The organism is Methylobacterium sp. J-001 (assembly GCF_022829565.1).
GTDB lineage: Bacteria > Pseudomonadota > Alphaproteobacteria > Rhizobiales > Beijerinckiaceae > Methylobacterium.
On the sequence record NZ_JAKSYN010000022.1, the window covers coordinates 1 to 52,991 of the forward strand.

General features: G+C 63.8%; 68 protein-coding genes (1 of these 68 running past the window's edge). 38 read left to right on the plus strand and 30 right to left on the minus strand.

The window, feature by feature from the left end; all coding sequences use genetic code 11:
• Nucleotides 1-644: 644 nt before the first annotated feature.
• Both MKK65_RS00650 and MKK65_RS00655 read left to right on the plus strand, forming a co-directional pair.
• Entirely contained in the window at nt 645-1,847 is a 1,203-nt protein-coding gene (locus tag MKK65_RS00650; RefSeq protein WP_243954416.1) for a flagellin, read from the plus strand.
• Nucleotides 1,848-2,072: 225 nt separating this feature from the next.
• A complete protein-coding gene (locus MKK65_RS00655) occupies nt 2,073-3,011 on the plus strand; it encodes a glutathione S-transferase family protein (RefSeq protein WP_243954418.1) in 939 nt (312 codons plus the stop codon).
• 97 nt (nt 3,012-3,108) lie between these two features.
• On the opposite strand, the gene MKK65_RS00660 is transcribed toward MKK65_RS00655, so the two are convergent.
• On the minus strand, nt 3,109-3,354 hold the full coding sequence (locus MKK65_RS00660; RefSeq protein WP_243954420.1) for a hypothetical protein: 246 nt from the start codon (nt 3,352-3,354) through the stop codon (nt 3,109-3,111).
• Between the two features lie 14 nt (nt 3,355-3,368).
• Entirely contained in the window at nt 3,369-3,626 is a 258-nt protein-coding gene (locus tag MKK65_RS00665; RefSeq protein ID WP_243954422.1) for a hypothetical protein, read from the minus strand.
• A 270-nt stretch (nt 3,627-3,896) separates the two neighbouring features.
• Here MKK65_RS00665 and MKK65_RS00670 point away from each other — a divergent pair, with 270 nt between their 5' ends.
• A complete protein-coding gene (locus MKK65_RS00670; protein WP_160329321.1) occupies nt 3,897-4,049 on the plus strand; it encodes a hypothetical protein in 153 nt (50 codons plus the stop codon).
• Nucleotides 4,050-4,111: 62 nt separating this feature from the next.
• A complete protein-coding gene (locus MKK65_RS00675) occupies nt 4,112-4,369 on the plus strand; it encodes a hypothetical protein (protein WP_058191732.1) in 258 nt (85 codons plus the stop codon).
• Nucleotides 4,370-4,438: 69 nt separating this feature from the next.
• Here MKK65_RS00675 and MKK65_RS00680 read toward each other — a convergent pair whose 3' ends face one another.
• From MKK65_RS00680 to MKK65_RS00695, 4 genes are all read right to left on the minus strand, one after another.
• Nucleotides 4,439-4,750, minus strand: coding sequence for a hypothetical protein (locus MKK65_RS00680; RefSeq protein WP_058191731.1), 312 nt, complete (start codon nt 4,748-4,750; stop codon nt 4,439-4,441).
• Nucleotides 4,751-4,781: 31 nt separating this feature from the next.
• Nucleotides 4,782-4,976, minus strand: coding sequence for a hypothetical protein (locus tag MKK65_RS00685; RefSeq protein WP_243954424.1), 195 nt, complete (start codon nt 4,974-4,976; stop codon nt 4,782-4,784).
• Between the two features lie 91 nt (nt 4,977-5,067).
• Nucleotides 5,068-5,415 (minus strand): hypothetical protein, encoded by a 348-nt coding sequence (locus MKK65_RS00690; protein WP_058191730.1) that lies wholly within the window; start codon nt 5,413-5,415, stop codon nt 5,068-5,070.
• Nucleotides 5,416-5,857: 442 nt separating this feature from the next.
• On the minus strand, nt 5,858-6,190 hold the full coding sequence (locus MKK65_RS00695) for a hypothetical protein (RefSeq protein WP_243954426.1): 333 nt from the start codon (nt 6,188-6,190) through the stop codon (nt 5,858-5,860).
• 257 nt (nt 6,191-6,447) lie between these two features.
• Here MKK65_RS00695 and MKK65_RS00700 point away from each other — a divergent pair, with 257 nt between their 5' ends.
• Nucleotides 6,448-6,741 (plus strand): hypothetical protein, encoded by a 294-nt coding sequence (locus tag MKK65_RS00700; RefSeq protein ID WP_243954427.1) that lies wholly within the window; start codon nt 6,448-6,450, stop codon nt 6,739-6,741.
• Between the two features lie 46 nt (nt 6,742-6,787).
• Here the strand turns inward: MKK65_RS00700 and MKK65_RS00705 are convergent, their stop codons facing one another.
• Both MKK65_RS00705 and MKK65_RS00710 read right to left on the minus strand, forming a co-directional pair.
• A complete protein-coding gene (locus MKK65_RS00705; protein ID WP_243954429.1) occupies nt 6,788-7,171 on the minus strand; it encodes a VOC family protein in 384 nt (127 codons plus the stop codon).
• A gap of 48 nt (nt 7,172-7,219) precedes the next feature.
• Complete coding sequence (locus tag MKK65_RS00710; RefSeq protein WP_243954432.1) at nt 7,220-7,459, minus strand: 3',5'-cyclic-nucleotide phosphodiesterase; 240 nt, start codon at nt 7,457-7,459, stop codon at nt 7,220-7,222.
• An 80-nt stretch (nt 7,460-7,539) separates the two neighbouring features.
• Here MKK65_RS00710 and MKK65_RS00715 point away from each other — a divergent pair, with 80 nt between their 5' ends.
• Nucleotides 7,540-7,785: a hypothetical protein gene (locus MKK65_RS00715; RefSeq protein ID WP_243954434.1), complete on the plus strand. Its 246-nt coding sequence runs from the start codon at nt 7,540-7,542 to the stop codon at nt 7,783-7,785.
• 71 nt (nt 7,786-7,856) lie between these two features.
• Here the strand turns inward: MKK65_RS00715 and MKK65_RS00720 are convergent, their stop codons facing one another.
• The gene (locus MKK65_RS00720) at nt 7,857-8,354 is read right to left on the minus strand and encodes a DUF892 family protein (RefSeq protein WP_243954436.1); all 498 of its coding nucleotides are present in this window, start codon (nt 8,352-8,354) and stop codon (nt 7,857-7,859) included.
• A 44-nt stretch (nt 8,355-8,398) separates the two neighbouring features.
• Complete coding sequence (locus MKK65_RS00725) at nt 8,399-8,788, minus strand: hypothetical protein (RefSeq protein WP_243954438.1); 390 nt, start codon at nt 8,786-8,788, stop codon at nt 8,399-8,401.
• Between the two features lie 127 nt (nt 8,789-8,915).
• Between MKK65_RS00725 and MKK65_RS00730 the strand changes: the two genes are divergently transcribed.
• Nucleotides 8,916-10,412 carry a hypothetical protein gene (locus tag MKK65_RS00730; RefSeq protein ID WP_243954440.1) on the plus strand — a complete coding sequence of 499 codons (1,497 nt, stop codon included), beginning with the start codon at nt 8,916-8,918 and terminating at the stop codon, nt 10,410-10,412.
• Between the two features lie 87 nt (nt 10,413-10,499).
• Here the strand turns inward: MKK65_RS00730 and MKK65_RS00735 are convergent, their stop codons facing one another.
• A complete protein-coding gene (locus MKK65_RS00735; protein ID WP_243954442.1) occupies nt 10,500-11,843 on the minus strand; it encodes a tyrosine-type recombinase/integrase in 1,344 nt (447 codons plus the stop codon).
• 102 nt (nt 11,844-11,945) lie between these two features.
• Between MKK65_RS00735 and MKK65_RS00740 the strand changes: the two genes are divergently transcribed.
• From MKK65_RS00740 to MKK65_RS00750, 3 genes are all read left to right on the plus strand, one after another.
• Nucleotides 11,946-12,590 carry a hypothetical protein gene (locus MKK65_RS00740; protein ID WP_243954444.1) on the plus strand — a complete coding sequence of 215 codons (645 nt, stop codon included), beginning with the start codon at nt 11,946-11,948 and terminating at the stop codon, nt 12,588-12,590.
• Nucleotides 12,591-12,611: 21 nt separating this feature from the next.
• Nucleotides 12,612-12,848: a DNA-binding protein gene (locus tag MKK65_RS00745; protein WP_243954446.1), complete on the plus strand. Its 237-nt coding sequence runs from the start codon at nt 12,612-12,614 to the stop codon at nt 12,846-12,848.
• Nucleotides 12,849-13,032: 184 nt separating this feature from the next.
• Nucleotides 13,033-13,284, plus strand: a complete 252-nt coding sequence (locus MKK65_RS00750; RefSeq protein WP_243954448.1) for a DUF6074 family protein — start codon at nt 13,033-13,035, stop codon at nt 13,282-13,284.
• A 994-nt stretch (nt 13,285-14,278) separates the two neighbouring features.
• Here the strand turns inward: MKK65_RS00750 and MKK65_RS00755 are convergent.
• Nucleotides 14,279-14,743, minus strand: coding sequence for a hypothetical protein (locus MKK65_RS00755; RefSeq protein WP_243954450.1), 465 nt, complete (start codon nt 14,741-14,743; stop codon nt 14,279-14,281).
• Between the two features lie 99 nt (nt 14,744-14,842).
• On the opposite strand from MKK65_RS00755, the gene MKK65_RS00760 reads away from it, so the two are divergent.
• The 4 genes from MKK65_RS00760 to MKK65_RS00775 all read left to right on the plus strand — a co-directional run bounded on the left by MKK65_RS00760 (nt 14,843) and on the right by MKK65_RS00775 (nt 17,917).
• Entirely contained in the window at nt 14,843-15,145 is a 303-nt protein-coding gene (locus tag MKK65_RS00760; protein WP_243954452.1) for a hypothetical protein, read from the plus strand.
• A gap of 25 nt (nt 15,146-15,170) precedes the next feature.
• Nucleotides 15,171-16,238 carry a phosphoesterase gene (locus MKK65_RS00765; protein ID WP_243954454.1) on the plus strand — a complete coding sequence of 356 codons (1,068 nt, stop codon included), beginning with the start codon at nt 15,171-15,173 and terminating at the stop codon, nt 16,236-16,238.
• Complete coding sequence (locus tag MKK65_RS00770; RefSeq protein ID WP_243954456.1) at nt 16,235-16,924, plus strand: SDR family NAD(P)-dependent oxidoreductase; 690 nt, start codon at nt 16,235-16,237, stop codon at nt 16,922-16,924. Before MKK65_RS00765 ends, MKK65_RS00770 begins: the two co-directional genes overlap by 4 nt.
• A 246-nt stretch (nt 16,925-17,170) precedes the next feature.
• Nucleotides 17,171-17,917, plus strand: coding sequence for a hypothetical protein (locus MKK65_RS00775; protein ID WP_243954458.1), 747 nt, complete (start codon nt 17,171-17,173; stop codon nt 17,915-17,917).
• A gap of 503 nt (nt 17,918-18,420) precedes the next feature.
• Here MKK65_RS00775 and MKK65_RS00780 read toward each other — a convergent pair.
• Entirely contained in the window at nt 18,421-19,992 is a 1,572-nt protein-coding gene (locus tag MKK65_RS00780) for an ABC transporter substrate-binding protein (protein ID WP_243954461.1), read from the minus strand.
• 789 nt (nt 19,993-20,781) lie between these two features.
• Here MKK65_RS00780 and MKK65_RS00785 point away from each other — a divergent pair.
• The 10 genes from MKK65_RS00785 (at nt 20,782) to MKK65_RS00830 (ending at nt 30,253) form a co-directional block, all read left to right on the plus strand.
• Nucleotides 20,782-21,054: a hypothetical protein gene (locus MKK65_RS00785; RefSeq protein ID WP_243954463.1), complete on the plus strand. Its 273-nt coding sequence runs from the start codon at nt 20,782-20,784 to the stop codon at nt 21,052-21,054.
• Between the two features lie 17 nt (nt 21,055-21,071).
• Entirely contained in the window at nt 21,072-21,296 is a 225-nt protein-coding gene (locus MKK65_RS00790) for a hypothetical protein (protein ID WP_243954464.1), read from the plus strand.
• 1,504 nt (nt 21,297-22,800) lie between these two features.
• The gene (locus MKK65_RS00795) at nt 22,801-23,337 is read left to right on the plus strand and encodes a hypothetical protein (RefSeq protein ID WP_243954466.1); all 537 of its coding nucleotides are present in this window, start codon (nt 22,801-22,803) and stop codon (nt 23,335-23,337) included.
• Nucleotides 23,338-23,850: 513 nt separating this feature from the next.
• On the plus strand, nt 23,851-24,216 hold the full coding sequence (locus MKK65_RS00800; RefSeq protein WP_243954468.1) for a helix-turn-helix domain-containing protein: 366 nt from the start codon (nt 23,851-23,853) through the stop codon (nt 24,214-24,216).
• Nucleotides 24,206-24,400 (plus strand): hypothetical protein, encoded by a 195-nt coding sequence (locus tag MKK65_RS00805; protein WP_243954469.1) that lies wholly within the window; start codon nt 24,206-24,208, stop codon nt 24,398-24,400. The genes MKK65_RS00800 and MKK65_RS00805 overlap by 11 nt, the downstream gene beginning before the upstream one ends.
• 187 nt (nt 24,401-24,587) lie before the next feature.
• Nucleotides 24,588-26,936, plus strand: a complete 2,349-nt coding sequence (locus MKK65_RS00810) for a hypothetical protein (protein ID WP_243954471.1) — start codon at nt 24,588-24,590, stop codon at nt 26,934-26,936.
• Complete coding sequence (locus MKK65_RS00815) at nt 26,902-27,819, plus strand: hypothetical protein (RefSeq protein WP_243954473.1); 918 nt, start codon at nt 26,902-26,904, stop codon at nt 27,817-27,819. The genes MKK65_RS00810 and MKK65_RS00815 overlap by 35 nt, the downstream gene beginning before the upstream one ends.
• Nucleotides 27,809-28,429 (plus strand): hypothetical protein, encoded by a 621-nt coding sequence (locus MKK65_RS00820; protein ID WP_243954475.1) that lies wholly within the window; start codon nt 27,809-27,811, stop codon nt 28,427-28,429. The genes MKK65_RS00815 and MKK65_RS00820 overlap by 11 nt, the downstream gene beginning before the upstream one ends.
• 82 nt (nt 28,430-28,511) lie before the next feature.
• Nucleotides 28,512-28,769 carry a hypothetical protein gene (locus MKK65_RS00825; RefSeq protein ID WP_243954476.1) on the plus strand — a complete coding sequence of 86 codons (258 nt, stop codon included), beginning with the start codon at nt 28,512-28,514 and terminating at the stop codon, nt 28,767-28,769.
• Between the two features lie 173 nt (nt 28,770-28,942).
• Entirely contained in the window at nt 28,943-30,253 is a 1,311-nt protein-coding gene (locus MKK65_RS00830; RefSeq protein ID WP_243954478.1) for an SMP-30/gluconolactonase/LRE family protein, read from the plus strand.
• A gap of 785 nt (nt 30,254-31,038) precedes the next feature.
• Here the strand turns inward: MKK65_RS00830 and MKK65_RS00835 are convergent.
• On the minus strand, nt 31,039-31,593 hold the full coding sequence (locus MKK65_RS00835; protein WP_243954480.1) for a MucR family transcriptional regulator: 555 nt from the start codon (nt 31,591-31,593) through the stop codon (nt 31,039-31,041).
• A gap of 400 nt (nt 31,594-31,993) precedes the next feature.
• On the opposite strand from MKK65_RS00835, the gene MKK65_RS00840 reads away from it, so the two are divergent.
• Nucleotides 31,994-32,437 (plus strand): hypothetical protein, encoded by a 444-nt coding sequence (locus tag MKK65_RS00840; protein ID WP_243954482.1) that lies wholly within the window; start codon nt 31,994-31,996, stop codon nt 32,435-32,437.
• 18 nt (nt 32,438-32,455) lie between these two features.
• Here the strand turns inward: MKK65_RS00840 and MKK65_RS00845 are convergent, their stop codons facing one another.
• Together MKK65_RS00845 and MKK65_RS00850 are read right to left on the minus strand one after the other, a co-directional pair.
• Nucleotides 32,456-33,154, minus strand: coding sequence for a thermonuclease family protein (locus MKK65_RS00845; protein ID WP_243954484.1), 699 nt, complete (start codon nt 33,152-33,154; stop codon nt 32,456-32,458).
• Nucleotides 33,155-33,656: 502 nt separating this feature from the next.
• Nucleotides 33,657-35,255, minus strand: coding sequence for an ABC transporter substrate-binding protein (locus tag MKK65_RS00850; protein ID WP_243954486.1), 1,599 nt, complete (start codon nt 35,253-35,255; stop codon nt 33,657-33,659).
• A 128-nt stretch (nt 35,256-35,383) separates the two neighbouring features.
• On the opposite strand from MKK65_RS00850, the gene MKK65_RS00855 reads away from it, so the two are divergent.
• From MKK65_RS00855 to MKK65_RS00885, 7 genes are all read left to right on the plus strand, one after another.
• On the plus strand, nt 35,384-36,514 hold the full coding sequence (locus MKK65_RS00855; protein ID WP_243954488.1) for a serine hydrolase domain-containing protein: 1,131 nt from the start codon (nt 35,384-35,386) through the stop codon (nt 36,512-36,514).
• Between the two features lie 638 nt (nt 36,515-37,152).
• Entirely contained in the window at nt 37,153-37,347 is a 195-nt protein-coding gene (locus tag MKK65_RS00860) for a hypothetical protein (RefSeq protein ID WP_279596430.1), read from the plus strand.
• Nucleotides 37,348-37,410: 63 nt separating this feature from the next.
• Nucleotides 37,411-37,605: a hypothetical protein gene (locus MKK65_RS00865; protein WP_243954491.1), complete on the plus strand. Its 195-nt coding sequence runs from the start codon at nt 37,411-37,413 to the stop codon at nt 37,603-37,605.
• Between the two features lie 695 nt (nt 37,606-38,300).
• On the plus strand, nt 38,301-38,675 hold the full coding sequence (locus MKK65_RS00870; protein ID WP_243954493.1) for a DUF4440 domain-containing protein: 375 nt from the start codon (nt 38,301-38,303) through the stop codon (nt 38,673-38,675).
• Nucleotides 38,676-38,784: 109 nt separating this feature from the next.
• On the plus strand, nt 38,785-38,973 hold the full coding sequence (locus MKK65_RS00875; RefSeq protein WP_243954495.1) for a hypothetical protein: 189 nt from the start codon (nt 38,785-38,787) through the stop codon (nt 38,971-38,973).
• 96 nt (nt 38,974-39,069) lie between these two features.
• The gene (locus tag MKK65_RS00880) at nt 39,070-39,294 is read left to right on the plus strand and encodes a hypothetical protein (protein WP_243954497.1); all 225 of its coding nucleotides are present in this window, start codon (nt 39,070-39,072) and stop codon (nt 39,292-39,294) included.
• Between the two features lie 147 nt (nt 39,295-39,441).
• Nucleotides 39,442-39,750, plus strand: a complete 309-nt coding sequence (locus MKK65_RS00885) for a hypothetical protein (RefSeq protein WP_243954499.1) — start codon at nt 39,442-39,444, stop codon at nt 39,748-39,750.
• A gap of 155 nt (nt 39,751-39,905) precedes the next feature.
• On the opposite strand, the gene MKK65_RS00890 is transcribed toward MKK65_RS00885, so the two are convergent.
• The 4 genes from MKK65_RS00890 to MKK65_RS00905 all read right to left on the minus strand — a co-directional run bounded on the left by MKK65_RS00890 (nt 39,906) and on the right by MKK65_RS00905 (nt 42,406).
• Nucleotides 39,906-40,394 (minus strand): hypothetical protein, encoded by a 489-nt coding sequence (locus MKK65_RS00890; RefSeq protein ID WP_243954501.1) that lies wholly within the window; start codon nt 40,392-40,394, stop codon nt 39,906-39,908.
• A gap of 136 nt (nt 40,395-40,530) precedes the next feature.
• A complete protein-coding gene (locus MKK65_RS00895; protein ID WP_243954503.1) occupies nt 40,531-40,899 on the minus strand; it encodes a hypothetical protein in 369 nt (122 codons plus the stop codon).
• Nucleotides 40,900-41,231: 332 nt separating this feature from the next.
• Nucleotides 41,232-42,026: a DUF3800 domain-containing protein gene (locus tag MKK65_RS00900; RefSeq protein ID WP_243954505.1), complete on the minus strand. Its 795-nt coding sequence runs from the start codon at nt 42,024-42,026 to the stop codon at nt 41,232-41,234.
• Nucleotides 42,027-42,040: 14 nt separating this feature from the next.
• Nucleotides 42,041-42,406 (minus strand): hypothetical protein, encoded by a 366-nt coding sequence (locus MKK65_RS00905; protein ID WP_243954507.1) that lies wholly within the window; start codon nt 42,404-42,406, stop codon nt 42,041-42,043.
• A gap of 309 nt (nt 42,407-42,715) precedes the next feature.
• On the opposite strand from MKK65_RS00905, the gene MKK65_RS00910 reads away from it, so the two are divergent.
• On the plus strand, nt 42,716-43,477 hold the full coding sequence (locus MKK65_RS00910) for a hypothetical protein (protein ID WP_243954508.1): 762 nt from the start codon (nt 42,716-42,718) through the stop codon (nt 43,475-43,477).
• 145 nt (nt 43,478-43,622) lie between these two features.
• Here MKK65_RS00910 and MKK65_RS00915 read toward each other — a convergent pair whose 3' ends face one another.
• From MKK65_RS00915 to MKK65_RS00925, 3 genes are all read right to left on the minus strand, one after another.
• A complete protein-coding gene (locus MKK65_RS00915) occupies nt 43,623-43,811 on the minus strand; it encodes a hypothetical protein (RefSeq protein WP_243954510.1) in 189 nt (62 codons plus the stop codon).
• A 389-nt stretch (nt 43,812-44,200) separates the two neighbouring features.
• Entirely contained in the window at nt 44,201-44,704 is a 504-nt protein-coding gene (locus tag MKK65_RS00920) for a protein-tyrosine-phosphatase (RefSeq protein ID WP_313902009.1), read from the minus strand.
• A 227-nt stretch (nt 44,705-44,931) separates the two neighbouring features.
• Nucleotides 44,932-45,381, minus strand: coding sequence for a Rap1a/Tai family immunity protein (locus tag MKK65_RS00925; RefSeq protein ID WP_243954514.1), 450 nt, complete (start codon nt 45,379-45,381; stop codon nt 44,932-44,934).
• Here MKK65_RS00925 and MKK65_RS00930 point away from each other — a divergent pair.
• Nucleotides 45,380-45,859, plus strand: coding sequence for a hypothetical protein (locus MKK65_RS00930; protein WP_243954516.1), 480 nt, complete (start codon nt 45,380-45,382; stop codon nt 45,857-45,859). The two genes, MKK65_RS00925 and MKK65_RS00930, sit on opposite strands and share 2 nt — an antisense overlap.
• Before the next feature lie 11 nt (nt 45,860-45,870).
• On the opposite strand, the gene MKK65_RS00935 is transcribed toward MKK65_RS00930, so the two are convergent.
• From MKK65_RS00935 to MKK65_RS00945, 3 genes are all read right to left on the minus strand, one after another.
• On the minus strand, nt 45,871-46,143 hold the full coding sequence (locus MKK65_RS00935; protein WP_313902010.1) for a DUF3761 domain-containing protein: 273 nt from the start codon (nt 46,141-46,143) through the stop codon (nt 45,871-45,873).
• 21 nt (nt 46,144-46,164) lie between these two features.
• Nucleotides 46,165-46,689 carry a hypothetical protein gene (locus tag MKK65_RS00940; protein WP_243954557.1) on the minus strand — a complete coding sequence of 175 codons (525 nt, stop codon included), beginning with the start codon at nt 46,687-46,689 and terminating at the stop codon, nt 46,165-46,167.
• A gap of 142 nt (nt 46,690-46,831) precedes the next feature.
• Nucleotides 46,832-47,164 carry a hypothetical protein gene (locus MKK65_RS00945; RefSeq protein ID WP_243954520.1) on the minus strand — a complete coding sequence of 111 codons (333 nt, stop codon included), beginning with the start codon at nt 47,162-47,164 and terminating at the stop codon, nt 46,832-46,834.
• Nucleotides 47,165-47,629: 465 nt separating this feature from the next.
• On the opposite strand from MKK65_RS00945, the gene MKK65_RS00950 reads away from it, so the two are divergent.
• From MKK65_RS00950 to MKK65_RS00965, 4 genes are all read left to right on the plus strand, one after another.
• The gene (locus MKK65_RS00950; RefSeq protein WP_243954522.1) at nt 47,630-47,791 is read left to right on the plus strand and encodes a hypothetical protein; all 162 of its coding nucleotides are present in this window, start codon (nt 47,630-47,632) and stop codon (nt 47,789-47,791) included.
• 149 nt (nt 47,792-47,940) lie between these two features.
• Complete coding sequence (locus MKK65_RS00955) at nt 47,941-48,306, plus strand: hypothetical protein (protein ID WP_243954524.1); 366 nt, start codon at nt 47,941-47,943, stop codon at nt 48,304-48,306.
• A gap of 2 nt (nt 48,307-48,308) precedes the next feature.
• Nucleotides 48,309-48,542 (plus strand): hypothetical protein, encoded by a 234-nt coding sequence (locus MKK65_RS00960; RefSeq protein ID WP_243954526.1) that lies wholly within the window; start codon nt 48,309-48,311, stop codon nt 48,540-48,542.
• 88 nt (nt 48,543-48,630) lie between these two features.
• Nucleotides 48,631-48,906, plus strand: a complete 276-nt coding sequence (locus MKK65_RS00965) for a GNAT family N-acetyltransferase (protein WP_243954528.1) — start codon at nt 48,631-48,633, stop codon at nt 48,904-48,906.
• 106 nt (nt 48,907-49,012) lie between these two features.
• Here MKK65_RS00965 and atzF read toward each other — a convergent pair whose 3' ends face one another.
• The 4 genes in view from atzF to MKK65_RS00985 are tightly spaced (at most 49 nt apart) and all read right to left on the minus strand, a layout consistent with a single transcriptional unit that may run on beyond the window.
• Complete coding sequence (gene atzF, locus MKK65_RS00970) at nt 49,013-50,803, minus strand: allophanate hydrolase (protein ID WP_243954558.1); 1,791 nt, start codon at nt 50,801-50,803, stop codon at nt 49,013-49,015.
• A 49-nt stretch (nt 50,804-50,852) separates the two neighbouring features.
• Nucleotides 50,853-51,767: a polysaccharide deacetylase family protein gene (locus MKK65_RS00975; protein ID WP_243954530.1), complete on the minus strand. Its 915-nt coding sequence runs from the start codon at nt 51,765-51,767 to the stop codon at nt 50,853-50,855.
• The gene (locus MKK65_RS00980) at nt 51,767-52,549 is read right to left on the minus strand and encodes an ABC transporter ATP-binding protein (RefSeq protein ID WP_243954532.1); all 783 of its coding nucleotides are present in this window, start codon (nt 52,547-52,549) and stop codon (nt 51,767-51,769) included. Before MKK65_RS00980 ends, MKK65_RS00975 begins: the two co-directional genes overlap by 1 nt.
• Nucleotides 52,542-52,991, minus strand: partial view of an ABC transporter permease gene (locus MKK65_RS00985; protein ID WP_409565344.1) — the 3' portion only. It continues 414 nt past the right edge of the window; the window shows 450 of its 864 coding nt (coding positions 415-864); its start codon lies beyond the right edge, outside the window — the gene reads right to left on this strand; the stop codon is at nt 52,542-52,544. Before MKK65_RS00985 ends, MKK65_RS00980 begins: the two co-directional genes overlap by 8 nt.

A 52,991-nucleotide genomic window follows, 5' to 3' on the forward strand; every position in this document is an offset into this window, starting at 1 on the left:
CAATCGCCGCGATCACGCGTTCTCGCAGATCCATCGATAGCGCTGACGGCATCCCGACCTCCTCGGAAAGCCCATCATCGAATCAGATCCGCAGACTGCCCGCTACCCCCAACGATTCAACCCAGCCGGACACGGCTCTAAGCGTCAGGCGCATCGAAGTCGGAACGGCCGGGGCCACGCCCCGGCCGTTTCCGTTTGCGCCGTCTTCATTCGGATCCCTCGGGTCCGGTATGATCTCCGGGCGATCGACCTGGAGCCGGTCCATCCCGTCCGCTTATTTCGCGCGGATGAGGAGTCGATCCCGTCCGCGGCGTTCGACCGGGCCCGCATGGGCGTCCCGGACCCCGATTTATTCAGGCCGGAAACAAGATGACCGGGCGTGGGACAACGTGCCGATACGTTTTTATGAAACAATAGATCAGATCATTGAAGACTTGATATCAGACGATTGGTTTGAATAATAATGTTGTCTGGCATCCGATACGTCAGATGGAAAATCGTTTTTAAAATCGTCACCTATCGTCCATTAACGATTTTTGCGAAATATGTCTGGGCGGAAATAAAATTAATATCTCCGCAGGTTGCCGGACGATACGGGAATGAGCCGCCAATAAGACGGCCCATCGATCAAAAGGATCGACCTCATGTCTTCCAGCGTTACTCTCACCGCCGCCACCCGCCAGAACCTGCTCTCCCTGCAGGATACGGCCTCGCTGACCGCGACCACCCAGAACCGGCTCTCCACCGGCCTGAAGGTCTCCTCGGCCCTTGACAACCCGGTGAGCTTCTTCACCTCCCAATCGCTGAGCCAGCGCTCGGGCGATCTCGGCAACCTGCTCGACGGCATCTCGAACGGCATCCAGTCGATCCAGGCCGCCAACCAGGGCATCACCTCGATCCAGAAGCTGGTCGATCAGGCCAAGTCGGTCGCCAACCAGGCGCTGTCCACCCAGATCACCACCACCGGCACCGCCTCGACCGCCTATTCGGCCCCGGCCGCCAACACGACGCTCAACCTCTACGTCAACGGCTCGGCCACCACCGTGTCGCTGGCCACCGGCGACACCCTGGACCAGGCCCTGACCAAGCTCAACGCCGCAATCGGCGCCGGCAGCTTCACCAGGAGCACCGACGGCACCAAGGTCGTGATGAACGCGTCCTCGGACTTGGAATTCAAGGACACGGCCAGCCAGACGGCGCTCGGTTTTGCAGCCGGCACGGCGAATTCCGGGCCCAGCTACGGGACGAGCACGCTGACCACCATGGCCAGCCAGAGCTCGGACCTGAGCGTGTCGGGCGTCTCGGCCCGGACCTCGCTCGCCACGCAATACAACAGCCTGCTGACCCAGATCGATCAGCTCGCCGGCGATTCGAGCTTCAACGGCACGAACCTGATCAACGGCAAGAGCGACAACAACAACCTGACGATCAACTTCAACCCGAAGGGCAACTCGAACCTCACGGTCACCGCGACCGACGAGACCTCGAGCGGTCTCGGCCTGAAGGCGATCACCAGCACCTCGACCAAGACCTCGACGATCGGGCAAGGCAACTTCCTGCTCAACACCGACATCAACACGACCCTGAACAACCTGACGACGGCGTCCAACCAGCTGCGCACCGATGCGTCGACCTTCGGCTCGAATCTGTCGGTGGTGCAGAACCGCCAGGACTTCAGCAAGAACCTGATCAACGTGCTCGACACCGGCTCGTCGAACCTGACGGCGGCCGATCTGAACCAGGAGGCTGCGAACTCGCAGGCCCTGTCGACCCGCCAGTCGCTAGGCATCTCGGCCCTGTCGCTGGCCAACACCGCCCAGCAGGGCATCCTGCAGCTGCTGCGCTAAGCATCGGCGATGTGACGTTGGAATGGCCGGGCCGCGTCCCGGCCGTTTCCGTTTGCGCTTTGGCCGCCCGGAATGCGACCGCGGGAATACCGTACCGCGTCCGGGTCAGCTGCGCCTGAACGGGGGCGCCCTGCGACGACGCGCGCCCCCGCCGGCTCCGCCCTCGGGAGATCCGGGCTGGTTCGGACGCCGGCCCGCACCAGTTTGTGGGGCCCGGAGTATCCCATGCCCCAACCCGCACTCGTCCTGCATCACTACGGTTCCTCTCCGTATTCGGAGAAGATCCGTCTGGCCTTCGGCATCAAGGGCCTCCATTGGGCTTCGGTCGAGATCGCGGCACTCCCGCCACGCCCCCTTCTCGATCCGCTGACGGGCGGATATCGGCGCGTGCCCGTGCTGCAGGTCGGGGCCGACATCTACTGCGACACGAACGTGATCCTTCCGGCCCTCGACCGCCTCGCGTCCGGCCCGAGCCTCTATGCCGGCCTCCCGGCCGGGTTGTCCAAGGCGGCGACCTTCGGCTTCGAGCGCGACGTATGGCTTGCGGCGATCGGCGTTCGCGTTCACTTCACGGGGGATGGGCCGGCCGATTTCCTGCGCGATCGCAAGGAGGATTATCTCTACATCGACATGAGCCATGCGGCGATGGAGCCCGATTATCTGCGCCATCGGCAGCGGGTGGCCGCGCATGTCGCATGGCTCGCCGACGCCCTGTCCGATCCCGGGCGGCCGTTCCTGGGCGGCAACCAGCCGGGGGCTCTGGATCTCGGGTATTTCCACGTCCTGTGGCTCATGCGGAACGGGCCGCACGCCGAGGCGGTGGATCACGCGCTCGGCCTGGAGCCGATCCTGCCCTGGTACGCCCGCGTCACGGCCCTCGGCCACGGTCGGCCGACGGCGCTCTCGCCCGAGGCGGCGCTGACCCTGGCGCGGGACGCCGAACCAGCCCCGATCGAGATGCGCGTCGCAGGGATGGAGGCTCCCGGCCTGGCTGTCGGTCGTGCGGTGACGGTCACGCCGGACGATTTCGCGCGCATCCCGGTTCGCGGAAGCCTCCTCGCGCTGGACGCCGAGCGCATCGTCATCCGGCGTGAGGATGAGAAGGTCGGAACGATCCACCTTCATTTCCCCCGAGCCGGCTTCGAGGTCGCCGCAATCGCGTAACCGGGATCGATGCAGCCCACCCTTGCGGCCCGCGCGGCGGTGGCGGCCGACCAACGCAGTATCGGCGGCCGGCAGCGCACCCAGGACACAGTATCGTCTACTCGGACGTCGCCTCTTCGCCATCCTCGATCCCGAGCGCCGCCTTCTCCGCCAGCAACGTCGCCAGCGCCGCGCGGATTTGCTCGCCCTGCTCGCGATAGGGCTGGTCAGAGGCGGCGATCATCGCGCGGCGATAGCGGTCTTGGATTGCAGCCAGCTGCGTGGCCATGCCGACCTTGGCCGGCGCCTTCTCGGCCGGCTTCGGCTTGGCGGGCGCCTTCCGGGGTGGCTTTTTCTCAGGCATGGCGTTGCGTGACCTCAGGTGTCCGCGGCGTCGCTCTCAACCGGCTTGGTTGCCTCGTCGGAACCAGTCTTGTTGGCCGCGTGGTCCTGGTACTGTTCCGTCTGAACCGTCTTGCTGTCGAGACCGCGCTCGTCGTCGTGCTGGGCCTTGTCGCGGTTGCTCAGCACCGCGTTCTCTTCCAGGACGCCCTCCGGCAGATCGGTCATGGCTCCCGAGCCCGATCCCTTGCCCTGAAGGCCGGGGTGCATGCCGTGCTTGCCTGCATTCGCCATCGTCGTTCTCCCATGCCGAGGGCAGACAGGCGCCCCCGTTGATCGAGCGGGGCCAACCGGTCGGCATGGCGCCCGTTCCCGCGTCACGCCAACGCGGCACCGATGGCCGACCGGCATGCCCGGGCGATCGACCGCGCACCGGCGCTTCGTATCCCGTCAGCGGATCGGGCCCGGAACGAGCGGGCCATGCGTGAGGATCGATCGCGACAGCACCGGATGGGAACGCCCAGGCTCGCGGCGCGTAGCGCTGATGGAACGGAGGCGCACATCATGAGTCACGCAGACACCCCGATGCCGGGCGAGGATCCGGGCGCCCTGATCGAAGATCCGTCACGCCTTGATGAGATCGAACCGCCGCCCAAGCCCACCGTGCCGACAGAGGACGATCCCGAGGTCGAGGACACCGAGGTGCAGCCGACCTGAGCCAAGCCTGAGCCAAGCCTCCCACCTGCTGCCCGAAGGCCCTCACGAAGAGCGTCCCGCCCATGATCGAGCCGAAGCGTCCCGAGACCGATCCCGCCGAGACCCCGCCGGGGGAACGCGCCTATGCGGACCTGCCGGTCCGCGGGACCTCACAGGGTCCGCGCTCGCTCGGCGCCTCCGAGCCTGGGGACATGGGTGCACCACGAAACGATGAAGTGAAGCGGGCGAGCGAGCACGGCGGCACAGACGCGCCCGCTGAGCGGGCTGCCGACGATGAGGCGTTCGACGAAGCCCGCGCGGCAACACGGTTGCGGACGTGACCGCCCGTGAGGCGCCGCGACCGATCGGTCGATCGCGGTCCTCTGCCACCGCGACAGACGATCGGGACGTCAGTACCGGACGTTGGAATAGCCGTTCCCGCCCCGGCCCATGACGCCCTGGATGACCGCCTTGGTCGAGGGGCTGATCCCGCCATCGCTGCGTAGCCGCCGCCCATCCGCGCGTTCGACGCGATCGAATTCCGGGCCACACCGTTCCAGGGCGGATCGGACTTTGGAGGCCGGCGTCGCCCCGCGTTGCGGGCCGGCGCCGTTCATCTCGAACCGCAAGCAGGAGGCCAGATACCCTTTCACGTCGTCGAAGGCCGCGGCGTGAGCCGGCGCCGAGAAGAGGACGAGAAGCAGTACGGATCGGATAAGCATCGGACGCTCCGGTCGAGGCTGGACGATGCCTTCAACGCACGAGCTGAGCATTGGTCGCCGACGCCTTGAGGGGGTTACCACGGATTGCCACCAGCCTGCCCCCCAGCTTGGTTTGCCGGCGCGGCCTGTTCAGGCGCAGGCGCGCGATGCAGCGGGCCGGCAGCCCTTCGGTTTCAGCCATCCTCACGGACGTCGTCTCGCGGTGGAGGCGCAGCGGATCGATCACCGGGTTCTCGGAACCCGATCGCCCGGTTACGAGCCGGCCGGGAGCGTTCCCGGACGCCACCCGTCGCCCCCCCCGCGCCGTGAGCCGTTGATCAGCAGCTCAAACGACGGCCTTCGGCCATCCCGACCTTCCGATAGTGATACAGGCCGGATTTGACCTGACCGCTGATGACAGCCCGGCGCACGTCCGGATTGCAGCGCAGATATTCCATCTCGTCGAATGCGTAGTCCCCGCGCCCGCCTCTCTGGCCGCGGTCATAGTCCCGTCCGTAGTCGCGGCGATCGCGGTCATCGTAATCTCGGCCGCGGGGACCGTAGTCGCGACGGTCGGAGTCACCGCGGTCGTAGCCGTAATCGCGCCCGCCATAGGGCTGTGCCAGGGCCGGAGCCAATCCGCCCAATAGCGCCAGACCCAGAACGGTCGCCGAGATCACCTTCATGGGGCACTCCTCATCGTTGAGAGCCGAGAACGCTTTCGGTGAGCGGTGGTTCACGGCGTTGGCGGAGCTGCTGGCCGACGGGATCCAGTATGCCGCTCAAATCGCGCCGCCAGCCCATACGGGTCGCTGGAGCAGCCCGATCGTAGCCCTTCTTTTGCGCGCGTCTCCCAGCGACCGCCTCCGCGCCCGCGCGCGGAACCACGGGTGGCATGCGCTATACCGAAGCGTGTGATCGTCTGGGATCGCCGGCAGACCGTACCTGCCGGCTCTGGTCGCAGCGCACCGGCGCACGGCCCAAGCGCGGAGCGATACCGCAGGCTGGTGCCCTGCCCCTCCTCAAGCGCTGCAAAAACCTCGTCCGCCAGGGCGCGTCGTCGGCGGCTGCGCCGACCGTACCCCGCGCCGTTTTCCGTCATGAAGACGCCGCCGGAGGCTTCCACGCTCAGTCGCCAGCGCCCTCACGTCGCTTAACCGCACCGAGGAATTGCGTCAGGTGGACGACCGCATCGTCACCCTCGGACGCGGCCGGAGCAACGTCAGAGACCGCCTCGACCTGTTCGATGCGCCGCGCCACTTCCATCAGCACATGCTCGACGGCGGGCGGCCAGGCGACGCCGTTGTCCAGAAGCATCCGGGCGGCCCTGACGAGCATCGTGAACTGCTCCGGCGGAATCGTCGTACCTGCTGCATTCTGGGCAAGGATGCGGTCGGCGATCGCTGTCGCCAGCCGAGCGACCTCGGCCACCTTGTCGGGCTCAGCGTGGGAGCCAATCACGTCCGGTAGCCCTCCGTCTTCAGGCGCTGGATTGGAAGCTTCAGGAAGCGCGTCCAGTCATATCACGGTTTGAAATTCTGTTGACCTGCGCTTGCTGTGCCCACGATGGCCCTCCGAATCAACGCGGAGAGCGTTCGGGAGGTGCGCAAGGCCGGGATGTCGCCCGCTGGTTGGACCCAGCCGTTCGCGTCACGGTACCGGCAGGCTCATTCCGGGCATGGCGAGGAAGACCCGGCCTTTGGCTCAACGGCGACTGCGTGCAGGATGATGCGGCACTGGACATCGTCTTCAGCCATTCGCAGGTGGCTGATAAGCTGACACCAGTGCGCCGCATCGAACGGCAATCGCGTGCGGCCAACCGGCGCTGGCGGACGCGCAGGACGACGAAAGATCAGCCTGACGCGGGTCCGGCGTGTCCGATCGATATTGCTGGTGACCGCGCGGCGCGATCGCTTGACCGTTCGCGGGGCCGGTGGCTCACCGCCGACGATCGGCCGCGGCCTGACACGCTGGAACGGCCGCAGGCCGAGCCGACCATCCCACCCCATTGATCATAGGCTGGCGAGGGCGGCCAGCGCCGAGCCACATGCGTGGATATCAGCCCGTGATCCGGTGAACAGCGCAGAGCTTGTTGCCGTCCGGGTCTCGAAGGTAGGCGAGGTAAATAGGACCGGAGGCGCCGCTGCGCTCACCCGGCGGGTCCTCGAGGGTGGTCCCACCGTTGGCGACGCCGGCATCGTGCCAAGCCTTGGCGTCCTCCGGGCTTTCCATGGTGAACCCGATGGTGCCGCCATTCGCCCCGGTCGCGGACTTGCCATCGATCGGCTTGCCGATGAGGAAGCGCCCGCCCCGGTGCGCGTAGATCACTCGACCTTTCGCATCCGCGACGCCCGGCTCTCCGCCCATTGCCGTGAACAGCGCGTCATAGAAGAGTTTCGATCGGGCTATGTCGTTACTGCCGACCATCACATGGCTGAACACGCAGGCTCTCCCTGGCCTCGAGGCGTCTCGATTGCGGCGAGGGCGATTCTACTTTCCGCCACCGCTCTTGTAGGCATCGATGGCACGACGGCAATTCGGCGACATCTGGCTCATGTTCTTCTTGAAGCAGGCGTCCATCTGCGGGCTATTTGGGTCAATGCCGGCGCAGAACGTGATGGCGTCGCCCGCACAATAGGTCTGCAAGTCCTCATTGCCGCGTTTGGGCGTCTGAGCCGAAGCGGGAGCGACGATCGCGAAGAGGCTGAGGGCGAGGATAAAGCTGCGCATGCACGCTATATAGGCGCCCTCGGATCGCTGACGAGGCCCAATCGGCGCATCGGCCTTGGTCGCCGCTCCAGAGGATGACCATGGGCCCGTCCGAACCCAAGCGTCTGATCTACGCCAGTCCGAACGGCGACCGTTGGCACCTGCTACGCGCCCCCGCGACGGGGCTCAGTTTCGTGCGACACACCGGCAATATGGCGTCGGGCAGCCACGTGACGGATTTCAGCCTCGCCACCTTTCTCGCCTCCGGTCGCAACGGCCCGGAGCATCAGGCGCTCCGGCGACTGATCGGCCCCCTTGTTGGTGCCGCCGGCCCGCGGCACCCCTGATCGCCATCGCATCGTCAGGACGATGCCGCCGCCCGGGGTGATCACGGGCGGACGGGGATGTGCAGCGTGCGCTACGCGGACTTGCGCTCGAGATAGGCATGAACGAGGTTCGGCAGGTTGCTGCCCAGCCAATCGCCCATCTCCTGCTCTTCCTTCATCGACTGCTCGAGCGTCGACGTGTCGTCGCCGGCGCCGGCCGCATCGGCGAGCGCAATCAACACCTTGTAGGAGCTGATCTCGTAGGCCTTGTAGCCGATCGCCGCGAGGACGTTCTTCAGGACCTCGTCATCCGCACCGACATGGATGAAGCCCGCGACCGTGGCGACGGCGCCGGTCACAGCCTGCTTGATCACAGACTTGCTCGACCCGTGCTTGGCGAGGAGATCGTCGAGCCTGGCAGCCTGCGTCACCGACCGCTCGTGGTCGGCCTTCATCTTGGCGTACAGATCCGGATAAGGCTCCATCCGGGGCATCTCATTCTGGATGGTCCCGACGGCCTGCATCTCGACGGCGTGCTGATTGCGCAGCCCTTCGAGATAGAGATCCATTGCCTGCTTCACGTTGCTCATGGCTTGATCCTTCGCGGGATGATCCGACGCGTCAGTGCGCAGGTTCAGCAGTTGTCGGCGCCGGGCTTTACAGGCTGACCCTCGGGCGCCTTCTTCGAGCCATCATTCTTCATGCTGGCGGCACCGACGTTGTTCAGCGCGCCAACCGTGCCCGGGGATTCACTCTTCGCGCCGGGGCTCACCTTGGCGGTCGTGCCGCCATCGACATTCGAGCTGGTATCCTTGGATGCGCCGGCCATGTTCGTCGTCGTGCCGACGTTGCACGGCGCAGCAAATACACCCGTCGCAGATAGAGTGACTGCCGCGATGACGACGCCAATATTTATAATTTTGGACACGGGCCCTCCAAGATATTTGGTCCGTGGGAAGAGATCCTGGAGGCCGATGTTCCTGCCGAGCCGGTGTGACAACTGCTCGCGTACAGGGGCATCCACCCTCTCCCGCCTCCGAATCCCGCCCCGCCATCCGTCCCGCGAAGGCAGATGTGCTCGCAGAGCCGGCGCACCCGAGACGCCGATGCCCCCTGCGGCCCGGCCTGTTCGCGGGCGTCTGCGAGCCATTATGTCGCGATCGACCGGCGGGCACCCCGCCATCTATCCAGGTTGCGAGCCGAACCGCGGCGAAGGAACGATCGTGACATCGAAGCTGCTCGCTCTGACGCTCAGTGGCGCCGCAATCGCCATGGTGGTCCTGTTGCCGCCAGCGCAGGGCGGCTGGAAAGGGCCGGAGGCCCAAGCCCTCTTCGTCAACGAAGCGAACCCGAAGGGCTACAACTACGCCCCGAGCGTCATCACCGAGAACGGGCAGACCGATTTCTGGTGGTGCGGACAAGGCAAGACCGACGTCATCTTCCACCGCTCATACAATCCGGAGACGGGGTTCTCACCGGCCCGGATCGTCTTTCAACCCACGCCGGGATCCTGGAACCGCCACTACGTCTGCGATCCCAGCGTGATCAAAGGCCGCTTCCTCAACCCGGCGGATGGCCATCGATACAGCTACGCCATGTACTATTCGGGAGCAGACAATCAGCCCGGCAACAACAATCAGACAGGCTTGGCTTTCTCGAACGACAAAATCAGCTGGGTCGATTACCCGACGCCCGTCATCGCACCACTCAACCCGGCTGTCGCGCAAGGAAACTACGGCACGGGGCAACCGGCGACCGTCAACGTCGATGGTCGTTCCAGCCTGTACGTCTTCACCACGGATCTGACCGGGCCGCAGGGCATCAGCGGCTTTGGCGATCTCTACGTCCGCCATACGGCCGATGGCGTGCATTTTGAGCCGCCGGTGCGGATACCGAACGTGGCCACGGACGGTACGACCATCAACCCGAACTCGGATTTCGGCTACGACCCGTCCACGGGCAACGTCTACGTGATCACCGGCCTGCCGGGGCGCAATTGTCAGCAGGTGGCCTGCAAGGACTCAACCCGCAACCCAGACCGCGAGACCTACCAGATGGGTCTCTTCACGATGCCGATGAAGGCCCTCCTGAGCGGAAGCCCGGCCCGGTGGTCCCCCCTCGGCTATCTGAACTCCGACGTCACGGGCTTCTACCTGAACCACAGCCCCGGCTTCCAGCGCGACCCCTCCGGCACCATCACGCCCTTCCTGCCGAACGTCACCGTCTTCTTCTCGGGCGGTGACCCATACCCCGGCACGTGGCGGATCACTTCGGCGACGCAGACAAGCACCTCTGACCGCGCCCCTCTGAAACGGTCCCGTGGCCCCGGCGGGCACTGGGTGACGACGGGTTACGTCGCACCCGGCTACACCTTCGAGGCCCATGTCGGCTCATTGTTCCTGCTACCGAAGCCCGGCACCTCCAAGCTCATGAGCTGTGTGGCCGGGGCGGATCATTTCCTCAGCCGCGATGCGACCTGCGAGGGCCAGACCCCCTTGGGACAGACCGGCTATCTCTACGATACCCACCAGCCGGGAAGCCACGCCATCTTCCGGTGTAATGCCGGCGGTCACGATCATTTCGTATCAGCCGATGCGGGATGTGAGGGGCAATCGACCGAAGGTGTTCTCGGCTACGCACTCGACTGAAACGATCGGGCGCACCAGAAATGCTTGGCGACCCCGGTTGGGCTCGAACCAACGACCTGCCCCTTAGAAGGCGGCTGTTGTGGTCATCTAAGCCGTTGCCGGCGTGTTCTTTTTTATCGCGTTGTCGTTACCGTGTTGCGTCGGTGTTGCTGGCTCGATCGCACCGAGCACAGAAAGCTCGCCCGCAGTGACTGCCCGGCGGTCCGTTCGCCCAGCCCTGAACAAGTGCCCATAGACGCGCTGGGTGAACTCGGGAGACTCGTGCCCAGCCCATTCCGACACCTGCCCGATCTTCGCACCTTCATCGATCCACAGGGACACGGCAAAGTGGCGGAAGCTGTGCGCCGTCCATCGTGGAGACCCATCGGCCGCCACGATGCCGAGGACGACCTGTAGGGGCCCGAGCTGCCGATTGACGATGTTCGGGTAGCCGATTGGTGTCCCGGTCTCCGAGGGGAACACGAGACCACCCTCCCCTGCCGTCCTTGCCCGCCAGTTTCCTAGGATCGTCGCGAGTTGGGGGCCGATTGGCACGCCGCGCAGCGCAGCCGACGTCTTCACTGTGTCCCGAACGTTGTAGCGGTCGACTCCCTCGCGGATCTGCAGGTGTTCTGGCTCAACGCTCGTCCAGGATAACCCGCGTGCCTCACCAATGCGCAGACCAGCGAGGGCCATTGTGGCAAGAAGCGGCCGCAGCCATGGCGTGGGGCGGAAAGTCTGGACCACCACCTCCGGGTGCCGCACGCGGAAGGCACGCGCCTCCCTTATCGGATGCTCAGCACAGACGCGCTGAACCTCGACGATACGAGCTCCCTCCCCTTGTCGTTCGCGAGCGATTAGGAACAGCGCTTCGGTGTCCGCGGCCGCGGCAAGCATTGCCCTGACGACCTCACGCTCTGGGATTCGGATCGTCTCCTCGACCTCACGGATCTCCGCGCGCCGGGTCTTTCGTCGGCTGCGAAGCGATCGAACGGGATTGGTGTGGGCGAGACGCCGGCGGATCGCCTCATCGAAGACAGCACCCAGCACGATCCTGGCACGCCGGCACGTGTCGTCGGTCCGCCCCTCGCCTTTAAGCCGCTCAAGCCAGTCGCCGATGTCTGCCGGGTGTAGCTTCGGCAGCAGCCGCGAGCCCAGGTACGGCTTCACGTGGCCACCGTAATAGACGCGGTAATTGTGCAGCGTAGCACCTGCAGCCTTATCCGCCTCCAACGCCGAAATGAGCAGCGCATAGGCGTCATTCACCGTGCTTGCTTGGCGATCCGGAACGTGGGTGCCAGCGGCAACCTCAGCCTTCGCACGGGTGAGGAAGGCGTCCGCATCGCGTTTGCGTTCGAATTGCTTGAAGCGGCGCTTACCACCGCTGTCAATGTATGCAGCCAGCCAGACGGTTTTCCCTGACGGCAGCGTTCGTTTCCTGATGGTCGCCATTCCAAGCCTCCTGGCTCGATGCCATACCGGCAGGAGGGAGCGTATCACGCTTCTTTCAGAATTTTCCAGATAGCGCTTGACGCTCTATCGGAATTATCCTTATTGTCGGTTCTTGCGATGGCGCTCTTTCGAGACCTTATCAGTTCCGTCGCGCAGGCTGAAGGCCTGAGCGAGATGACTGTAACTGGTATAGGCCAGTATCTTCGTGATGCAGGCTATATTTCAAAACATGGTCGCGGAAAAGCAGCTGCTCAAATGACATCAGCTGATGCAGCAAACTTGTTAATAGGCGTAAACGCGAGCGATCTAGCGAAAAATGCTGTCGAAGCTGTTAAGTCTTACAGCGAATTGAGGATCGTCCGAGAAGGAAAGAACGGTTTCAGCGATAAGACCATAGGAGCGGCGTTCTCAAGATCTACGACACTGGCAAATGCAATTCGAATTGTGATTGAATCTTTCATTCCTTCGTCTGATGGCCGCACGCCATTTGACACAGAAATCGGAGCCTCAAAACACAAGGTAGAAATTGGTTTTGGACGACCCGTCGCGTCGGCGTTCATCAGTGTCTCGGAGGTTATACCTCCGTCTCCGGTAAATCCATTTCTGTGGCTGGAGCAGATAGAGCCAATCTGCTTCGGTCATTTCTGGGCCAGCAAGCAAATATGGACTCAAGTATCTGGTCGACGAGACCTTACAATAATTAGTAGCGGCGCGCTAACCATGATCGGAAACGCGCTCTCAGCTTAAGGAATTATCGAAATGACAAGTATGACCACGCGCCCCTCGGGCGCGAATGATACCGGCTTGCCTCTTGCCCAGGATTTGATGTCCGGCGCTGGAGCTATCGCACAGTTCATGTTCGGGGATGATGCGGAGGCCAATCGGCGGAAGGTCTACCACGCAGCTGACAAGCTCGGACTGCCCTGCTTCAAGATTGGCGGCACCTTGTGCGCCCGGCGTTCAACGATCTTGAGCTGGATCGAACGGCAGGAGAATGCCGCATGAAGGCCGCCGGTACAGTCCGCGGAGATCGCAGCATCTACGCTGGCAGGTCCCTTCTCGGAACTACTCGCAGCACCACAGGCGGCGTCATGGCCTTCGATGCCGATGGCAGAATCATCGGCACCTTTCCGAATAAGAAGGCTGCTGCTGCCGCTCTCGATCGGCCACTTTGCCCCGGAGGTGGATTATGACGGCGATCGTCCTTCCCTTTCGGTACGCCCGCCGTCTGCCGCAGATCAGAAAAACGGCGGCCTACATGGCAACGGTCCCTGCCAATCATGCAGAAGGCCACCTTCGCGAACAGCTCCGGCGTCTCGAAGAGGGGCTCCGCAAGAAGGGGGTTACCGAGCCACTCATCCGGGCCGAGGTCGGATCATACGAGGGTGCAATTCGTGCACATCTCTGGCGCCTCCTAATCAGCCAAGGAGGTGCAGCGTAAGCAAGTCCAACAAGACTGGCCGCTCTAAGGGTGAGGGTCGGTACATCGCGCTACGGCATTGGCTGTACGACAGCTGTGCTTGGCATTCGCTATCGGCGGGTGCTCGTGCCGTCTACCTCATGCTCCAGCGCAGGTATGCTGGTCCTGGCAGCAACAACGGAAGCATCCCGCTTTCCATTCGAGAGGTGGTTGACGAGTTTCATGTTGGGAAGAGCACCCCTCATGGTTGGTTCGTGGAACTCCAGGAGCGTGGCTTCATCGAGGTGGTGATCCGGGGCACATTCTCCCGCAAGGACCGACGTGCCACGGAATGGCGGCTAACTGAATATGTATGCGACTCGACGGGGGAGTTGCCGTCCAAGCTGTTCATGAGGTGGCAGCCCGGAAGCAATTTCACGGTTCGCCCTCAGGTACACTCGGTCCTCCCTGGCGAACCAAACGGTATCTGTAGGCGAACCGTACACCTACAAAAGGCGGCTCACGGTATCTGAGGCCGAACCGTCAGAGCTGAAAACTTACGTCCACGGTTCGGCTGCAGGTACACTGTATAGTCTACCAGTCCCCGGAGGGATCGCCTGAGCGTTCCCGATGCACGCCGACTGCCGGCTCTGCCGAAAATCACGAGACCATTCGCTCCGACGGCGTGTGCTGCGCATCTGTGGTCCGTCGGAACCAAAACGGCCGAGGAAGCCCCTGCCAGGGCCCCTCAGCCTGATCACGAACCCCAGGAAGGAATTTCGATGACTGAATCAGCCTGTACCACAAAGCCTGAACAATTCGGAGCTGATGCGCCGAAAAGACGTCGAACGGTTCTGATTGGCGCCGCCATTTCGCTGACCGGCGTGTTCGAGCGGCCAAGGTCTGATCAATCAGCTCGATCGGCGCAGCGGGACGCTAATTTAATTAGTCATTGTTTGCTGAAGGGACGCCGGTGATGTGGCGGCTCTTGATCCTGCTGATCGTCGCGCTGCCCATGCTGTGGGTCCGTCGTTGCCTATGGCCCTGGTGGCAGGAGGCGCTCGCTCACTGGGACCGGCGCGCTGCCGGTCATGCGGAGGCTCGTGGCGATACAGATGCGGCGATCGCCCATCTGGAGCGCGCTGAATACCGCCTCGGCCGAGCGATCTGCGCTGTTCATGGACCCTGAATCAAATCGCCCATGCCGGTTCGGCGTGGGCGGCCGCCATATCGCATCGTGGAGGTTGAACAGATGAGCGGCGTTCGCATCGCCCGGAAGGTGGGAATTGCAGGTGAGCGTGATCACCGCGCAATCGTCAGCACCATGATGGTGAATGGCAGGCCTCAGGTCCGCCTCCGCCTCCGGGCGGGCGCCGGTGAATCGTCGAAGGCCACTGATCGGATTGAACTCACGGTGGCTGGCGCAGATGCGATGATGGCAGCGATTCGAGCGGCCATTGAGGTAGCAGGACTGGATTCGGATTTCGACGACATCCACCATCCGATCACTCGTTCGCCTGAACGCTGACGCCTGCGTCAAGCGGTTCGGCAACTCTGCCCTCCTGATGCGGTTGCCCGGTGCCACCCGGAGGAAAACCGCATGTCCGAGAACAATCACAACCAATCGGCCAAGGCGCAAAAGGCTGAAGAAGTGCAGGCGGCTGGAAGCGCCGAGGCCGGGGCCGGTCATTCCGATGTGACCGAGGGCGGCAAGGCTGAATCGCCGACCAATAGCAAAGGGCATCCGAAACAGGCGGCTTCCACCGCGGCCACCGACAACTCGCCGGAGGCCGGCACTTCGTCCGCCACCGCCGGCAAGGCCGAGAAGCTGGCGGCGGCTGAAGATGCGGCGATGACGAAGGAGCAGCACGGCCGCGGTCGACGCAAGGCGGAAGAAGCCTGAGGCAGCTATCCAGGAGACGACGGCCATGGCCGATCTCGCCGCCCACGGGGCAACCTTCGCCAAGGCCGTCTCGAGTTTCGGACCGGAAGCTCCGGCGATCCTCTGCCATGACGATGCCGATGGCTTGTCCGCGGGCGCCATCCTGGCGAGAGCTTTTGAAAGGGCTGACCGCGGCCCCGCCCATGTCCGAGTGATCGGTCGTGGAGAGTCTGCCTGGTCTACCGCGATCCGCGATGAGCTCGCACCGCTCGCCCCTGGTGGCATCGTGGTGACCGATCTCGGCGTCCAGGCCGGCGCCATCCTGCCCGGCGTGCCCACGATCCTGGTCGATCATCACGTGCCCCGCTCGATGCCTGGCAAAGCTGAGGCCGCAGTGATCAGTGGTCATGCGGATACGCCGATCCCGACCTCAAGCCTGCTGGCCTATGCCTGCGCGTCCTCTCTCGGAGGAGCTGATGATTTGGCTTGGCTCGCCGGGATTGGGCTTGTCGGCGATCTCGGAGAACGGGGGGCGAGCGCTGATTTTCCCGATGTGATGGCGCCTATCAAGAAGACGCACACGGCCAAGGCCCTGCGAGAGGTGGTGAGCCTCGTCAACGCACCCCGACGCTCTGCCTCCGGCGATGCCGGTCCCGCCTTGCGATTGCTCCTACGGGCTGCCGGGCCCGCCGATATTCTGTCCGCCGCAGATCCGGACGCTGAAGCTCTGCATGCCGCCCGGGCCGAAGTGAAGGCCGCGCTTGATGCTGCCCGTGCGGTGGCGCCGCTTTTCGCCGGGTCGGTGGCGTTGATCCGAGCCGACTCGCCCTGTCAGATCCATCCGCTCGTGGCGCAGTCCTGGACCCACCGTCTGCGCCGACAAGTGGTGATCGGCGCCAACGCAGGCTTCCGATCTGGTTACGTCCACTTCGCCGCGCGCAGCGCCACCGTCCCGGACCTGATCGCATTCCTGCAGGAGCGTGCGCCTGAGCTCGGTGCTGATGACCAGTTCGCACAGGGGCATCGCCGCGCCACCGGCGGCCAGGTCCGTGTGGAGACCTGGAATCGGTTTGTGTCGGGCCTGGGCTTCGGCCCTGAGGCCTTAGTCTCATGAGCCAGCGCCGTGCGTTGATCGTCGGGGCGTCACGTGGGCTCGGTCTCGGGCTCGTTAGACGGTTCCTCGAATGCGGATGGGACGTCACCGCGACGGTGCGGCGTCCATCCGAGGCGCTCGCTGAGCTCAGCGCCACCGGTCCCCTGCGTATCGAGGAAGGCGTCGACATCGACGATGATGCAGCGGTGCTACGGCTTCGCACAGCGCTCGTCGAGGTGCCTGATTTCGACCTCGTGTTCGTGGTCGCCGGTGTGGCTACCCAAGCCGGCACGCCGGCCGCCCTGTTGCCCCGCGAGGTAGCGACGGCAACCTTTCAAACGAATGCCCTGAGTCCGATCCGCTTCGCCGAAGCGTTTCACCGGCGCATCAGGCCGGGCGGGCTCATCGCGCTGATGACGTCGAAGCTCGGCTCGGTCTCCCTGAACCGTGGCGGCGGCTGGAGCAGCTATCGAGCGAGCAAGGCGGCGCTGAACACCCTCGCGCGCTCGTTCATGGGCCAGCACTCAGGAGCAGATTGGGGCCTGGCGTTGATGCATCCTGGTTGGGTCCGCACTGATCTTGGCGGACGTCGAGCGACGCTGGATGTCGAAACCAGCGCGCGGGGAATGGTCGAGGTGCTGGAAGCGCGTCTCGGGCAGCGCGGCTGCGCTTTCCTCGACCATACGGGCCAGACCGTGCCTTGGTGATGTTGGCGCTGCATGCAGCGTCGCGTTTCGAGCGCGTCGGCCGGGGACGAGCGGCTACATGAAAGGGCTCGTAAGACGGCCTCCAATCAGGGCGACCGCTACGGCGCCACGAACGTAGTTAATTGAATGATGCTTAACCGATGCCGGTGTGCGCTCAATTGCAGATTTACCATCTCAGGCAACTTAACTGGTTTCGCCGAAACCAATTTTACTCAGTAATTTCTGCTTAAGGTGTGCGGCTGATAAGTGGCAAACCTGCCCAATTTGCAAAGTCTCGCCGCCATGTTTGCGACGTGTCTCACCCTCTGGGTGACAGCAGTCTTACTGCTGCTCGCCTATCTGCACCTGCACGCTCGCGCGGCGACGCGGTGTCGTGACAAACTGGGTCCATACGCCGAGCGCCTTGTCATCGAGAAGCGCTGGATGGAGCGGCATGCCAAAAGCAGAGCCGAGTTCCAGGCTCGCTGGGACCACGAGGTCCGGCAGCTTCATAAAGCCCACGTCTCCCGGCCGGTCCGCCTGATCTATCGCCTGAACAGCTTCGAGCGAACCCTCAACGCAACGTTCGCCACCATCCTCGGGGATGAAGTCGCCTCGTGGACTTTCGCCGATCGGATGAGCTTCTCGCCCGCAAGCTACGAGAAGCTCATGCTGCGATGCCTTCGGTCCATTGGCTGGCGGCTCGATTATCAGGACGGAGAGCATTTTGTTCTCATCCGCGATCGGAAGCGCGTCATCGTGCACTTGGTGTGGGCGGATCGCGACCTTGAATGCCTCCCGGTTGGGGAGGTCGCGGCGGCTGCGAGCCGCATCGGCTGCTCGGCCGCGTACGTGATCACCAACGGACGCCTTGGCGGCGCCGCGAGTGCGATGGCCACAGAGATGAACGTTGTTGCGCTGCATTGCTCGCAGCTCGACTTGGTGGCGCCACGGGCGGCAGCTTTCAAAGTAGTCCGGTCGACGGCAAGGGAACGCATGCGCTTGGCAGCCTGATCGCGCTTTATCCAGGGCGTGCTTCCGTTCTGTCGCCGAACAGATTCCCTTCACGCCATCAGCATTGGCCTACGCGCGAAGTTTTCACGCGATCGCCTGCGTGGGTGTGATTGTTGGTCAACGGAATCGGTAGTGGTGAAATTATCGCGCACGATGCTACCGGGTTCGGTCAAATCTGTAACCGCTCGCAATTAACACTGCACCAAACGCTAGATGCCGCTCGCCTGATCGTCGATGCCATAAAAGACCCACATCGATATAATAGACGGTGCTTATCAATACGGGAAATGGGAGTTGCGTCTCGAACTTTTGTTTCAGAGTGTGTTTATCAGAGCGTTCGAAAGCTGCGGCGCGAGCGTCCACGCCTATTACGAGAACGACGCACCTGTGGGTATCTTCGTCGACTCAGACGCTGCGGCGCTCCTCCATCGCCTGCCGGTGGCGGGAGGATCCTTCGCGGCATCGCAGAAGTAGCTGAGGGTCTCGATCTTCCGCAGCACGTCCTATTCTTTTCGAAGGTTCCACAATATCGGGAACCCCAAAACGCGGCCGGTGAGATTGCGCCGATAGGAGGTCATCGATCGGTAGGAACCCACCGGCACGTAGACTACCTCATCAAGTGCAACGCGTTGCATTTCCGCACAGAGCGCCTTCCGAGCATCTACATCGGGAGCGGCAAACCAAGCGGTTCGAAGTTCCTCCAGTTTCGGAATCGACGGCCAGCCGAACCAAGCACCGGCGCCGTTGGCCCTGAGCGGTTGAAGCGCGGCCGGATCAGCATTGTCGAAAGACGAGAACGTGGTCAGCAGCACGGACCAGCCCCCCTTCTCGACCGGCTCGCGCGAAACACGGCGTTGGATGACCGTACCCCAGTCGCTCAGGGCCAGATCCACGTTGAAGCCGAGACGAGGCAGCAGATCGGCCGCCACCTGGGTGATCGCCGAGGGGGCCAGGATGTCTGTCGGACCGATCAGCCGAACCTTCGCGCCGCTATAGCCCGCGGCTTTCAGCGCCGCCCGCGCCTTCTCGACGCTACGCGGCCCCGTGAGCACCTCCATGCCAGCATCCGTCGCCATCGGCGTTCCTGGCGTGAAGATCCCGCACCGGTTGTCATAGTTGGCGGGATCATCACCGGCCACAGCTGCCATGAAGTCGCTCTGCATGATGGCCGGCAGCACCGCTCGACGCACGGCAACATCATCGAACGGTGGCTGCAGGTGGTTCATGCGCAGGATGGCTGGGTTGGTGAAGCGGTCGAGACCTTCCACGACGATGTTACGATTGCGGGCGAGGAGCTGCTGGAGTTCCGGCGGTGGCTGCTCATACCAGTCGATCTCGCCGTTCTGCAGCGCGGCCGCCGCGGTGGCACCGTCAGCGATGATCTGCCACTCGACCCGGTCGAAGTGAGCGATTTTACCGCCGGCGGTCAGGCTCGGGGCACCGGGGGCGGGCACGTACCCGCTGTGCCGCTCGTAGACCATCAGACTGCCCGAGTTGAACTCGTCCGCCTTCCAGCGGAACGGCCCGGAGCCGGTGGCGTCCGTGATCTGCTTGAACGGATCAGTCAGCGCGATCCGCTCGGGCATGATGAAGGCGGGTTGGCTGACGCTCGCTAGAGCATTTGGCAACAGCGGAAACGGCGCCTTAAGCCGAAACACGATGGTTGTATCGCCGTCGTGGCTGAGCTCGTCTGTTGCGGCCATCAAGGTCTGGCCGAAGCCGTTGCGTGCGGCCCAGCGCCTTATGCTGGCAACGCAGTCGCGCGCCAGTACAGGCGTGCCGTCGTGGAAGCGCAAGCCCTGGCGGAGGGTGATCGTGACCCTGCGACCGTCCGGCTCAACGTTGTAGCCAGCTGCCATCTGGAGCTTAGGCTGGAGGTCGGCATCAAGCCCGAAGAGCGTATCGTAGACGACGTAGGCGTGGTTACGCGTCACGATCGCAGTCGTCCAGATCGGGTCGATCGACGTCACGTTCGCTTGGGGCACCATGCGGAGCACCCGCGAACCTTGGGCTCGACCGACGATCGGCGCTGCCAAGGTGGAGGCGCCCGCGGCGAGGAACGTGCGTCGCTTCATCGTCGGCCTCCGCGTGGGATGCACAAGCTTTGCAACCATCGGACCAAAGCGAGAGGCTGGAGGCGATGAAACTCTTGTGCGGGAGGATGCCTTGCTCGGCCAGGATCGTGAGCGTCCACAACCGACACTGCATCAATTAGCGGAACCTGCTCGACCGATCCAGTGTGCTATCTATCGATACCTTCGTTATGATATACGATGTCTATCGATAGGGGCGATGCGAGATGCGTCTCCAACTCTTTAGCGACGGGGTGTTGATCGGCAGTGTGGTCCGCGGTGGGACACGCTGTGTGTACGCCTACGATTTCGAGGGAATCCCCATCGGGTCCTTCGTCGACATTGATGCTGCAGCTGCGGAGCTAGCGAATCGGCAGGTGGCAGCATGACGCCAAGACAGGCCGTCGACATCGAACGGATGCCACCTGGCGACCGTGGGCCGTTCTTGCGCAGTCTCGCAGTCCGCTACGGAGCCAGACGAGATGCCGCGCTCGCCTATGGGCCGGACTTAAGCGCAGGCCGAAAAGCTGCTCTGTCTCGTGCAGAGCGATCGCTGAGGAAAGTGCGCGCCCTCGCTCACCGGTACGGCGTCTTGCTCAATCGGGATAACATGGAAGTCGCACCGGGCGGCCTCACCGATGTCCAGAGGCGTGCCTTGGCTCAAGCGCTGGCCGACCCCGTCTCGTGCGCCATCCTCGCCAATGCAGCCCTCGCACAGGCCCAGCAAGGCAGGCCCGTATGACGCCGACGGTCGCCGTCCATTCGCCATCGGATCAATCTCCAGGCAATGGGATGTCGCGTCCGGCGATCCGGTCGGCCGATAGTTGGGGGCCGTTCGCTCCGGCTCTCGAAACTGGGGAGCGTGTCGCGCGCCTGCGCGTCCTACGAGCCGTCACCCATCTGCTGCTCGGGCCTCGCGGTCTCGATCTCCAGGATGCCATCCGGGCCACCGAGCAACACCGCACGATGGGCCGCTTGTCCGATGTGCTCAGCGAGATCGACGCCCTGGCCGCCAAGGACCGGCGGAACATCCTGACCAGCTACGCCGCGGTGACACGGCTGTAACCGGAGGAGCCCCATCCATGCCGGACCGGATTGTCAGCGAGATCCCGAAGAGCGCTCGCGAGAGCATCAGGGTGAGCCTGCGCGAGAAGGGCGGCACTCTCGGTTGCGATCTGCGCGTGGCCACTACCATCGGTCGGGGCCCTATGCGCGAGACGCCAAAGGGTATCAGGATACCGATCGAGCGCTTGGCCGATGTGATCTGCGCATTGGAGGAAGCCCGACGCCTCGCCCAGAAACTCTAGCAATTAGAATCTGGTGGCTGTGGGACCTGGCAAAAGCCACGTCCTGGCGGTTGCTCCGCCCATTTAGTTGAGATCTCAATAAGCAGGCGCTCAAAGGTTTATTACGCTCGGCCGCACATCGGGCATGTTCTTGGCGGGGGCCTGCCGATAATGGTCGCTGGAATGCTGCTGAATTATAACTGATCTGGGTCGCATTGGAGGTTGCAACTTTTAGGCCCCGTCATAATGCTGTTTCGTTGCAGCATGGGGCCGAGCCACAGCTATTAGGTGCGGGATCAGAAGCGCTTGAAGCGCCCGGGAAAAGCAGCCGTCCATCAGCCTATTGCCGGTTCAGAATTTCAATATGTCGCATATTTGAACTGTTTTCGATCTGATGCATTAGCCGCTTATGCTGAGGAACATCCCATTCACCACGCGGGAATTGCAACCCCTGGGCGTATCTCGCCCCCTCTCGATCGTACAGCGGGCCGAATATCCCTCAACCTTCACCGTTATTTCGCTCTCCTGTTTGTCCACGCTCGTACTGCTCGCTGCAGGTACTGCTTGGCTTGGATCGCCAGGTGATTGGCTTCCTCAAAAGGCTTTCGACAGTTCCGTCGGAACGGCTCCTTCGGTGGTATTCCCATCATGGGTGGAGGTCCCACATCTGACAGGCCCTCTTGCTCAGCAGGACGATGCCGCTGGTTTGATTACCGCGGACGGGCAAAGGTCATTCTTGGACCCCAACCCTTCCGACGCGACAGAGCAGCCCGTGTTTCTTGCTCCGCGCATCAATCCACGCGTTCCGCTCATTGGGCTCGCGCCGCTTGATACTGCACGTCTGTCACGCGAACAGCTCCCGGCCTGGAATGAGCATACAGAACATTCCCCAGCCAATACGGAGACGCCCACCCCTCTCACTAAGGTGCCGCCGCTCAGCACGGGCATTCTGCAGCCGACAGAAATCCGAACCGAGATTGCCCAGACGCGAACAGGTCCGCCGAACTCAGCAACTATTCCCGCTCCGCCGGCAGTCCCAGAGATAGCGCCTCCCCCGTCCGCGGTAGTCATGCGCCCGACATCGCAAGCCGAGGTATCTTCGTCGTCCAAGCCTGAAGAGGCTATCGGCCCGGGGGTTACGCAGAAAGCAATCGATCAATCCGCGGAGGTCCCGCCGGCGCAGCGAGATGTTTTAGTCCCATCGATATTGAAGCTTGTACCCACAAAGCAGGCACGATCGTTCAGGCGGCCGCAGCCCATAGCAACGATCAATCGGGGTAGAGCTCCCTACCGCGATACCGAGGAGACGGCGAGCATCGTCAGCTCGTCAAGGCATACACGGTCCCGGATCGACGTAGGCGCAGTCTCATATAGCTCTACGCATCGCGTATCAGCTGGGAACACAAGCTTCACCGCTCCGATACCAGCCTCGTCCCCACAGTGGATGTTGCCCTCGGTTTTGGCGCGAACGCCTTAGCTCGCCGCAGCGATCCGCGGTTTATCATTTTGAAAACAGAGAGACGTGATGTTCAAGCATTCAATCTGCGCAACCGCCATCGTATCATTCTTCGCTATACCTGCATCGGCACAGGAGGCGCCTGCAGTGCCTAGCAACTCTCCTTCCTCTTGGGAGAAGCCTTGGCATTTGCTGCCGATGGGACCTGATTCGGTGCCTGCCAATGAGCAAAACATCCTGTCGATGGTGCCAGGCACGGGACTAGTGATGGGTACATCTGCCGCTCTGGATAACATCGGACAAGCTTTGGCCGCAGCGCCTGGGCGCAACCGTACCGTTGAGGCCTGCCGCAACACCATCATGAGCAAAGCGAGCAAGGACGGTATGAAGGATGTCGAAGCGGTCTCAGTCGGTGAAGACAAAGTGGACCGGAAGGGCGATTATTTTGCACCCGTCCGGTTTCGCATCACCTACGAGCAACCCATGATGTATGAGGTGCGCGAAGCAACGATGATTTGTATTGTGAGCCGCAAAGGCGAGATCGTTGACGCTTACGTTCCGGCAGCCGATGAAGCACCTAAGGCCTGGACGTCGCTCCGCCCATGAGCTGCGTGTCGTAACCGCCATATCCCGTTGAGCTATTTCTTGCCGAAACTTCGACTTGGCAGGCCACGGCGTGAAGGCGGACGAGCACCACTCAACAGGTATCACATGTGGGCGTTGGCCCTCGTCATGAACTGCAGGGGATCCGTCATGGAAGTCAGCGACATGAAGAACCCGCCGTTCGTTCTGCGTGTTCACCTACCGTGACGGCCAGCAGGTCCTGGCAGAGGATGTGGAAACCGACATCGCCGCGCGTACCCGCTTTGCTTCGGCGATCGACCTCTGCAAGACGCGGGACGATGCGCACGCCCACCGTGTCAAACTGCGGGCCGGTTCAGACCTATTGGACTCCTGGCCTCCGAGCTCGAAAGACGCCGCTTGATTCGAGACACGGTTTCACGATACGTTCTCGTGTCGCCATCGGCATGAGCCGACGCTGCGACATGCCATAGGGCCACCTGAGACAGGGTTGGCCGCGGGCCCCTCGATCCGGATCAACCGGTGGAGCCCGCCCGCATGTTGCCTGAGACCGCAATCAGACAGAAGCCCGGTCGCAAGAGCACCATCGCCACGCACCCGCAGCGTGAGGCGATCGAAGCCGCCTGTGCTGCCGGCATCAGCCTTCGCAGGGTGGCCATTCGATTCAACGTCGGCATCATGGCCGTCCATCGTTATTGGAATGGCCTCGCCTTCGAATACCGAATGGCGCTCTCCGCCGCGGTGTCCAATCTGGACGATACCCGGTGGCGCGAGGTGGCGACCGGTCTCGCAGCCATCGCCCGTCGCCATCCCGATGCCCGAGCCGATCTCGACGCATTGGTCCAGCGCATCAGCATGCCAATCGCCGCCTCGGACATTGGAGACCGCGCCCATGCTGCGTGAAGCCATTGCCAATTGCCGGAATGCCGGAAGGGATAGGGGGCCTCGATTAAGGAATTGGATCGAGGGAGCGGCAACCGCATGGGAAGCCTTTTTCCGAGACGCGATCCGAAAAAAATTCCGCGGTGAAATAGCCCTGGCCCGCGCCTTCAATCGCGATCCGATGATTCTGGTCGGAGGCTTCTGATGGCCGCGGTCGAACAGCACGTGGACGAATACGTCTTCCGCTACACGACGGAGGGCGTGGATCAGACGAAAGTGAAGGTCGACCTCTCGGCACATCGCTCGACAAGCTGACCACTTCGCAGGACCGGTCCGCGGCGAGCAACGACAAGGGCAGTGCTGCCAGCGACCGGGCTGCTCGGGCCACGGCCATGCGGGAGGCGGCGGCAGCCAAGGCGCAGCGGCAGCTGGATCAGGAGGCCCGAGCCCTTGCGCAGGTGCAGATGGCGCAGGACGCGGCCGCCGTATCAGCTGGTGGCCTTACGGCCGCGCAGGAGCGGGCGGCATCCTCGGCGGCGGCCGTGCAGAAGGCTGCCAACGATAATTCAGCCGCCCTTGGCAAACAGAACACCGTCTATGCTGAAGTCGGAAAGGCGGCCGCGGCACATCCGATCCTGGTGCTGGCCGCCAGCGTTGCGGCGGCGCGGGCGCTTGGAGGCCTCGCTACGTCGGCGGCCGGTTATCTCGGCACCGCGTCGGCGGCCACAGCGGCATTCGCGGAGGGCAGCACCGCGATGGGCGGCGCGGTGGCGGCTGGCGGCACGCTGGCAGCCCGTGGGCTCGCCGTAGCAGGCGAGGCGGCGACTGTCGTAGCCGGCGGCCTGGCCGCTTATGCCACGAAGGTGGAGGGCGCCACGAGCGTCGTTGGCCTCCTGGTCGGCGCGCTGAGGCTCATTCCGAACGCGCTCCTGCCGATCGCCGCTGCTTTCGCCGTTTTCCAGGTTGCCTCGGCGGTCATCGGGAAAGCCTATGATGACCTGCAGAAGCTCATCGACCTTGGTCAGAAGGCGCAGAGCCTCGACGTCGGAGCGCCTTTCCTAAAGAGCTTCGAGTCGCTCGGAAAGGTGATCGGCGCGACCACCGAGCAAATGGATCAGGCTCTGTCCAAAGCTTCAGGTTTCCTGAAAGACAGCTGGGGACAGGACAACAACAACCTGTCCAAGATGCTCAACAGCATCACCGCCACAGGGGCAGCCGGCGCCAACGGCCTGCAGTCCACCGCGCTTGCTGACACCGCCACGACCCTGGAGGAACGGCTGAAGGCCGGCCTCGCCGCGATGAAGGAGCTCGACACCCTCGGCCTACATCTCGCCAGCATCCAGGTCGGCGAGAAGGTGCTCGGCCCGGAGACCGTCGAGCGGATGCGCATCACCGGCACGAGCGCGGAGCAGCTTTCCGCCGCGTTGCAGGCCGCCGCCGAGAAGGAGGTGTTGAAGCAGGAACAGGTCGACCGGGCGCTACAGCTCAACAAAAACATCTCAGACACCAAGCAAGCAATTGCCGATGCCTGGGCGGTCAACTTGGATTTCAGCGCTGCAGCTACACTCCTTGACGGTATCTGGCTCAGGATCCTGCAGACTGTTTTGTCGATTGTGCTGGCGATCAACAGCGCGATTGATGGCGTGGTGGCGTTCGGTGCGACCATAACGTCGGCGGTCGGAGGCGCCTTCAGTGCGGTTGCTGGCCAGATCTCCGGTGTGCTGGCTCAGCTCGGCATCATCTCCAAGCAGGCAGAGCAGGTGAAGCAGGAAGTCGCTGGGCCGCCCGAAGCCGCCGGCCCCGCCCCGCAGAAGATCACTGGCCGCGATCTGGGGTACGTCTCGACAGTCGTTGATGGTCGCAAGTTCGACAAGCCAGCCGCCGCCGCCAAGCAGGCCCAACAGGCGGCTCAGGAGGCCGTCTCCTCTTATGATAGCCTGATCCAGCGGACGAAGGACCGGATCGAGGAACTCGACCTGGAGACCCGCAGCGTCGGCCTGAACAGCGACGCCGTAATCAAGCTGAAGCTCGCCCACGACCTGGAGCGGGCCGCGCAGAAGTCCGGGACCGAAGTCACCGCCGAGATGCGGGCTGAATGGGATAAGCTCGGTACGACGCTCGCAGCAAGCACGGATGCGCTCGCGCACGCCAAGCGGGGCATGGAGCTGACCCGAGATGCGCAGCGCGAGATGGCTGACGATTTTGCCACCTTCGCCGATGACGTGATCCTGGGCGGCCAGAAGATCGGCGACGCCTTCGCCAGCCTGGCCAAGACGTTCGGCAGCAGCAGCCTCAAGGCGCTCCTAACCGGCCAGGGCGGGCTCTCGGGCCTGTTCGGGACTGCCGGTGAGAAAAGCGGTGATCTCGGCGGCCTGCTGGGCGGCAAGATCAGCCTCGGTGGCCTTTTTGACGGCGACAAGATCACCTCGGCCCTCGGGCTCGGGACTGAATCCGGGATCGGCAAGGCACTCAGCGAGGCGCTCAAGCCGCAGAAGGCGGGCGGGGGCATCATGTCTTCGCAGCTCGGCCAGGGCTTTGCCGCAGTCGGTGCCGGTGCCTCGATCGGCTACTCGTCGCAGTCGCCGCTTATGGGGGCTGGCGGCGGTCTCCTGGCGGGTCTGGCCAGCGGCAACCCGATACTGGCGGTCGCTGGCGCAGGCGCCGGCGCGATCGGCAGCATTCCCTCCAGCAAGAAGGATCGGCGGCATGTCGCTCGTCAACGTCTTCGCGACCTCGCGTAGGGTCGTCGTCCTCACCGACACATCGCTGTACGATAGGACGGGCCGGATCCTCGGCTTCGAGCAGAAGACCTTTGGCATTTCGTCCTGGACCGGCGCGCTCACCTTCCGCGGCAACGCCTGGGGCATCTGTGCCGGGTTGGAATTGGCCGAGCGCTACGGCAGCTTTGACGAGTTCATGGCACGCAGCCCCAGCGAGTTCGAACGTGACCACAAGGCTGCGCTCGCAGGTGGGCTCCTGTCGGGACAGACGTTGATCGAGATCCACGTCGCCGGTTGGTCGGAGCGAGAGGATCGCGCCCGCGCCTTTGTCCTACGCTCTCCCGGCGCCCCGGGGGACGAGGCCCCGCCCTATACCTGGGTCGAGATCGAAGGCGCGTGGCACGATGACTTCGACCTGATGGCGCTAAGCCGGCTGCACCGGCAGGGTGCCGAACCGGATGTCGACTGGACGCCCGAGACCTTCAAGGCGATCACGCACGGTATTTCCCTCGCGGAAGAGCAGCGCCGGAAGGGCGCCGCTGCCTGGACCGAGTTCGCTGGTATGCACGTGATCGGCGGCGAGCTGTGGCTAACGGTGGTGGACCGCGACGGCGCGCGCCTCGGCGCCATCCACGAATGGCCGGACGTTGCCGGTGAACCCATCCAGCCGGCGCCGTTCGACGAGAGCCGGTGGCCCGGGGCTGTCCCATGTGGCATCCCCTGGTCCTACGAGAAGTTCATCGCCGCGGTTAAGGCTGGCGCGATCAACGTCGAGACGTTCGAGGTCGACCACAGGAAGCTGGCACTGCTGGAGCGCGCGCACGCCCCGGTGAGCAGCATGTCTCGTCAGCAGCGCCGTGCAGCCCAGGCGCAGGCCAAGAAGGCGCACGCCCATGCCCGCTGAGCGCACGGTGCTGCTCGTATTCGCCGACGCCGCCGAGCATACCACGTTCAACCGGCTGTTGGCTGAGCGGCCCGAGCTGCAAGGCTTTGTGCAGGGTCAGATCGAAGCCGTCATCGAGAGCTTCGTGCCGAGGATGCACGCAGGTGCCTGGGGGCTGACGGTCGGCGAGATCGATCGGGCCATCGCGGTCACGTGCGCGGATGCCGATTGGCGCAACGCCACCGCACCGAAGGCGCAGCGCCTCGATGACGACGAGCGCCTCATGTGCCGGCTTGCCTACCAGGCCGCATGCCGGAGCGCGCGTAACGACTTCCTCGCCGCGCTGTCTGAGCACGAGCCCGCCGCGAAGGCGCTTATAGCGCTGGCCGCCTACGGCAGAGCCGTCGCTGACGGGATGGACGCCCTGCGCGCCGCGCTGCCGGTGCACGCCCTGGCGACTCCGCCAGCGCACCACCGCCGGCTTCGGCCGGAAGACCTCAGAGCGCTGCCGCAAGGGCGTCACGCTGTCAGCATGCCTTGGGCGGACCGGGTTCGGCGAACTGCGGATCATCCGAGCCGCGGTGTCGGACGGATACACGGAACAGGCGAGCCGCCCGCAGCGGACGTCTAACAAGGCGCGCCGGCCGACGACGGCGCGTGTTAGCCCTGGCCGCTGCCCGACACGGCGGCCGGGGCTGCGCAGGAGGTGTCCGATGCTTATTGCCCTCGCTACAGCGGCCAGCGTCGCAGCGGTGTTCACGCTGGGCGGCTTCGCAATCACCCGGGCGGGCCAAAACGCGGGCCAGACCACCATGATCCTGGTCGCGGTCGCTACTGGGCTTGGGATGCTGGCACTGATCGGCGGGCTCAGCCGGCTTGATGCCCAGGGGCCCGCGATCTCTCGTGCTGAGGCCCGTCCGGACTATGGGATGAGCTGGCGACCACGCGAACAGGCTCCGGTAGAGCACTGAAGGTTCAGCCCCGACCACTGCCGGTTGCTACCGGAGGACTTCGGAGCGCTACCCTCTCGGCGGCGTGCCATAGGAGGTACGTGGAACGGGCCATGCAGGCGGCTGTTGGCCTGCTGACACAGAGCGGAAGCGCCGCAGGTAGAGATGTACCGCGCCTTTCGGGAGCGGATACCATGATACGTCAGCTGGTTTGCACCGCCTTGCTGCTTGTCGGCGTCGTAGGGCAGGCCGTGGGTGAGCCCGCCGAACGGCAGAGCCCGCGACCTGCAGCGGTCGAGACCGGGTGGGCGGGTGCGCTTGACGGCACTTGGCACTGGCGGCTGCCGGATACGCCTAACGGCCTTCACCCGACCCAGAGTTGGCACGCCACAGGGTCTGCGCCAGACGGCAGTGTCTACGTCGGCGGTATGGATCACGCGACGAACGCAGCCCTCTACCGCATCGACCCACAGGGGGGTACGCTGCGGTATGTTGGGGATGCGCGCGCAGCCTCGGAGGCGGCGCGCAACTGGCTGCCTGGCGAGACGGCGCAGAAGTTTCACACACGACCACTCTGGCATAACGGTAAGATCTACGTCGCGACCATGGACCGGTCGGATCTCAACGCAGGCTACCTCGAACGTCGTGGCTTCCACTGGTACGCCTATGACCCTGCGCACGACAGCTTCACGGATCTGAGCGCCTTCGAGCCAAGCGGCAGTGCCGTGCCCCATGGCAATCTCGTCACCCTCGCGTCTGATCCGATCCGCAACGTCATCTACGGCGCGGGCGTACCTACTGGTGCGATCTACCGGTACGACGTCTTGAGCGGACGTACTCAGGACCTCGGCCGCCCGGCCTCCTACAAGCAGCCCTACGTCTACACGGGGCGGGTGATGTGGGTCGACGCGCGCGGCCGCCTCTATTTCACGGCAAGCAACTGGGACGAGCCAGGGGTGCATGACCATGTGCACTACTATGACCCGGAGACCGGCTTCGGCGAAGAGAAGGGCTGGCTACTGCAGGACGGCATGGCCCTGGAAACGGGGCAATGCACAGACGGGGGGAAACGGTGCGTGTTCGGCGACGATCGCGGTCACGTCTACCGCTTCGATCAGGACGCACATTCCTGGACGTACCTGGGCCAAATCGAAACAGGGAAGAAGGCGGGCTGGGGTGGCGTCGAGTTCTGGCTCTTCGCAGTTAAACCCGACGGCAAGAGCGCCTACGTTGGCACCAGCACCTCACCACGACCAAGCGAGGACACAGCCCTCTACCTATTCGATTTCGGGACCGGCCAGACGCGGCGTCTTTGCGCAATGACCGAGTTGGATCCAGCCTTGGCTCATCTTCACGTCCACACTGGGTTCAATGCTTGGGACGCGGAAGGGCGTTTCTACTTTGCTAGCTTCGACGGGAGCCCTGACCATGGCGTGATCGTCACCCGCATCGATCCAATGCGCCTCGAGGCAGCATTAGCTAGCAGCACAGGGGCGGTCAGATAGGTCGGCCGGCACACTCCCTGGATCATCAGCCCGGGGAGCGATGTGCAAACGGCACGGACTTCGACACAGGACCGCCCACCGAGATACGGGGCTTACCGTGCCCAGCGCCCGAGACGCCGTTTCCACCGCTCGCCAGGTGCGAGGTTCGGCTCTGGCTTAATCTTGAGGGAGCGAAGCGCTGGCGCGAAAGCCGCCACAGCGTAATCTTCCGCGGACAGCGGCACAGCGGCTACCGAGGGCGGGGAAGCAGGCGCAGCATCAGCCAGATCTTCGAATGACGCGCACGGGGCGGGGGCGGTCTTGCGAGGCCGGCCGCGCGGACGCTTCATGCGGATCGCATCAGCGACCGGCACCAGCTCGACCTCGAGCTCGGCCGCCTCGGGTACAATGAGGCTGGGCAGGACGCGACGCTGCTCTGGGACCGGTGCTGGCGGATCGGGCGAGACGATAGTGCTGAACCACGGTGAGGTGACTGCTGGCGGAGTCGAGCGCCGAGGGATGATGGTCGCATGCCGACGATCGGTAGACTTGATCTCGACGGTGAACGAGCGCCGTGAATCTCTGCGCATATGGGTCCGAAACTGTCATGCCGATCCAAGTCGGCTGTAGCGGCTAGGCTGAGCATGCGGAGCTTAACGAAGCGATACGGTCGCTTATGGAAGAGGCGGCGGATCGGATAGCTCGTTTAGTCCAGCTTGGGTTGGAGTGTGGGCAGCATTCGCTCGCCGCCCACGTCCTGGATCTGCCTACAGCCTGGATCGATAGGCTGTCGGCGCCGAACACTCTCACTCGGCCGCGACAGCTGCTGAAGCCTTCTTGCGGCCATTGGTCGACTTCGCTGCTGGCTCCGCAGCCTTCTTCGATCGGCCAGCCTTCTTCGGCGTCTCGGCGATAGTCTCGTCGGTCTGGGCGGTCTTTGCCGCCGCCTTGCGGCGCTGCTGACCCAGACCAAGGCTCTTGGCGAGCGCAGAGCGCTGCGCCGAGTAGCTCGCAGCCGTGGAGGGGTAATCCTTCGGCAGGCCGAAGCGCTCGCGGTATTGCTCGATCGTCATGCCGTTGCCGCTGAGGTGCCGCTTCAGCGTCTTGTAGGGCTTGCCGTCGATGAAGCTCACTAATGCATCGTCCTTCACGGACTTGCGGATCTGCGCAGGCGTGGGCTTCTCGACCACCGACGCCTCAGGTGCACCACCCTGGCCGAGCCCGGACAGAGCGGAGTAGACCCCGGAAAGCAGGGCGGGGAGTTCGGAAACCGGAACGCTGTTGTTCGACACGTAAGCCGCCACGATGTCGGCGCTCAGTTCGATATGGTTATTCTGCGGGGTGAGTGTGTTCTCAGACATGTCATGATCCTTTCGTGCTCAATCACACGAACGATCCGAGCCGGCCCGGATGTCAAGAGATTGAGATATAATATTTGATCTCGGATGAATTTTATTCAGATATTTCCCCAATCGTAACGCTTAAAATCGGATTTACATTCTAGGGCCCGTTCATGCTGCTGCGCCGGACTCCGAGGCTATTCTAAGCTGGGCGTTTTGCAGCTGCGCGGCGGGCGCTACCCAATGGAGGCTGTCCGGGTCATCTCCCAGTGATGTTGCTCCAGCCTCGCGCCGATCATGCTCTTTGCGCATCAGGATCGACATCGGGCTGACGTCCGCTCGCGCCTTGTGGCCCTTCCAGACCCGACGTAGCGTCTGCCCGGCGAAGCCCTGGGGCCGGGACGCAATGGAGCGATCGGCGATGGCAGCCCACTCGGCGTTGATCGGGAAGGCCGGCGAGATGATGGTGGCCGCTGAGCTCATGCGCCGTGGCGTCGAGGTCGCCCAGCCCCATTCCGATGTGGGCGTCGACCTCCTGGCCTACCGCCTCGAGCCGGGCTCGACCGTGCCGAGCCGCATCGTGCCGGTCCAGGTCAAATCAGCCTCGAACGTTGCCTTCAACTTCCATAAGAGTTGGCTGACGAAGTCGACCAACCTCGTGCTCGTGTGGCGGCTCGAAACCTCGCACGAGTTCTACATCTTCGATTCGATGGTGAGGATTGAGGAGGCGCTCGGCGCCACGTTCAGCGCGTCCAAATCCTGGGCCGAGAACGGGGTCTACGCGGTGACGAACCCAGGCGCTGCGGTCTTGGAGCGAATGAACCCGCATCGTGATCGGTGGGATCGCATAATCGAGCAGCTGTGAGCGCGGCTAGAAGTCCGATTACCCGCGCGCCGCCCGCCAACCGGCCGCCCTCGCCTCGTCTTCGCTGCAAAACATCCTCTCACCGGAGCCGGTGTTGATCGCGGTGCGATCGTAGTCCCGAGACCCGGGCAGGTGATAGATCTTGTCGCCCTTCCGCGAGATGTTGCCCTTGATCGAGCAGGTGGTCTGCGCAGGCGCCGGCGCTGCTACCGCAGGCTTCTCTATCTCGGGTCGGGTTTCGATGCCCCCGGCACGCTTGGCACGCCTCCAGTCCGAGGGTGGGTCGAATGTGCCGGCCCAGAGTCCGCGCTTGGCAGCCCTCGCCGTTGTCTCGGCCGGGACGTAGTCGTGGGAATACCGCTGGTAGGCTGTGGCGTAGCCCTGCTGGACCAGCCAAGCGTTCAGATCCTCGGTGCCCTTCCTGCAGATCGCGACGGTGCGCCCGTAGCGATCCGTATCCCGCGGCTCACAGGAGATCGGTGCCTCGCCGATGCGGTCGGCCAGCGCCAGCGCCGCCCGCTGGCCGCAGCGGTAATCCTTGCCCGCCGCGTCCTGGCAGAGCTGCGCGCTCTCCGGCGCGTCAATGCCGAACAGGCGGATACGGGTCCCGTGGATCATCACGGTGTCGCCATCCGTGACGGTGGCGCGACCAGTAATAGGCTCGGCAGACAGAGCGGGACCGCTGAGCAGCAGGAGGGCAACGAGGGCGTGGCGCATCCCGAAGCGATAGCCGATCTACAGCTTCCGGCAATCGGATAGCGTCGAATCGACCACCCTGAGTTGGTACTGAGCAGTTGCGAAAACCGATCCGAGGCATGCACGATCCTGTGCCCGACCGCCCCAAACCCATGGCCGGTGCGGCGCAGTGGCGGGGTTCTTTGCGCCGGCGTCTGGGGTATGTCCGATGCGATTTCAGACTCCCCCAAGTTCGAGGTCACAACCTTCGCCCGCCCGGTTCGCCGGCGCGGGCTTTTTGTGTCGCGATCCCGACCCGGGACGGCCGGCCGAGACGACCAGCACAGCGCGGTAACCGCCCAGCCCCATCCTGCCTTCCGAGCCGCGTCGCGTATCGGCTCTCGCTGGTGAGATTGTCGACATCCTCCGCCAGCCTATGATCAAATCGGGCGGCGTGGCTGCGGCGGAAGACTTCTAATATAAAACGATCTTGCGACGCCTCCTACTCGCGCCTCAACTCACCTGGCCAAGCGGGAGCTTCGGATCATGCCTCCCTACGCGCATTCCAGAATACGAATTGATCCTCGACAACATCGCGAATATCGCGCCGGTAGGCGGTTCGATAGAAGTACTGTCCGGTCGGCAGGTACGGCACCTGTCTCATGGCCACCGCCTGTAGGTCACGCGCGATCGTCTGCCGACCGGCATCGTCGGGGGCCTCGATCCAGGCCTCGCGTAAGCTCTCGATCTCCGGGATGTCCGGCCAGCCGAAAAAGCCCTTCTGGCCGCCGCAGCGCAGGACCTGCTCGCCGACCGGATTGCTCATGTCGAGACCGGTCCAGGTGGTATTGAAGATGTTCCAGCCGCCCTGGTCGGGGGGCGCCTTGCTGGCACGGCGTGTGACCAGGGTGCCCCAATCGGAAACGACGTATTGCACGTTCATCCCGAGGCGCTTGAGCAGGTCGTTCATCACCTCCCCGAGCGCCCCGAGGACGGGATTGTCGCTTGCCGACATCAGCACCACCGGTTCGCCCTTGTAGCCGGCCGCGATCAGGTCCCTCTTCGAACGCTCAATGTCACGCGCACGCATCAGCACGTCGAGGCCCGCATCGTTGGCCATGGGCGTTTCCGGCGTGAAAAGCCCGACACCGGTGCGCCAGAGCTTCCGATCGTCGCCGCCAGCCGCGGCCATGAAATCCTCCTGCGACAAAGCTTCGAGCACCACGCGGCGGATCGCCGGTTTGTCGAAGGGCGGGTAGAGGTGGTTCAGCACCGCAGTGCCGAGATTACCGAGGCGGCTGGCAAGCTGCGTCACGATCTGTGGGCTGCGTTGGAGCGTCGGTAGCAGATCGTTGATCGGGTTCTCCCACCAATCGACTTCGCCGCTCTGGAGTGCTGCGGCGGCTGTGCCGGGATCGGGCATGACATGCCACTCGACGCGCTCGAAATGGACCCGCTTCGGGCCCGCGGCCCAGGATACGGCGCCATCCGCGCGCGGCTGATAATCGGGATTGCGGTCATAGACCACGCGGGCGCCGACCAGCCGCTCTTTCGTGTTGAAGCGGAACGGACCGGAGCCGATCACCTCCGGGATCTGCTGGGCCGGATCGGTCATGGCCAAGCGCTCGGGCATAATCACAAGTACCGGCGGCCCCAGCTTGGCCAGGGTCTCGAGCATCAGTCCGTAGGGGCGCTTGAGGCGAATGACGAAGCTGCGGTCGTCAGGCGTAGTCATGGCGTCGGTACGCGCCATTAGCGCCTGGCCGAGGCTGTCGCGCTGGGCCCAGCGCCGGATCGACGCGATGCAGTCCCGGCCCCGCACCGGCTCGCCATCGTGAAATTTCAGCCCGTCCCGGAGCCGGAAGGTCCAGAGTTTGCCGTCATCCTCGACGGTGTGACCCTCTACCATCTGCGGCTGAGGCTTCAGTTGCGCATCGAGCCCGTAGAGCTGGTCGAACACCATGAGGGCATGGTGGCGGGTGATGTAGGCGGTAGTGGTCACGGGATCGACGATGGTCAGGTCGGATTGTGGGACGAAGCGCAGCACGCTAACCCGCCCAGCCTGCGCCAGGGCGGACCGAGCGGGCAGGAATGGCGCGGTTCCGGCCGCGGCCGCACCGCCGAGGAAGGTTCGTCGCAGCATGCTGTCAGGCTCCAGACACGGGGTGACACCAAACCGGACTGCAAGAGCCGTTCCCCATACGCCCTGGCGCGGCACATGCCTGCCTGTCGATGGCGTGAAGATCTGCCACTACCGATAGGAGACTGGGCGTGACGCAGGGGACCGAGCCGTACTACCCCGCGGGGACTTGGGGAGGCGTGGATCCTGAGGCTGCCGGCTTCGATCCCACGGCGCTGGCCGGAGCGGTCGCCTATGCCGAAGCGAACGACAGCACTTGGCCGAGGAGCCTCTACTACCCTGACGGACGCTATGTTGGTTTGGTCGAGTGGAACGAGCGCGGGCCGTGGAGCGACATCGTCGGGCCAGTACAGCCACGGGGCGGCCCGGCCGGGGTGATTCTGAAGGGCGGTCGGCGCGTCGCGGCCTGGGGCGATACGCGGCGTCCAGACATGACCTTCTCTATCGCCAAGAGTTACTTGGCGGTGCTGGCCGGACTCGCGCATGATGACGGGCTGATTCCGGACGTAGATGCACCCGTAAGAGACAGCGTCCCGGATCCGCTGCTCAATGGTTCGCAGAACGGCTCGATCACTTGGCGCCATCTGCTGCAGCAATCCAGCGAGTGGCAGGGCACGCTGTTCGGCAAGTCCGACCAGGTCGATCACTTCCGCCAGATCGGTCCTGGGGCAGACAACCGCCGCAAGGGTGAGCGCCGTGCACTTCATGCGCCGGGTAGCTATTACGAGTACAACGACGTGCGGGTGAACCTGCTCGCGTACTGCTTGATGCGCCTTTTCCGCTGCGCATTGCCGGAGGTCCTGCGCACGCGGATCTTCGATCCGATCGGCGCGTCCCACGACTGGGCATGGCATGGCTACGACAATGCCTGGGTCGAGATCGACGGTGCCCGGATCCAGTCCGTACCAGGAGGCGGTCACTGGGGCGGCGGCCTGTTCATCGGCTCGGATGACCACGCGCGCTTCGGACTCCTCATCGCTCGCGGTGGCGTCTGGGCAGGGCGCCGGCTTTTGTCGGAGCGGTGGATACGCGCGATGCTGGCTCCGTCACCCACGCTCTCGAATTACGGCTTCCTGTGGTGGCTGAACCGTGGGCCGACGGCAAAGCCTGAACTGTCGGCTACCTCGTTCAGTGCCCTCGGTGCGGGCAACAACGTGATCTGGGCCGATCCGGATCGAGACCTTGTCGTAGTCCTACGTTGGATCGACAAGACTGCGCTCGATGATTTCCTACGCCGCCTCGTCGGAGCTATGCGGGCTTAATCGATTATCGCAAGCTGATATGGATGGGTCGCAGTGGCAGTTCGTTTCCACTCTTCGCCTTTTCATCGGACTTATCTGCGACCGCATCGGCTTGGTGGAGTTCCGAAGCAGTTAGGTCGGAGGCCATTCTGGGAATCGCCGCGAGCAGCCCTGATGCATCGAACACATAGCTGAGATGGCCATATCGTCATGGCCGCCCGGCCTCGCACACGCGATCAGCGTTGATCCCTACAGCCATCGTGGCCAGAGTGAGCGTGGGTCACCGGGATCCCACGGTGCGATACGACCGGACGCGCTTCGTGAACCGCTTGCCGGGCGATCGAAGGCGAAGGGCTATTTGAAATGAGCGACGCAGACGCCCAGCCACAAGAGCTAGACGAGATCCTCCGTCTAGTGACGGCGCTCGCCGAGCAATTGCTGGCGTCGGGGAATTCAGAGCGCTCGATCTCCCCGGAGAGGCTCAGGGTGATGGTAAGCGCTGCCCAGTTTCTCCATGACAACGATGTGCCCTGGTCACCGGCGGTGCAGAGGATTTTAAACGAGATTGCGGGGCAAAGGGAGGCACGCCATGGACATTGAGGACCGCGAGATAGAATACGCCTTGCTCTCCGGCCGCGTGACACGCGAGGGGGGTGACGGTGGACGTGAAGATCTATCGCTACGCCGACACCGACGATCCCTGGCAACTGGAGGTCGTCGACGAGAAGGATTGGTCGACGGTTTGGGATGAACAGTTCCCGCTCCCTAAGGACGCCTATCGCGCCTTCTACGCGGCGGCTGACGAGGAGGGGATGGCTTCGTTCGTGGGCGACTCCGGGCCGACGGTTCACTGACCCTATCCCCCCTTGTGGAAGAAGCGCTGAAAGCGAACAGGTCCTAGGAAGGTGAGCATACGCATGGGACGATCGAAGCGTAGGCTGCCCGACAGCCTGACCCAGCACCTGTCGGATCCGAAGATCGTTGCCTTCAGGCCTCGAACTAATCAGCGCCGTGCCAATCTTCGGACCGAAGCGGCAAAGAGGTTCTACCTCTCGATCGTAACCCTCACCGTCATCGTGCTGGCTGGTGGTTACCTGCTGCGCCTCTGGTAGCCGCCCTTGAAGCCGCCGGCGTCATCTTCATCAAGAAGAGCGGCTGGGGGCCGGGGGTTTGCGACGGGTGCGATGCTTGGTTCTCGGCGGCCAAGCGCCGGCATCATCCAACTGCTCCAGGATGTATGAGTCGGGATCGCGGCCCATCATGTGTTGCCTTGCCCGCCAGTCGCGTTGCTGCTGCGTGAGCAGGTGAATCCAAGGCGGCGGTCCGTTGGGGTCAACGACCCGGTCCTTCTCGTCATCCATCGTGGCCTACCTTGGGTTTGCGGCAAAGCAGAGCTTACACGAGATCGGTCCGGCCTGGGTTTTGATGGGTTCGGACGGTAGTCCCGATCAGTCCGTCACCATTTCTCAGGCCCTTCCCAGCCGGATTCGATCGCTGCCGCTGTCCTGGCGAAGGAGGGCTGCAGCTACCTGCCCGCGAAAAGCATCACGTCATCCCGGGCAGCGCGAGACCGCTGCGAACGAGCTCGTCAACGCCGCTCGCTGATAATCATCTCGGCGGCGAGCGAGCAATGGGAGAGGTAGGAGGCGGTCGGCATCGTCCAGCTTTACCGCGTAGGTTCGGCCGTCGCGAGATCACGCCATTCCGGCTCTGCCCGGTGTCCACCGCGTCTGCGCCAAGTCGCAGGCGGAACGAACGTGTCGGCGGTCCGCTTTCCTCGACAATTCGAAGAACCAGGGAGAGCGCCGTGGACGATGATCGCGTGTGGTCGTTCGAGAAGAGCTTGTGGACCTGCGACGCAGATCACTACCGCGAGCTCGTCGACGAGGAATGCCTCATGGTCCTGCCACAGCCGCCGTTCGTCCTCAGCGGGACCCAGGCGATCGAGGCGGTCGCGTCCACACCGCGGTGGGCTGAAATCGAGATCTCGGACGAGCGGATCAGCCGTCCGCAGGAAGGCCTCATCGTGATCGCCTACCGTGCCAAGGCGAGCCGCGACGGTGAGACGTACGAGGCGCACTGCACCTCGACCTACCGACAGCTAGAGCACGAGGTCTGGCGCGTCGTGCAGCACCAGCAGACGCCTCCGCTCGTGACACCCGCCGCAAAAGTCAGCGGCTGATTGGTGGGATATGGGCGGCCCTAACAAGCCGCCCGCAGAACCACCGGTGTCGTCATCATCAAGAAGAACGGCCAAGAGCCAGGGCGGCCCGTCCTGAAAGGAGCAATTTATGCTGAGTCCGGTCGAAGCCCTGCGAAAGATACGCGAAGAAATGGTGATGGATCGCCGCAGATCGGTAGATCAGCAGGAAAGTATTCAGAACGTTCAGGCTGAGATTGAGGCAATTGATAGGGCTATCGTTGACGAATTGGCCATGCAGAGCCGCGCCGACTCGAAATCTGGCAGTGTCTTAATTTGAAGTCTGAGACTGGTTCTGCGTGCTCCTCGACCCCGTCTCGTACGTTCGCACGTCCAATCCCGCTGCCGTATGTTTGACGACAAACAGAAGGCCCCCATGGCCGATCAAGATCGTGCACTCATCGACACGCACGGCGAACAAGATAATGTGGCCTTGGCCCAATTAGGAGCGGCCGTGATCCTGGCGTGGCCCTTATTAGATCCCGACCTGCAACGCGATTTAATCGCAACAGCCGCCGTTGTGGATGGCGTCAAACGAGATCCGAGCTTTGAAGAGATCCTGACCCTCCTCGTTCAGATGAATAATCGGGGCGGTGGTTAAGTATGCCCGCTGGACCCATGGGCCAGCGCCGCGATGCCAAAGCGATCAGCAGCCCCATCTCGGCGATTCTGATCGCTGTCGGCGTCATCTTCATCCAGGAGAATGGCGAGGGGCCGAGGGTGCAGTTGCGGAAAGCTGCCTCAACCGATGCCCCGTAGCGTACCCCGCGCGCCGGACGTGCGGTTTTCGGTGGACCCGGCCGATATCCCGGCCGAGAAGGTCGCCCGCCGGATGCACCTGACCATCGTGCAGTTCGATGCGTGCAAGGTCCGGCTGTTCACCCGCGGCTTTCCGCGGCCGGACCCAGATACCGGCATGTACTGCCTGGAGGCTGTCGACCGCTGGCGCTTGCAGCGGCACCCAGCCCTGTTTCCAGAACTCATGCCGAGGGCCGCAGCCGCGACTGGCGCCGATCCGGAGAAGAACCTGGGAGTGATGGCCCGTGAAGCCTACTAGCGCCGCGCTGCCGAAAGGAGCACTTCGGCGATACAATCCAAAATGAGCAGGGGCGCCAGACCGAAGAAACACCCTTGCGCAGCTGATTAAATTGCCCGGCCGCCTCTTGCTGGCGATCATGATATTTGCCCACTTCAAAATGGCTGGTCTCGCGATTAGGGAGGCAGGCTGGCGACGGGCACCGCTCTGGTGGGCGCCTCTGGCCGCTCCCGCTTCTCCACGATCCGGCATCGATCCCGAAGCGTGACCTCGTGCTTGGGCCACAGGTCGCACGCCACCCGGAACGCGGCCCGCGCCATGTCGATCGGGTAGATTATCGCGAGCTGGGCCTCGATGCCGCCGCCCGTCTCTGTCCAAACTTCTACCGTGTAGGGCACGCCCGGCGGAACAGGGATGTCCGGCCGGGCCGGCGGCGGCAACGTGATCGCGGCCAGGCACAAGTGCTCGTATTTCCGGGCCGGCGGCGAGCCGGGCGCGCGCTGGTAGCGGCATGAGGCCGTGAGGTGGCGCAGCATGTCGAGCGTCGAGAGATCGGGGCCGAACCGCTCCCGCAGGCTGGCGACGGTGTACCGGCCGGACCGCTTGCAGGACGAGCAATCCACGTAGACCCGACCGGGCTGAATATCGCGCAGGAGCCCCACCACCGCTTCCCTCCATTCTGGAACGAAGATGGAACATGCCAGATCGGTCGGCGCGGTTCAGCTGGGAGCAGCACTGGCTCGAGCGATGCCGGTGGAGGGCTGTGGATCGGTTCGGAGAACGCGAAAGCTTTCAGGCGCTTCAGCTGACCTTCGCCTTGAACTCCCAGATCGGCAGGCCCCAGACCTGGCCGGGCTTGTCCCGCCGTGCAGCCGTCCGCTCAAACATGATGCGGTCAGCGTCGACACCCTGAACCCGGTTGCCGGCGATCATCAGCGCACCGCAGTAATCCACTCGGAGCGTACCGTGCTCAGGGTGTACCCCGAACAGCTGCCGATCCGTCCACGCGAACGCGAGCGCGTCGGCGCCGAACCGGTCGCAGAAGTCGATGGCCGATTCCCGCATCGTCGCCCATTGCGTCGGCGTGAGGTAGCGGCAGGGCGAGGCGCGCTCGGAGATGCGTTCGAGCTGGTCGCGCCATGAGGCGACGGCGGGCGGGAGGTCGGACATGCCCGCGGGGTAGCGACCAGTGGTTAACGATCTGCGGGGTGACGCTTCGACGAGCTGCACCTGCACCGGCTACGTCGCGGGGTTTGACTTCTGGTGCAACAGTCGGGTGGAGTTGAACGAGCGGAGCGGGCAGATTGCACGCTCAAAGGGGCTACGGGCAAGTGCCTGACATACCCTAACTTGACAAGGCGCCGGCGGCATGAAGCGTTGAATTTCGACGCTGAATTCACTAGATTCTTGGCAGCCGACGGGTGCCCAACCGGGTCATCCCAAAGCGCCTTTGGGCGCCTGTGGGTGCGGGGAAGAAGGAACCGACCCGTCGAGCTTATCATTTAGATGCCTGCACTAAGCCACCGCATTCGAGGCTCCATCGGGAGAGGCCCTTCGCATTCGGGCGGGAATAGCTTGATGCCATGATGCTTTATCTCTCTGCCGAGAGAAAAAATCTTCCGACGCATTTGAATGATGTATCGATCATCCGTTAAATCAAATTGCTTATATTCAATTGCGCTGCCAAAAGAGCTTGCTACAAAATCAGCTATACGAAGTCCGTCGCAGTCTTTATGTCTCCGAGTGTGAATGTTGGCGAGATCCACGAAATCCCAAGCCACATTTGAAAAGTATCGAGACTCTCCGACCTTGATCTTCGTTACGTAGTCCGCAAAAGTATCCATTCTTAGATTCGCGCGTTCACTGAATATTATTTTTACCGTTCCGTCGCCGGATGGATAGAGCGGAAAAGTCTCGCGGCAAACCCAGGAGATCCGTTCGAGCAGCAGGTGCGATAAATAAAAATAAAGATCGCCGAACTTACCAGTCTTTCCAAGATAATTTATGGTAGGCTTGTGGGCTATTACAGCCACAATTCTTACCGGCAAATCGCTAATCAGGCGCGATATTAAAAACTTGTGCCCAGGCGAAGAAATGTCTTTAAACGATTTCCAATCCCAGGTTGGTGATTTTTTCGCGTGTCGCCTAGCTAGATCCCACACATCGGTTACGCACTGCTGGGCCACTGATCGAACTACAACCGCAGATATAATCAAAAATTCAGACGCGCCAGCCTTCTCCGGATCACCCTCGTGGCCCGATTCATCAATGAAGGCAATGAACGAGTGATCGGACATCTAAAGCCCGACGTTCAATCGTGCTCTTTTCTCCCGAATTGTTGAGGTGGCAGTACACCAGTAGGAGGAGGCTGCAGGCCGCTTCTAAGAGCCGGAGGCACTACTGTCCATGCTGCACGTAGATTCGCACGAGCAGCATGGAACCGCACCAAGAGGTTTTGAAGCTCAGATGCTGATTTCCAGTCCGATGCCGGATATTTCTGCCCGCTAAAACTTCCAGGAGGGAGGTCGTTCTCGGTGTCGCTGAAACAAATACGCGCCGGATCCTTTTTTATGAGGGCGCCTACACGAACAATCTCGTCCGCGATTGTCTCAATCTCGGTCCGGCATTCCTCGAAAGCAAGGCGCGCGTTCAGGTACGCTTCAATCTCGCCGGCCACAGGCGACCTCCGTTCGCAACACGAGGCGCAAGCTACACGGACTGGGCGCCGCTCGCTCGCCGTCCAGGAGAGTTATGAACGGGTTCACGCACAGCCGCACCCCCGTATGTGACCGCGGCTACCTTCGAGCGCTCATCATAGCGCTCAACGCATCCGACGAGCCCGAAACCGCCAAGATCGGCGCCGAGAGGCTGACCTTGAGGACGCAGAAGCGTCGGTGCATCAAGGCAGGCGCGCGCGAGGATAAGGCGGAGCTTGCCAGAGCGCCCGGGTGACTAAACAAGCGCAAACCGAAGGCGGCTCGTCATCGTGACCAAGAACAGCACTTTAGATCGGCTTGAGCCGGCCTTTGATCGTTTCCAAGAAGCGCACTTCTGGATACATGGATTAGAGCGATACTACCACCAAGCCGAGCCTTTTCGGTGGCATCTCAACGTGTTCATCAAGGCCATTAAGGAAATCGTCCCACTTGTGCGCAAGGCGTTACAGAATGAGAGTGGCTTCAAAGATTGGTTTGAACCATTTGGTGAGAAATTATCGGCGGACCCTTTACTCCGCCATCTGTTCAAAAATCGTGACTACGTCGTTCATCACGGTATGCTAGCCCTCGAAAGCTCAGGGTCGCTCGGTATTACGGAAGGCCGCGGCATAAAGCTCGGGCTCAACTTCCCGGTTAATCCAAACGAAGACAGCGATGATGCCATGGGAGCATTCATCCGTGCCTTGGCAGTGAATGGAGATTTCTTAGGCTTTCTAGCAGAAGATGAAGACTCGCTACCTTGTGTTGAGAGATACTGGCGACTTCCCGGTATCGATGAAGATGTCGTTGATGCATGCGCGCGGGCTTGGCTCATTCTCGGCGAAACGATGGCGGCAGTCGCCGAGTGGTGTGGCATCGAGCGACCGCAATTCAACCTACAATGCAGGCATTCTAGCCAGCAGCTCCACTTCAAGGTCTATAATCGGAAATCCTTAAGAGCCAAACTTCTGGATCTACGAGCCCAGCCCAATTTTGTTATGGCAGCGGATGCGCACGACGCAGCGCCCCTTTCCATGGAGGACGAAAACTAGATCAACTCGCGCTGTCTCGTTTGCGCGAAGGAAGCGTTCGCGAGACGTAGTCCATTAAGCCCGACGCTGCAAAGGATCATAACTGTCATTGCTTCCGCTCGGCCCCGCCCCGATCTGCTCACGGAGCGGGGCGGAAGTCGGCTGATCAAAAGCGGCGCATGTAATCTCCGAGTTCGAGGCTCATCCCCGCTTTGAAGCCGATGTGCCATGCCTGGACGTCAGCAGTTCGCATGCCGGACTCCTGATGCCCCCGGGCCACAATGATCCCGACCTGCTCGATCCGGCGCACGACGCCCTCAACGCTGCCTGTCTCCGGGCTCAGCGTCTTGATCATCTCGCTCGTTGCAAGCCGGCCAGATTTTTCGCCTCGATCGATGGGAGCTAGCGGCTTGCTATGCGGCGGCATGGGTCTCGAATGCCTCACCTCAGTGAGCCGATACGCAATGCGGCTCGGCAGCAGGATGAGACCGGACGGTTACCGGGGCGTGGCGGAGGTTCGGCGGCGGCGTCCCGCGCCGGGATCGCGGCACGAAAAAGCCCGCGCCGGTGGGCCCCGGGCGGGCTTGTCCAGATCCGAGCCCCGAGGGGTGGCGGGGCAGGATCCGTGAGCATTGTATCGCGGCCGCGGATACAGAAAAGCCCCGCGCGGCGGATGCCGGCGGGGCTGAAGGTGGTTCCGGGACGAACGAGCGGTAGACCCGCGCCGGGCCGGCAAGCCTCTGGTCAGGACCGTTCCGCGAGATCAACCTCACGCCCGCGGTGATGCTGGCGCATGAAGTCGGCGATGTGGCTGCGTATCTCGACCTGATGTCGATAGATCCGGCCGGCGGCTCGGACGAGTTCGCCACCGCGGCCCAGCTGCTCGTCGGCGAACTCCATCATGCGGAGGTTCGGCCAAGCCTTCGCGCGCATGTCGAGCACCCGTGACAGCAGAGTGTCCGCGCTCTGATCTGGGTAGACCTGGGCCAGCAGCATCGTGAGTGCTGCGGTCGAGCGTGAGATCCCCGCATGGCAGTGAACGAGGAGATGGCCCTTCCGACGGCCGGCTGCGGACGCCGCGAGATCGCGCCCGAACGACAGGATCTCGGCGACGTGCGAGGCCTCCGGCAAGATCACATCGGGTCCGGGCTCGATCGCGTCGTGGAAACGCAGCGTCGTCCGGTGATGCGGGGCAAAGCGCACGAGCGCGGCCGGTTCGGGCTCCTCCGGATCGAGGATCGAGAGCACGTGCGTGACCTGCCGGGCCTCGTGCTCGACCAACTCCGGGATGCCGCAGACGGTCAAGATGGAGATCGCGATCGGCTTCATGATCCGCCGGTAGCATGAGCAGCGTTGCCGACGGTAGCGGTCAAAGCGCCGCCAATTGGCTCGCCAGCCGCGATCGCAGAGGCGACGAAGGCCAGCAGATCACTTCCGCCAGCGTCAGGAAAGGCTGCAGCCCATTGGCTTGCCTCTCACGGTCTGCACGGCCAGGCCTCGCCCAGCGCCTGGCTCACCACGATCGCTGCCGGGAGTGGTCGGCTCTCGGGGCGGGTTTCGAGGTAGCACAGCACCAGCATGATGGCATCCTGGGCCGCAGCGGTCTGAGGATCGCAGATCATCGGCTTATGGGCTTGGCCCTCGGGCGCTCCTGCCGCATCCCGCATCCCCTGCAGCCGAGCTCCGTCTATGAGGCCTCGGATGAAGCTGGGACAGACCCACTGTCCGGCGACCTCCCATTCGGCCGAGGCTTGATCGTGGCAGATCTCGTAGAAGCGCTCACCGGTGAGGTGCTGCGCGTGCGCTGGGCCGCACGAGCCAGCGACGATGGGGAGCGCGAGGCCGAGCGCCTTCCCGGCGCGTCGCGCCCGCGATAGCTTCACCGGGCGATACCGCCACGCAGCGCGCTGGAGACTGCCCGCCATGATCCGCCCCGTCTTATCCGCTGCCCTACTCTCCCTCGCGGCTGCCGGCTTCGCCACGCCTGCAATGGCTCTGTCCACCAAGGACTGCTCGGTAAAGTACCAGGCCGCAAAGCAGGCCGGGACGCTCAACGGTCAGAAGTGGAACGACTTCCGCAAGGCCGAGTGCGGGGCGGCTCCGGATGCGGCGACGAACACCGTGCCGAACCCGGTAGCGCCGGGCGCCACCAAGACCGCTGCACCCGCCCCAGCGCCGACAACGTCAGCTTCTCGCGCCGCGCCGGCGCCTTCTCCGGGATCCGCCGCATACCCCCGGGCGATCGATCCGAAGTACGCCAAGGAGTCGGCCGGCAAGGCTCGGATGCACACCTGCCTGGACAGCTACAACGCGGCCAAAGCCGCAGGCACGCTCGGCGACGCCAAGTGGATCCAGAAGGGCGGCGGCTACTACTCGGCGTGCAACAAGCAGCTTAAGGGCTGAGCCATCGAGGCCTAATAGCAGTCGCGGCCCGCGGAGATCCAGAATCCCACGCCGCCGTGGTGCGAGCACGTGCCCTGTCGGTGCTGGCTGAAGCTCCAATCGCCGTCGCGGCAACGGGCGGTGGCGTCCACCGAGGGCGACGATCGCGAGCTGCCAGCGGTCCTACTTGCTGGCGAAGCGGTAAATCTCGACATCGACCTCGATGTCATCTCGGGTAAAAGCTCCGGACAGCGAGGAGTGCTCGAACTCGCTGTCGTCGTCCTACATCCCGTCCCTCCCAGCATCGCTGCGCGTGTGCTGCTCCGCTACTCTGCAGCCTGGGCAGGCTCATCGTCCGACGGATCAGACTCCGCGCCCTCAACCTCTTCGTTTTCAGGGTCATCGTTCACTAAAGCCGTGGCTGGGGTGCCCGTCCGGTAGAAGTCGCCATTCCGCACCAATTCGCCGCTCGTCGACATCACGCTGAGGTACGTGGCCAAGGTGTTGGCTGCCACGTCCGTCAGGCGCTCGGTGATTTCAGCGTGCGTCAGCCCCTCGGACCCGGCTTCCTCCAGGAGCGCTTTCAAGCGTCCCTTGGCAGAGTTGGCCCGGGGGCCACGGGGACCACGAGTGGCACGAGGTTGACCGTCTTCCGCGGGAGCGCGGTGGCGCTTCGGCTGTTCGTCGGAATGCTCGTCCATCGACGTGCCTTCAACGATCGATGCGAGCGACCGCTCGGCCATACGGAGCTTCGTCAGCTCGCCACTCATCCGCTCGTACTCGGCCTCAAGGGTCTCGCGCTGATGCCTCACGCTGGCCAGGGCCTTCGCGAGCGTATCGTCATTTGCCATCGGTGGATCGACTTCTTCGGTTTCGGGACGTGGATCTGCGGATGCGGTCGCGATGCGTATCAAGTGGCGCGCTCCAGATCCTCGCGGTGCTGCACATATCCCCGGCTGATGGGTCCGTCTGTGACGAAGAGCGATGCCGTGTTCATCTGCTGGCCCCGGCGCGACGCTTAACGGCGCCCAGGAACTGCGACAGGTGCCCCACAACCTCGTCGCCGACAGACGCGGCTGGGGAAGCGTTGGAGCTTTCCTCGACCCGCTCGGCGCGCTTGGCGACTTCAATCAGAACTTGCTCCACCGACGGGGGCCAGGGAGCCTGATTATTCTGAAGCATCCGAGCGGCCCGGACCATCATAATGAACTGCTCCGGCGGGATCGTCGTCCCGGCGGCATGCTGCTCAAGGATGCGGTCGGCGATCGCCGTCGCTAGCCTGGCGACCTCGATCAGCTTGTCGGGCTCAGTGTGAGAGCCCTTCATTTCAGGTAGCCCTTTGCCTTTAGGTGCTCAGAAACGACCTCTCGGACGGCGTCGGGCCGAGAAGGTTTTGGCTCTGGTTGATCTGCAATCCAACCATCGAGCGCGTCTAGCATTGGCCGGTGCATGCGCGCGCGGACCTCCTCGCTGTCAACAGAGGGGCGGCCACGCGTCGATTTTTTGCGCGCATTAATTGACATACCTATTTTATACGCGCATAAAATACGGGCCGCAACGGGGCTGGCACCCCGAAACGGCCCTCACCAGACACGTCCTTCGGAGACGATCATGGCTACCAGTAAGCCTACAGCACCGGCGCGCGCCGGTGAACGCCCGCGCTCGCCTTCTTGCCCCTTTACAGACATCCCAGACTTCAGCCAGCCAGTCCCAATTCGCCGGCCGGTCGTGATCGACACAGTCCGCGAGCTTCCGACCGAACGCCGTACCCCCATCCTGCCGAATGAGCCGATGCCTGGCGCCATCGAGCCGTGGGAGGCTGTAGCTCCTATTCGCCCCGACACGGCGCACGTCCGTGCCCGGCGCTTCCTGGATCTCGCTGGCGAGGCTTTGGCCGCGGCTCTCATCATCGCCGGGGGCATGTTCGCCTACGGCTACCTCCCTCTCGCGTGAGGGAGAGGACCATGACCAAGTCCTCCGCTAGGAAGGCACCTGCCACCTCACGCCCCTCTCTCCGGGACCGCGCAGCTGATGTGGGCGCCTCGGCCGCGCGTGTTCTGGGACGGAAAACCGAGGACCCGGCCGCGCCTCGACCCATGCCGTTGGCCAAGACGCAGGCTGACGCTGTAGATTTGAGCGGCTTGGGCATCACCCAGCTCAGCAATCTCTTCGACGTATTCGAGGCGATCCACAACCAGTGGCTCGCGGTAGGCTGTCAGCCGTTCGCAGAGAGCCATGACCCAATCGTCGGCGTGCGTCCGAATGCAGCTGGCAATCTTGCTGAGCAGGAAGCCTCGCGTGCGGCCCTGATCCGTGACCGCATCGCCGATGAGGTGCGCCTGCGAAAGCCTCAGGACGACTGGCAGCGCGACGAAGCTCTAAGCCTGCGCATCAAGGACGAAATCTTATGCGAGGGGGCGATCCGGGATCGCGATCTCCTCATGGAAGCCGTGAAGGCCTGGGGCTGATCATGAGCAATGTCGTTCCATTTCCCACCAGCCGTCGGGTGATGGCCAAAGCCATTCCGCGAGAGGAGTTCGAGCAGCTCGCGGAGCTCGCGCTCGATGTCGTGGAGCGGATCGTTGCGCTGTTAGATGATCGGGACGGAGAGCCTGCCGCCCAAGCCGGCGACAGGGGTTTCCAGCCCAACAATTTCCACAGCACGCAAATCCAGTCCAATTATCGTGGCCTTGAGATGGAGTGATAGGCCGGACACCGACGAGAACTATGGCGTTTCAATCCGGCCGGAGGTGGTAAAACGCGCTCCGCTTGATGTCAGGCGAGGGAAGAGCATGACGGACTTGGTGCGCAACAACGTCGACCAAAGCCGCTTCGAGCTGGTGGCCGGAGATGCAGTTGTGTTTGCAGATTACCAGCGCGAAGCAGGCTGCCTCATCATCAGCTACGTCTACGCACCACCTGCCTTGCGAGGCACCGGAGCTGCTGGACGGCTCATGGAAGGCGTGGTGGCTCAGGCCCGGGCAAGCGGTGAGCGGATTGTACCCCTGTGCGGCTACGCCAGGACTTGGCTGCACAGGCACCGCGCGCACCGCGATTTTATCGCGTGAGGTAGCCAAGACAGGCTATTCATATCAATCAGGATCGTCGGCCTTGATAAGCAAGGTGCGTGGCCGATCCTTTGTGTCCATGGACTTCATAGAAGCAGCAGGTCTGTTAGGCCGCGGCGGCACCGGCCACGTAGCTGCGCCAGCCGCCGAACTGCGTGATGTCGACCGCACCTGCGATGCCAGCCGCCTCGACGAGAAAGCCCTTCGGTGCTGTCCCGTCGGCGAGCCACAGGGTGCCGATGCCGAGGGGCGTCGGGATGGCAGCCACGAAATCACCGAAAGCGGCGGGCGGCAGCGCCCAGACCTCCGTCTCGATGCGGCTGCCTTCGCCTGCGGCCACCCGGAGTAGACCTGGGCGCTGCGGCGGCCCGCCCGGCAGGGCGTAGAGGCGGTAATCCGGCCCGGTCGTCACAGCGCGCAGGTAGCGGGCGCCGCGCTCAGTCAGCTCGCGGTTCAGCGGCAGGCCCGAGAGATGCGCGCCGACGACCGCCAGCTCAATCTCGCCCGGCCCCGCCCGGGCTGGACCCGGCTCCACCGCCGGAACAGCCATCGTGCTGGCGCCGATCCGCTCAGCGGAGGCCGCGTGCAGGCGCGAGCCGAGAGCGGCGAGGAGGCCGTCCGACCCGCGCGGCGCGAGCAGAGTGATCCCTGCGGGAAAGCCGTCTTCCCGTTTCCGCCCCGGGACCGCGAGGGCGCACCAGTCGAGCAGGTTGACGAAGTTGGTGTAGGTCCCGAGCTCGCTGTTGGGGCCGATCGGGTCCGCCGCGACGGCCGCGCAGGTCTGTGGGCGCGGATAGGTCGGCACTGCCAACACGTCGACGTGCTCCCAGACGGCATCCGCATCCCGGCGCAGATCCGCCAAGCGGTAAAGGCCCGCGAAAGCGTCCGCGGCGCTGTAGCGTTCGGCGGCGCCGATCACCGCCCGCGTGGTGGGGTGCAGGATCCCGGGGCGCGTCTCCATCACCGGGCGGATCGCTGCGTAGCGCTCTGCGACCCACGGTCCGTCGTAGAGCAGCGCCGCCACGGCGAACATCAGGCTCAGGTCGACCCGCGCCGCTGCGCCGGCAAGCGTTTCAAGGTCGGCGACGGAAGCAGCGAAGGCCGCCTCCGAAAGGTTGTCGCCACCGAAGCGCAGGCTTGCCGCATCCGGGAGCCCGAGGCGCAGGCCCGGCGGGAGCCCCGCGGGGACGGGAGCCACGGGCAGCACCCGCGACCAGGGATCCATCGCGTCTGGACCCAGCATGGCGCGGAAGGCCGCATCGGCGTCGGCGACAGTACCGGCGAAGACCGAGAGCGTGTCGAGGGTGCGGCAGGCCGGGAGCATCCCGCGGCTGGAGATCGCGCCGAGGGACGGCTTCAGCCCGACGACGTTGTTGAGCCCTGCCGGCACCCGGCCCGACCCCGCCGTGTCGGTCCCGAGCGCGAACGACACGATCCCGTGGGCGACCGCGACTGCTGAACCACTGCTAGAGCCCCCGGGCACATAGGCTGGGTCGATGGCATTGCGCGGGGCAGGATGGGGGGTGCGCAGGCCGACGAGCCCGGTGGCGAACTGGTCGAGATTGGTCTTGCCGATCAGGATCGCCCCGGCCGCGCGGAGCCGTGCAACAGCGTGCGCGGTCTCGGTGGGGGTGTAGGCGAAATCCGGGCAGGCCGCAGTGGTCGGCAGGCCGGCCACGTCGATGTTGTCCTTCACGGCGAAGGGCACGCCCCAGAGCGGCATCGCCGCGGGGTCGAAAGGCGGGAGCGCAGCCGCTTCGGCTTGAGCCTCCGTCTCCGGCACCAACGCGAGGAAGATTCCGGGATCATCGACTGTCACGAGTCGCCGGTAGCACTCGGACACTACTTCGCGCGGGTCCAGGCCCGCCGCATAAGCTGCGTGCAGGTGCGGGATCATCGGGAAGGGGGGCACTGCGGCTCTCCTCGTCTTTGGCCGGCTCGGGGGTTCAGGATTCGTCACCAGAACCGAGATACCAGTCGAGGATCTCGGTCCCCTGCATGAAAACCGTGTCGCTGCGCGCGACCAGGGCGTCTAGCAGCCGTTCCAACAGGCCGATGCGGTGTGGAACGCCGGTGATGTAGGGATGGATCGCGAAGCTCATCACCTTGGCGCCGCCGAGCGGACCGGGACCTGCGGCCTCGGTTGCGAGGCGGTCGAGGTTGGCCAGCGCCCGATCTACGAACTCGTCGGCCCGGTGGTGCTGGATTGCTAGCAGCGGAATGTCGTTCAACTCGACGGAGTAGGGCAGCGCTACGAGGGACCCGGTGCGCGTCGCCACGCGACAGGGGCGATCGTCGACCACGAAATCGCCGACGTATTCGATGCCGGCCGCGTGCAGATGATCGGGCGTATCGAGGGTCTCGGTGAGGCCCGGGCCGAGCCAGCCGCGCGGCGGACGCCCGGTGACCTCCGCGATCGCCGCGACCGTGCGCGCAATCATCTCGGGCTGGTCCTCGACCCGGTGGGTCGGGACCTGATGGAAGCCGTGGGCCATGAACTCCCAGCCCGCCGCATGGGCGGCTTCGGCGATGCGGGGATAGGCTCTGCAGACCGAACCGTTGATCGACAGGGTCGGGCGGATGCCACGGCTGGAAAAAGCCTCGAGGAAGCGCCAGAAGCCGACCCGCATCCCGTACTCGTGCCACGCCCAGTTCGGCAGGTCGGGCAGCAGGCTCGCGGCGGTCGGCGGCACCAGGATCTGGCGCGGCATCGGATGGTCGATCAGCCAGTGCTCGACATTGACCACCGGCCACACGGCGACGTGCTTGCCTTCGGGCAAGGTGAGCCGAGGGCGGTCGACGGCGGCGCGGTAGGCCAGACGGTTCTCGGGCCTGCGAGGGTCGTCGAACGTGAGGTCCATCAGGCAGCCGCCCGCGGCGCGTGGTGACTATGAAGTTGCGCGGCCAGCATTCGGCGCAGGTCGTTGAAGGCCGGGCTCGACACATCGCGCCGCCGCTTCAGGTCGATCGCGTGCACCGCCTCGATCCGGCCGGGACCGGGCGACATCATCACGATGCGGTCGGCCAGGAAGATGGCCTCCTCGATGGCATGGGTGACGAACAGGATCGTCAGCCCGGTGCGCGACCAGAGGTCGAGCAGCTCGTCCTGCAACCGCTCGCGGGTCATGGCGTCCAGCGCCCCGAAGGGCTCGTCCATCAGCACGACCTCGGCCTCGTTGGCGAGCACCCGGGCGATGGCGACCCGCTGCTTCATCCCACCCGAGAGCTGGTGCGGATAGGCGTCGGCGAAGGCCTGGAGACCAACGAGCGAGATGTACCGCTCAGCGACGTCGCGCACTTCGGCTGTGGGCCGCCCGCGCGCCTTCGGGCCGAAGCCGATGTTGTCGCGCACGGTGAGCCACGGAAACAGGCCATAATCCTGGAAGACCATGCCGCGGCTCGGCCCCGGCCCCGCGATCGGCTTGCCCCACATTAGGGCCTGCCCGGAACTCGGCGCCTCGAAGCCGGCGGCGACTCGTAGCAGCGTCGACTTCCCACAGCCCGAAGCGCCGAGCAGGCAGACGAACTCGCCCCGAGCGACGGTGAGGTTCGCCTCGCGCAGGGCCTCGGTCCAGCGACCGCCCGCTGTGTAAGTCTTCGATACCGCGCGCAGGTCGAGGATCGGGATCGAGGGATCAGCCATGGTTGGGGCTCCATGCGAGCAGCCGACGGCCGAGCTGCATGACCAGCCAATCGGAGACGAAGCCCGCGACCCCGATCACCGCCATGCCGCAGATTACGATCTCGGTGCGCGACAGCTGGCGCGCCTCCATGATGATCGCGCCGAGGCCGGTCTGAACGCCGGTCATCTCGCCAACCACGATCACCACCCAGGCGAAGCCCAGGCCCAGCCGGAGACCGGTGAAGATCGACGGCAGGGCGGCCGGCAGAACCACCCGGGCGAACTGCGCCGGCCCGGTGCAGCCCAGCATTGCGGCCGCCTCGAACAGGCGCGGCTCCACCGAGCGCACCCCGAACACGGTGTTGACCAAGATCGGATAGAACGCTCCGAGGAAGACGAGAAAGAAGGCTGAGCGCGGACCAAGGCCAAACAGGATCATCGCCAGCGGCAGCCACGCGGTGAC

Coding starts and splice junctions, on each gene's coding strand:
- MKK65_RS00650 (WP_243954416.1), top strand. CDS start 645: ATGTCTTCCAGCGTTACTCTCACCGCCGCCACCCGCCAGAACCTGCTC.
- MKK65_RS00655 (WP_243954418.1), top strand. CDS start 2,073: ATGCCCCAACCCGCACTCGTCCTGCATCACTACGGTTCCTCTCCGTAT.
- MKK65_RS00660 (WP_243954420.1), bottom strand. CDS start 3,354: ATGCCTGAGAAAAAGCCACCCCGGAAGGCGCCCGCCAAGCCGAAGCCG.
- MKK65_RS00665 (WP_243954422.1), bottom strand. CDS start 3,626: ATGGCGAATGCAGGCAAGCACGGCATGCACCCCGGCCTTCAGGGCAAG.
- MKK65_RS00670 (WP_160329321.1), top strand. CDS start 3,897: ATGAGTCACGCAGACACCCCGATGCCGGGCGAGGATCCGGGCGCCCTG.
- MKK65_RS00675 (WP_058191732.1), top strand. CDS start 4,112: ATGATCGAGCCGAAGCGTCCCGAGACCGATCCCGCCGAGACCCCGCCG.
- MKK65_RS00680 (WP_058191731.1), bottom strand. CDS start 4,750: ATGCTTATCCGATCCGTACTGCTTCTCGTCCTCTTCTCGGCGCCGGCT.
- MKK65_RS00690 (WP_058191730.1), bottom strand. CDS start 5,415: ATGAAGGTGATCTCGGCGACCGTTCTGGGTCTGGCGCTATTGGGCGGA.
- MKK65_RS00710 (WP_243954432.1), bottom strand. CDS start 7,459: ATGCGCAGCTTTATCCTCGCCCTCAGCCTCTTCGCGATCGTCGCTCCC.
- MKK65_RS00715 (WP_243954434.1), top strand. CDS start 7,540: ATGGGCCCGTCCGAACCCAAGCGTCTGATCTACGCCAGTCCGAACGGC.
- MKK65_RS00720 (WP_243954436.1), bottom strand. CDS start 8,354: ATGAGCAACGTGAAGCAGGCAATGGATCTCTATCTCGAAGGGCTGCGC.
- MKK65_RS00730 (WP_243954440.1), top strand. CDS start 8,916: ATGTCGCGATCGACCGGCGGGCACCCCGCCATCTATCCAGGTTGCGAG.
- MKK65_RS00735 (WP_243954442.1), bottom strand. CDS start 11,843: ATGGCGACCATCAGGAAACGAACGCTGCCGTCAGGGAAAACCGTCTGG.
- MKK65_RS00745 (WP_243954446.1), top strand. CDS start 12,612: ATGACCACGCGCCCCTCGGGCGCGAATGATACCGGCTTGCCTCTTGCC.
- MKK65_RS00750 (WP_243954448.1), top strand. CDS start 13,033: ATGACGGCGATCGTCCTTCCCTTTCGGTACGCCCGCCGTCTGCCGCAG.
- MKK65_RS00755 (WP_243954450.1), bottom strand. CDS start 14,743: ATGGTGGATGTCGTCGAAATCCGAATCCAGTCCTGCTACCTCAATGGC.
- MKK65_RS00760 (WP_243954452.1), top strand. CDS start 14,843: ATGTCCGAGAACAATCACAACCAATCGGCCAAGGCGCAAAAGGCTGAA.
- MKK65_RS00765 (WP_243954454.1), top strand. CDS start 15,171: ATGGCCGATCTCGCCGCCCACGGGGCAACCTTCGCCAAGGCCGTCTCG.
- MKK65_RS00770 (WP_243954456.1), top strand. CDS start 16,235: ATGAGCCAGCGCCGTGCGTTGATCGTCGGGGCGTCACGTGGGCTCGGT.
- MKK65_RS00780 (WP_243954461.1), bottom strand. CDS start 19,992: ATGAAGCGACGCACGTTCCTCGCCGCGGGCGCCTCCACCTTGGCAGCG.
- MKK65_RS00785 (WP_243954463.1), top strand. CDS start 20,782: ATGTCGCGTCCGGCGATCCGGTCGGCCGATAGTTGGGGGCCGTTCGCT.
- MKK65_RS00790 (WP_243954464.1), top strand. CDS start 21,072: ATGCCGGACCGGATTGTCAGCGAGATCCCGAAGAGCGCTCGCGAGAGC.
- MKK65_RS00795 (WP_243954466.1), top strand. CDS start 22,801: ATGTTCAAGCATTCAATCTGCGCAACCGCCATCGTATCATTCTTCGCT.
- MKK65_RS00800 (WP_243954468.1), top strand. CDS start 23,851: ATGTTGCCTGAGACCGCAATCAGACAGAAGCCCGGTCGCAAGAGCACC.
- MKK65_RS00805 (WP_243954469.1), top strand. CDS start 24,206: ATGCTGCGTGAAGCCATTGCCAATTGCCGGAATGCCGGAAGGGATAGG.
- MKK65_RS00810 (WP_243954471.1), top strand. CDS start 24,588: ATGCGGGAGGCGGCGGCAGCCAAGGCGCAGCGGCAGCTGGATCAGGAG.
- MKK65_RS00815 (WP_243954473.1), top strand. CDS start 26,902: ATGTCGCTCGTCAACGTCTTCGCGACCTCGCGTAGGGTCGTCGTCCTC.
- MKK65_RS00820 (WP_243954475.1), top strand. CDS start 27,809: ATGCCCGCTGAGCGCACGGTGCTGCTCGTATTCGCCGACGCCGCCGAG.
- MKK65_RS00825 (WP_243954476.1), top strand. CDS start 28,512: ATGCTTATTGCCCTCGCTACAGCGGCCAGCGTCGCAGCGGTGTTCACG.
- MKK65_RS00830 (WP_243954478.1), top strand. CDS start 28,943: ATGATACGTCAGCTGGTTTGCACCGCCTTGCTGCTTGTCGGCGTCGTA.
- MKK65_RS00835 (WP_243954480.1), bottom strand. CDS start 31,593: ATGTCTGAGAACACACTCACCCCGCAGAATAACCATATCGAACTGAGC.
- MKK65_RS00840 (WP_243954482.1), top strand. CDS start 31,994: ATGGCAGCCCACTCGGCGTTGATCGGGAAGGCCGGCGAGATGATGGTG.
- MKK65_RS00845 (WP_243954484.1), bottom strand. CDS start 33,154: ATGCGCCACGCCCTCGTTGCCCTCCTGCTGCTCAGCGGTCCCGCTCTG.
- MKK65_RS00850 (WP_243954486.1), bottom strand. CDS start 35,255: ATGCTGCGACGAACCTTCCTCGGCGGTGCGGCCGCGGCCGGAACCGCG.
- MKK65_RS00865 (WP_243954491.1), top strand. CDS start 37,411: ATGGGACGATCGAAGCGTAGGCTGCCCGACAGCCTGACCCAGCACCTG.
- MKK65_RS00875 (WP_243954495.1), top strand. CDS start 38,785: ATGCTGAGTCCGGTCGAAGCCCTGCGAAAGATACGCGAAGAAATGGTG.
- MKK65_RS00880 (WP_243954497.1), top strand. CDS start 39,070: ATGGCCGATCAAGATCGTGCACTCATCGACACGCACGGCGAACAAGAT.
- MKK65_RS00885 (WP_243954499.1), top strand. CDS start 39,442: ATGCCCCGTAGCGTACCCCGCGCGCCGGACGTGCGGTTTTCGGTGGAC.
- MKK65_RS00895 (WP_243954503.1), bottom strand. CDS start 40,899: ATGTCCGACCTCCCGCCCGCCGTCGCCTCATGGCGCGACCAGCTCGAA.
- MKK65_RS00900 (WP_243954505.1), bottom strand. CDS start 42,026: ATGTCCGATCACTCGTTCATTGCCTTCATTGATGAATCGGGCCACGAG.
- MKK65_RS00915 (WP_243954510.1), bottom strand. CDS start 43,811: ATGATCAAGACGCTGAGCCCGGAGACAGGCAGCGTTGAGGGCGTCGTG.
- MKK65_RS00930 (WP_243954516.1), top strand. CDS start 45,380: ATGATCCGCCCCGTCTTATCCGCTGCCCTACTCTCCCTCGCGGCTGCC.
- MKK65_RS00925 (WP_243954514.1), bottom strand. CDS start 45,381: ATGGCGGGCAGTCTCCAGCGCGCTGCGTGGCGGTATCGCCCGGTGAAG.
- MKK65_RS00935 (WP_313902010.1), bottom strand. CDS start 46,143: ATGCTGGGAGGGACGGGATGTAGGACGACGACAGCGAGTTCGAGCACT.
- MKK65_RS00940 (WP_243954557.1), bottom strand. CDS start 46,689: ATGGCAAATGACGATACGCTCGCGAAGGCCCTGGCCAGCGTGAGGCAT.
- MKK65_RS00945 (WP_243954520.1), bottom strand. CDS start 47,164: ATGAAGGGCTCTCACACTGAGCCCGACAAGCTGATCGAGGTCGCCAGG.
- MKK65_RS00950 (WP_243954522.1), top strand. CDS start 47,630: ATGCCTGGCGCCATCGAGCCGTGGGAGGCTGTAGCTCCTATTCGCCCC.
- MKK65_RS00960 (WP_243954526.1), top strand. CDS start 48,309: ATGAGCAATGTCGTTCCATTTCCCACCAGCCGTCGGGTGATGGCCAAA.
- MKK65_RS00965 (WP_243954528.1), top strand. CDS start 48,631: ATGACGGACTTGGTGCGCAACAACGTCGACCAAAGCCGCTTCGAGCTG.
- atzF (WP_243954558.1), bottom strand. CDS start 50,803: ATGATCCCGCACCTGCACGCAGCTTATGCGGCGGGCCTGGACCCGCGC.
- MKK65_RS00975 (WP_243954530.1), bottom strand. CDS start 51,767: ATGGACCTCACGTTCGACGACCCTCGCAGGCCCGAGAACCGTCTGGCC.
- MKK65_RS00980 (WP_243954532.1), bottom strand. CDS start 52,549: ATGGCTGATCCCTCGATCCCGATCCTCGACCTGCGCGCGGTATCGAAG.